This is a genomic window from Flavitalea flava, from assembly GCF_054461575.1.
On record NZ_JBTLQH010000047.1, the window covers coordinates 1 to 50194 of the forward strand.

At 46.1% G+C, this 50194-nt stretch carries 41 protein-coding genes; 17 read left to right on the forward strand and 24 right to left on the reverse strand.

Features of this window, described 5'->3' with window-relative positions:
• The 5 genes from ACX0G9_RS26585 to ACX0G9_RS26605 form a co-directional block, all read right to left on the reverse strand.
• Positions 1 to 246 (reverse strand): hypothetical protein (locus ACX0G9_RS26585; RefSeq protein ID WP_459068010.1); only part of this gene is annotated, 246 nt, incomplete at its 3' end.
• 174 nt (positions 247 to 420) lie between these two features.
• Complete coding sequence (locus tag ACX0G9_RS26590; RefSeq protein ID WP_459068011.1) at positions 421 to 1560, reverse strand: FecR family protein; 1140 nt, start codon at positions 1558 to 1560, stop codon at positions 421 to 423.
• Between the two features lie 72 nt (positions 1561 to 1632).
• Positions 1633 to 2256 (reverse strand): RNA polymerase sigma factor, encoded by a 624-nt coding sequence (locus ACX0G9_RS26595; RefSeq protein ID WP_459068012.1) that lies wholly within the window; start codon positions 2254 to 2256, stop codon positions 1633 to 1635.
• Positions 2257 to 2355: 99 nt separating this feature from the next.
• Positions 2356 to 3687 carry an MATE family efflux transporter gene (locus ACX0G9_RS26600; protein WP_459068013.1) on the reverse strand — a complete coding sequence of 444 codons (1332 nt, stop codon included), beginning with the start codon at positions 3685 to 3687 and terminating at the stop codon, positions 2356 to 2358.
• An 83-nt stretch (positions 3688 to 3770) separates the two neighbouring features.
• Positions 3771 to 4466 carry a hypothetical protein gene (locus tag ACX0G9_RS26605; protein WP_459068014.1) on the reverse strand — a complete coding sequence of 232 codons (696 nt, stop codon included), beginning with the start codon at positions 4464 to 4466 and terminating at the stop codon, positions 3771 to 3773.
• A gap of 353 nt (positions 4467 to 4819) precedes the next feature.
• Between ACX0G9_RS26605 and ACX0G9_RS26610 the strand changes: the two genes are divergently transcribed.
• Together ACX0G9_RS26610 and ACX0G9_RS26615 are read left to right on the forward strand one after the other, a co-directional pair.
• The gene (locus ACX0G9_RS26610; RefSeq protein WP_459068015.1) at positions 4820 to 5614 is read left to right on the forward strand and encodes an alpha/beta fold hydrolase; all 795 of its coding nucleotides are present in this window, start codon (positions 4820 to 4822) and stop codon (positions 5612 to 5614) included.
• 8 nt (positions 5615 to 5622) lie between these two features.
• Positions 5623 to 6381, forward strand: coding sequence for an SDR family NAD(P)-dependent oxidoreductase (locus tag ACX0G9_RS26615; RefSeq protein WP_459068016.1), 759 nt, complete (start codon positions 5623 to 5625; stop codon positions 6379 to 6381).
• A gap of 49 nt (positions 6382 to 6430) precedes the next feature.
• Here ACX0G9_RS26615 and ACX0G9_RS26620 read toward each other — a convergent pair whose 3' ends face one another.
• The gene (locus ACX0G9_RS26620; RefSeq protein WP_459068017.1) at positions 6431 to 8215 is read right to left on the reverse strand and encodes an SMP-30/gluconolactonase/LRE family protein; all 1785 of its coding nucleotides are present in this window, start codon (positions 8213 to 8215) and stop codon (positions 6431 to 6433) included.
• Between the two features lie 201 nt (positions 8216 to 8416).
• Here ACX0G9_RS26620 and ACX0G9_RS26625 point away from each other — a divergent pair, with 201 nt between their 5' ends.
• Positions 8417 to 11563: a GH116 family glycosyl hydrolase gene (locus ACX0G9_RS26625; RefSeq protein ID WP_459068018.1), complete on the forward strand. Its 3147-nt coding sequence runs from the start codon at positions 8417 to 8419 to the stop codon at positions 11561 to 11563.
• 118 nt (positions 11564 to 11681) lie between these two features.
• Positions 11682 to 14102, forward strand: coding sequence for an ABC transporter permease (locus ACX0G9_RS26630; protein ID WP_459068019.1), 2421 nt, complete (start codon positions 11682 to 11684; stop codon positions 14100 to 14102).
• Between the two features lie 64 nt (positions 14103 to 14166).
• Here the strand turns inward: ACX0G9_RS26630 and ACX0G9_RS26635 are convergent, their stop codons facing one another.
• The 6 genes from ACX0G9_RS26635 to ACX0G9_RS26660 all read right to left on the reverse strand — a co-directional run bounded on the left by ACX0G9_RS26635 (position 14167) and on the right by ACX0G9_RS26660 (position 22246).
• Entirely contained in the window at positions 14167 to 14904 is a 738-nt protein-coding gene (locus ACX0G9_RS26635; RefSeq protein ID WP_459068020.1) for a 3-keto-disaccharide hydrolase, read from the reverse strand.
• 57 nt (positions 14905 to 14961) lie between these two features.
• Positions 14962 to 16113 carry a Gfo/Idh/MocA family protein gene (locus ACX0G9_RS26640; RefSeq protein WP_459068021.1) on the reverse strand — a complete coding sequence of 384 codons (1152 nt, stop codon included), beginning with the start codon at positions 16111 to 16113 and terminating at the stop codon, positions 14962 to 14964.
• Between the two features lie 20 nt (positions 16114 to 16133).
• Positions 16134 to 17183, reverse strand: coding sequence for a sugar phosphate isomerase/epimerase family protein (locus ACX0G9_RS26645; RefSeq protein WP_459068022.1), 1050 nt, complete (start codon positions 17181 to 17183; stop codon positions 16134 to 16136).
• A gap of 87 nt (positions 17184 to 17270) precedes the next feature.
• Complete coding sequence (locus tag ACX0G9_RS26650; protein ID WP_459068023.1) at positions 17271 to 18485, reverse strand: class I mannose-6-phosphate isomerase; 1215 nt, start codon at positions 18483 to 18485, stop codon at positions 17271 to 17273.
• Between the two features lie 34 nt (positions 18486 to 18519).
• Entirely contained in the window at positions 18520 to 19545 is a 1026-nt protein-coding gene (locus tag ACX0G9_RS26655; RefSeq protein ID WP_459068024.1) for an aldose 1-epimerase family protein, read from the reverse strand.
• A 7-nt stretch (positions 19546 to 19552) separates the two neighbouring features.
• A complete protein-coding gene (locus ACX0G9_RS26660) occupies positions 19553 to 22246 on the reverse strand; it encodes a c-type cytochrome (RefSeq protein ID WP_459068025.1) in 2694 nt (897 codons plus the stop codon).
• Positions 22247 to 22459: 213 nt separating this feature from the next.
• Here ACX0G9_RS26660 and ACX0G9_RS26665 point away from each other — a divergent pair, with 213 nt between their 5' ends.
• Positions 22460 to 23428, forward strand: coding sequence for an NAD(P)H-quinone oxidoreductase (locus ACX0G9_RS26665; protein WP_459068026.1), 969 nt, complete (start codon positions 22460 to 22462; stop codon positions 23426 to 23428).
• A 22-nt stretch (positions 23429 to 23450) separates the two neighbouring features.
• Here the strand turns inward: ACX0G9_RS26665 and ACX0G9_RS26670 are convergent, their stop codons facing one another.
• Together ACX0G9_RS26670 and ACX0G9_RS26675 are read right to left on the reverse strand one after the other, a co-directional pair.
• Entirely contained in the window at positions 23451 to 24116 is a 666-nt protein-coding gene (locus ACX0G9_RS26670) for a phosphatase PAP2 family protein (protein ID WP_459068027.1), read from the reverse strand.
• 63 nt (positions 24117 to 24179) lie between these two features.
• A complete protein-coding gene (locus tag ACX0G9_RS26675; RefSeq protein ID WP_459068028.1) occupies positions 24180 to 24497 on the reverse strand; it encodes an ArsR/SmtB family transcription factor in 318 nt (105 codons plus the stop codon).
• Between the two features lie 73 nt (positions 24498 to 24570).
• Between ACX0G9_RS26675 and ACX0G9_RS26680 the strand changes: the two genes are divergently transcribed.
• On the forward strand, positions 24571 to 25665 hold the full coding sequence (locus ACX0G9_RS26680; protein ID WP_459068029.1) for a serine hydrolase domain-containing protein: 1095 nt from the start codon (positions 24571 to 24573) through the stop codon (positions 25663 to 25665).
• A gap of 12 nt (positions 25666 to 25677) precedes the next feature.
• Here ACX0G9_RS26680 and ACX0G9_RS26685 read toward each other — a convergent pair whose 3' ends face one another.
• From ACX0G9_RS26685 to ACX0G9_RS26705, 5 genes are all read right to left on the reverse strand, one after another.
• Entirely contained in the window at positions 25678 to 27345 is a 1668-nt protein-coding gene (locus tag ACX0G9_RS26685; RefSeq protein ID WP_459068030.1) for a fatty acid--CoA ligase, read from the reverse strand.
• A gap of 89 nt (positions 27346 to 27434) precedes the next feature.
• Positions 27435 to 28082, reverse strand: a complete 648-nt coding sequence (locus ACX0G9_RS26690; RefSeq protein WP_459068031.1) for a YdcF family protein — start codon at positions 28080 to 28082, stop codon at positions 27435 to 27437.
• Between the two features lie 152 nt (positions 28083 to 28234).
• Entirely contained in the window at positions 28235 to 28924 is a 690-nt protein-coding gene (locus ACX0G9_RS26695) for a response regulator (RefSeq protein WP_459068032.1), read from the reverse strand.
• On the reverse strand, positions 28921 to 30015 hold the full coding sequence (locus ACX0G9_RS26700; RefSeq protein WP_459068033.1) for a sensor histidine kinase: 1095 nt from the start codon (positions 30013 to 30015) through the stop codon (positions 28921 to 28923). The genes ACX0G9_RS26695 and ACX0G9_RS26700 overlap by 4 nt, the downstream gene beginning before the upstream one ends.
• A gap of 323 nt (positions 30016 to 30338) precedes the next feature.
• A complete protein-coding gene (locus ACX0G9_RS26705; RefSeq protein ID WP_459068034.1) occupies positions 30339 to 31721 on the reverse strand; it encodes an ammonium transporter in 1383 nt (460 codons plus the stop codon).
• A 477-nt stretch (positions 31722 to 32198) separates the two neighbouring features.
• Between ACX0G9_RS26705 and ACX0G9_RS26710 the strand changes: the two genes are divergently transcribed.
• The 4 genes from ACX0G9_RS26710 to ACX0G9_RS26725 all read left to right on the forward strand — a co-directional run bounded on the left by ACX0G9_RS26710 (position 32199) and on the right by ACX0G9_RS26725 (position 36739).
• The gene (locus tag ACX0G9_RS26710; RefSeq protein WP_459068035.1) at positions 32199 to 33275 is read left to right on the forward strand and encodes a sensor histidine kinase; all 1077 of its coding nucleotides are present in this window, start codon (positions 32199 to 32201) and stop codon (positions 33273 to 33275) included.
• Entirely contained in the window at positions 33272 to 33994 is a 723-nt protein-coding gene (locus tag ACX0G9_RS26715; protein ID WP_459068036.1) for a LytR/AlgR family response regulator transcription factor, read from the forward strand. Before ACX0G9_RS26710 ends, ACX0G9_RS26715 begins: the two co-directional genes overlap by 4 nt.
• A gap of 97 nt (positions 33995 to 34091) precedes the next feature.
• On the forward strand, positions 34092 to 36368 hold the full coding sequence (locus ACX0G9_RS26720; protein ID WP_459068037.1) for a transglycosylase domain-containing protein: 2277 nt from the start codon (positions 34092 to 34094) through the stop codon (positions 36366 to 36368).
• Positions 36369 to 36598: 230 nt separating this feature from the next.
• The gene (locus ACX0G9_RS26725; protein WP_459068038.1) at positions 36599 to 36739 is read left to right on the forward strand and encodes a hypothetical protein; all 141 of its coding nucleotides are present in this window, start codon (positions 36599 to 36601) and stop codon (positions 36737 to 36739) included.
• Between the two features lie 49 nt (positions 36740 to 36788).
• Here the strand turns inward: ACX0G9_RS26725 and ACX0G9_RS26730 are convergent, their stop codons facing one another.
• Both ACX0G9_RS26730 and ACX0G9_RS26735 read right to left on the reverse strand, forming a co-directional pair.
• Positions 36789 to 37232 carry a GNAT family N-acetyltransferase gene (locus ACX0G9_RS26730; protein ID WP_459068039.1) on the reverse strand — a complete coding sequence of 148 codons (444 nt, stop codon included), beginning with the start codon at positions 37230 to 37232 and terminating at the stop codon, positions 36789 to 36791.
• 74 nt (positions 37233 to 37306) lie between these two features.
• A complete protein-coding gene (locus tag ACX0G9_RS26735) occupies positions 37307 to 37744 on the reverse strand; it encodes a carboxymuconolactone decarboxylase family protein (protein WP_459068040.1) in 438 nt (145 codons plus the stop codon).
• A 105-nt stretch (positions 37745 to 37849) separates the two neighbouring features.
• Between ACX0G9_RS26735 and pdxR the strand changes: the two genes are divergently transcribed.
• The 5 genes from pdxR (at position 37850) to ACX0G9_RS26760 (ending at position 42270) form a co-directional block, all read left to right on the forward strand.
• On the forward strand, positions 37850 to 39316 hold the full coding sequence (gene pdxR / locus ACX0G9_RS26740; RefSeq protein WP_459068041.1) for a MocR-like pyridoxine biosynthesis transcription factor PdxR: 1467 nt from the start codon (positions 37850 to 37852) through the stop codon (positions 39314 to 39316).
• Between the two features lie 131 nt (positions 39317 to 39447).
• Entirely contained in the window at positions 39448 to 39846 is a 399-nt protein-coding gene (locus ACX0G9_RS26745) for a thioredoxin family protein (protein ID WP_459068042.1), read from the forward strand.
• Between the two features lie 5 nt (positions 39847 to 39851).
• The gene (locus tag ACX0G9_RS26750) at positions 39852 to 40814 is read left to right on the forward strand and encodes an FAD:protein FMN transferase (protein WP_459068043.1); all 963 of its coding nucleotides are present in this window, start codon (positions 39852 to 39854) and stop codon (positions 40812 to 40814) included.
• The gene (locus ACX0G9_RS26755; protein ID WP_459068044.1) at positions 40783 to 41022 is read left to right on the forward strand and encodes a DUF4266 domain-containing protein; all 240 of its coding nucleotides are present in this window, start codon (positions 40783 to 40785) and stop codon (positions 41020 to 41022) included. Before ACX0G9_RS26750 ends, ACX0G9_RS26755 begins: the two co-directional genes overlap by 32 nt.
• 6 nt (positions 41023 to 41028) lie before the next feature.
• Positions 41029 to 42270: a DUF3570 domain-containing protein gene (locus ACX0G9_RS26760; protein ID WP_459068045.1), complete on the forward strand. Its 1242-nt coding sequence runs from the start codon at positions 41029 to 41031 to the stop codon at positions 42268 to 42270.
• 4 nt (positions 42271 to 42274) lie between these two features.
• Here ACX0G9_RS26760 and ACX0G9_RS26765 read toward each other — a convergent pair whose 3' ends face one another.
• Positions 42275 to 43318 carry a Kelch repeat-containing protein gene (locus ACX0G9_RS26765; protein ID WP_459068046.1) on the reverse strand — a complete coding sequence of 348 codons (1044 nt, stop codon included), beginning with the start codon at positions 43316 to 43318 and terminating at the stop codon, positions 42275 to 42277.
• A 173-nt stretch (positions 43319 to 43491) separates the two neighbouring features.
• On the opposite strand from ACX0G9_RS26765, the gene ACX0G9_RS26770 reads away from it, so the two are divergent.
• Together ACX0G9_RS26770 and ACX0G9_RS26775 are read left to right on the forward strand one after the other, a co-directional pair.
• Positions 43492 to 44880 carry a glycosyl hydrolase family 8 gene (locus ACX0G9_RS26770; protein WP_459068047.1) on the forward strand — a complete coding sequence of 463 codons (1389 nt, stop codon included), beginning with the start codon at positions 43492 to 43494 and terminating at the stop codon, positions 44878 to 44880.
• 218 nt (positions 44881 to 45098) lie between these two features.
• Positions 45099 to 45998 (forward strand): RpnC/YadD family protein, encoded by a 900-nt coding sequence (locus tag ACX0G9_RS26775; protein ID WP_459068048.1) that lies wholly within the window; start codon positions 45099 to 45101, stop codon positions 45996 to 45998.
• Between the two features lie 68 nt (positions 45999 to 46066).
• Here ACX0G9_RS26775 and ACX0G9_RS26780 read toward each other — a convergent pair whose 3' ends face one another.
• Positions 46067 to 47218, reverse strand: coding sequence for an efflux RND transporter periplasmic adaptor subunit (locus ACX0G9_RS26780; RefSeq protein ID WP_459068049.1), 1152 nt, complete (start codon positions 47216 to 47218; stop codon positions 46067 to 46069).
• The coding region (locus tag ACX0G9_RS26785; RefSeq protein WP_459068050.1) for an efflux RND transporter permease subunit at positions 47205 to 50194 on the reverse strand (2990 nt) is incomplete at its 5' end. The genes ACX0G9_RS26780 and ACX0G9_RS26785, both read right to left, overlap by 14 nt.

Sequence of the window (50194 nt, forward strand, 5' to 3'; positions counted from 1 at the left end):
AGGATATAAGGTTCGTTGCAGAACAGATGAAAGCAATTCGTCCTTTGCTTCCACATCCACTTTCCGGGCAAGCGGGATATATGCGCTGCTGTAGGAAAAATGGAAATTTGTTTTACGCTCCAGGATACCGAATAATTTATCCAGCCGGATATGTTTCTCATTAAGCGTAACCCGGGCATCCTGTGATAATCCCGTTGCAGAGACTTGCAGGCAACCGGCCAGAAATACAAGGGCAGTTAATCGCATAAGCCGTAGAGTTTTGGTTGTTGCCTTCCGGGCAAAAAAACGCCCTGGGGCATTGCAATTTTGCATACCTTAGTTTTGGTTTTAAGTTAAAAAATGGAAACAGGAGTTGGCGCAAACCTTGCCTGTTTCAAAGACTTGTTACCGGGGGATGTTGACGCATCCCTCTTTTATTAACTAGTAAAGGATAAGTTTTTTATTTTCTTCTATTTTGTATTGTAATACGGGGATAGTTAGTTTCATTGTCTCCAGGACTTTTTCCAGGTTAGGGTTTTCAAAACTTCCGGTAAAAGGGAGTTTTTTTATCTCCTGTCCGGAGAAGACAACTTCGATTCCAAACCATTTTTCCAGTTTAAGACCTGCAGACTCGAGGGATTCATCATTAAAAACCAGGCGGTTTTCCGTCCAGGCCGTTTCCTGCAGACCACGGGACAAAAGGTTTTTATGTAAGGAATCGATCCGGAGGATATGAATGGCGGGGCTGGATCCTGCTGAGGATAAGGCCGGATCGGAAATAATCTTGCTCCCTTTTCCGATCACTATCTTTTGCATGGGATGTAATATGATCGATTTTTGCCTGACGGAGTCGTCCGGAAAAGTTATGGCTACCCGTCCCCGGATCAGGGAAGTAACGGCAGTCGGCTCATCAGGATAGGCCCGGACATTAAAGGCAGTTCCCAGGACGTTGATGTCCATAAAATCCGTATGAATAATAAAGGGGCGACCCGGATCCTGGGTTACGTCAAAATAAGCCTCTCCGCTTAATTCTACTTCCCTGTTTTGGCTGTTAAAATTTTCTGCCAGTATTAAGTGGCTGCCGCCGTCCAGAATTACCTGGGTTCCATCAGGAAGACGAAGACTTTTTCTTTCTCCTTTTGGAGCGATAATATTCTTTACTGTGTTATTAGGGGAGCCATTACCTTTCCCTATCTTATAATTATAAACAAGATACCCTCCTATGATAAAAACCAGGACGGAGGCTGCCATTATCCATCTCTTCATGAGAGAGCCCCGCTCTACGCCAAAAAACGGGATGATTAAAAGTCGTTTTTCTTTTGGAGATTTTTCGTGCGTGTTATCCAGGGCATCCATCGCCTTGCTCAGCCTTTCGACAGCCAGGTCCCGCTCTCCCTCCCGGATGGCTGCTGCCATTACTAAGAGCCGGTCTTTGGCAGCGTAGATCAGGGCTTTTTTTTCAGGTTGCGTCAACAGGATCGTCTCCCAGATCGCAATATCCTGTTCGTCCTTTTTCAAACAAAAATTAATAAAAGAGTCATCCTTTATTAATTTTTCTATACTGGCTTCAACACCATCCATGTGTTCCTTTTATTGCCAGATCCTGTTTCCCCTGTTTTTTACCTGTCCAAGGTCAATTATTTTTAAACTTATTTAGATATATTTAAAAATAATGCATAAACAGCTAATTATCAATAAATAATTGCGGAAGTTTTTGCTCCCCCCTTTTGAAAGATTAGCCTTTAACTTATTCAGCCCGATATGGATCTGATTATAGACACTGCGAATGGAAAGTCCTGTTTGCTCAACAATCGCTTCTGTTGTTAAGCCGGAATAATAACGCAGATATAGTAATTCCCGCTGACGTGGGGGTAATGCCTTAAAGGCATTGATCAGCAGGGTCAGTTTTCTTTGTCCTTCTTCATTATGGATCAGATCGGCTTCCGGAGAAACCGTCCAATGCTGGGTGAATTCGAGTTCCATATCGAAAGAAGATGAGGTATTTTGTCCGTTTTGCAGGAGCATCTTTATCAGCTGGTTTTTATAGCCTCTGTACAGGTACCCTTTGATGTTGCGTACATCCGACAGGGATTGCCTTTTTTCCCAGAGCCGGATAAAAAATTCCTGGCAGGCATCTTTGGAGACCGCGGGGTCGTTGCTGATGCGGATGCCGATACTTACGAGAAAATGGAAAAAATTATTATAAAGAAGCAGGAATGATTCTTTATCCCCTTCCCTCACCCGTGACCAGGCAAGTTGCTCATCAAAATTCTCCATGGGCGCAGTAAACATTTTATTAAGATAAGAATCAAATACCGGCAATCAACATGCAAACGTTTGCGCCATTTTAGAAAAGGCAGTGTTTCTCCGGAAAACTCATTGAAGCGTATTCTTTTTCGTCATTTTAAGAAACCGGGCCAACAAAAACAGCGAGGCCAGGGTTAATCCCGTAATGAAACCGAGCCACATGCCAGAGGCACCCATACCAACGACAAAAGTAAGTACATACCCGACCGGAAGGCCGATGACCCAATAAGCGACTGCGATCAACAGCGTGGGTGTTTTAACATCCTTGATCCCTCGCAATAAACCCGCACCGATAGCCTGGGTGCTGTCCGATATCTGGAAAACTGCCGCAAAAAGCAATAAGAGACCTGCCATTTGTAATACAGCTGTATTCTCGTTAAATGCTTTTGGTAATTCATGGCGAAGTATGGCAAAGGTAATAGCACAAAATATTCCGTAGAGTAAGGCCGTCAGCAGTGTACTCCTTCCTATTAAGGAGATCTTTGGCCAGTCGGAACGCCCAAAAGCATTACTTACCCGGATCGAGCCTGCCTGTGCGAGCCCCATGGAAGCCATAAAAGTAAAGGAGGCACAACTCAGAGCGATCTGATGAGCGGCCTGGGCTACAGCGCTTATCGTTCCGATTAAAATGCCGGATACGGCAAAAGCCCCGGCCTCCATACCGATCTGCAAACTACTGGGGATCCCAATATGGAGTAACTCACCTAAAGTTTTGCGCCGGAGTTTCCATTGACTGCGGCTAACGGCAATATAACGACGAAAGGTGCTGTGTTTGAGAATGATGATCCCCAGCACGATAAAGATCAGACTACGGGTGATCAGGGTAGCCCAGCCGGCACCTAATAATTCCAGTCTGGGAAAGCCCCAGTTCCCGTAGATCAATAACCAGTTCAGCAATATATTGACCGGCATCCCTGCGAGAGACAGGATCATGGCTGTTTTGGTAAATTCCAGTCCGTCGGTAAATTGCTTAAGGGTCATAAAAAGCAACATCGGAATGATGGAGAAACCCATTAATTTCATAAAGGGCAGCGCAAGAATGACGACCTCCGGATCCTGACCGAGATGATGCAGGATATTCCTCCCGGAAACAATGGCCAGGGAAATGACAATGGCCGTGAGGGCGCAAAGACAAAATCCATTGAAGAGATAATGAGACACACCTTGCCCGTCACGACGGCCATGAGCCATCGAAACCATTTGTGAAACGGAAATGGTCATTCCGATCCCCAATACAAAGGGAATGTTCATCGTATTGACAACAAGCGCTGCGGCAGCCAGCTGTTTATAACTTATAGCTCCCACCATGGCCGTATCGATGATGTGCAGGGCCATCTGCGCCAATTCCCCGATGATAATGGGTACAGCTAACCGAATCGTTAAAAATGCTTCTTTCCGCATGGGCGGCAAAGATACTATAACCTATGTAAATAGATAAAAGCGATTGTCGGGACAATCGCTTTTATCAGGTATGTAGTATTATTTTATTGAGGAACGCCCAGGCGTTGGCAGATCTCTGCATAACTCATCTCGCTAAAATGTTGTGTCACTTCCCTCAATTGTGAAACGCTTACCGTTCCGTTCAACTTATTCCCCATTCCTGAAACGATGCTTGGCGAAACCGATGCAGATTCTTTTACGCCGCCCGGAATGATGATATAACGGAATTTATGCGCATTGGATATACCTCCATAAGCATTCAAACTGCTTACCAGCCTTATCCTCAAATTTCCGGCAGTGACCAAAGCGGACCATGTATCGATATTGGCCGTTGCCCCACTTAAATAAGTGATAATGATCGGAAGTGCTGCGATCTGGGTAGTTGGCCATATAACCGGATTGTAGCCATCCAGTTTGCCAAAAGTGATCACAACACCGCTGTCCAGAATTTTTTGGGTAATAGCGGCATCCGCCTTGTCAAAATTAAATCCCCAACTCCCGAAGATGGTATCTTTTTTATAAGTCGCGGGTGTAAACCAATCGGAATAGATGACGTTGGCAGCCCCGGCAGGGCCCGCAGCGCCGGCCGCTCCTGCGCTACCTGCGGCTCCAGCTGCGCCTGTTGCTCCGACAGGTCCCGTATCTCCTTTTTTACAAGACAGGGCCATAGAGAAAAGAAAAAGGACAAGTGTTAGTTTCAGGGTATTTTTTTTCAGGGAGCAATAAAATCGTGTTTGCATAAAATGAATTTTATAAATGAAAATATTTATTGGCAAATCTACAGTTACACTTTTCCGTGACAATACCCTTTTGTGGTAATTTTTGAAAGAACAAATAAAATCATTATCGTATAAACACTAATTTATAAACTACCGTTAATCATTAAACGTAATAAAATACCCGTATTAATACTAGCCCTCCGTTAAACAACCTTCAAACTACCCACTTTCATTTATTTCCACAACCACCTATTTGCGCTAACCTGTTTGCGCTACCCTATTTGAGGTATATATCACTCCAATCTGATCCTGTTAAAAAACCAGGATCTGCATCTGTTTATACTTATCAGCCTGGTATACCTTTGTCATAAAAAATGCCGGTAAAGAAAATAAGAGGAATTCAAATGGCCTATGATGATGAAGGGGCGGGGCCTGTCCTGGTATTTATCCATGGGCATCCCTTTAACAGGACGATGTGGAAAGAACAGGTCGCCCATTTTAAAAAGGAATACCGTCTGATCATTCCCGATTTAAGAGGATATGGGGAAACTTCTGTTTCCTCTACCAGGGTCATGTTAGATGAAATGGTGCTCGACATCCTTTATCTGCTGGATGAACTGGCTATTGAAAAAGCGGTATTTTGCGGTCTTTCGATGGGTGGTCAGATAGTACTGGACGCATATCGTCTTTTCCCGGGAAAGGTCAGGGCCATGATCATTGTCTGCTCGGATGCCAGGGGAGAAACTCCTGAATCCTATCATAAGCGGTTGATCCTTGCGGAGACGATTTCTAGAGATGGTATGAAAAAATATACCGACGAAAATATTCAGCATTATCTATCCGGGGAATCGATGAAAGATGTCAGCGTATACAGGCATTTATACGGTATGATGACGGGAACATCCGCCGAAGGAGCAGCAGCTGCTAACCGGGGTCGGGCCGAACGAAGGGATCATATTCCCGTTCTTGCTTCGGTTGCCGTTCCGGTTATGGTCATAGCCGGGTCCGAAGATTATTTCACTCCCCTGCCTGTAGCGGAAATGATGAGCAATCGTATTCCCGGAGCCAGGCTGGAATGTATCGGGGGATCCGGGCATTTACCCAATATGGAAGCTCCGGAAGAATTCAATAAATTGCTTACCTCCTTTATGAATCAAATTAATAGTTAAATTGCCGGATGATGAGCAATAGAATAGCCCTTATTACAGGCGCCACCTCAGGCATTGGACAAGCGACGGCAAAAAAATTTGCAGCAAACAATATCTCCCTGATCCTTTGCGGAAGAAGGACAGACCGGTTGGAAGAATTGAAGGAAGAGCTTTCCCAAAAGGTGGATGTCATTACCCTTTCTTTTGATGTACGGAATAAAGAAGAGGTCTTTGCTGCTATCGGTAGTCTGCCTGACCAATGGCAGAATATTGACATTCTGATCAATAATGCCGGGAATGCTCATGGGTTATCCTCTATTCAGGATGGAGATATCGGGGATTGGGATGCCATGATGGAGGGAAATGTACAGGGCCTTTTATATGTTTCCAAAACTATTATGCCGGGGATGGTGGCCCGTAAAAAAGGTCATATCGTCAATCTCAGTTCGGTAGCAGGAAAACAGACCTATGCCAATGGCGCTGTTTATTGCGCATCCAAGAAAGCTGTCGAAGCGATCAGTGAAGGGATGCGGCTCGATCTGACACAACATGGAATAAAAATTACCAATATCGCTCCTGGGGCTGTTGAAACAGATTTTTCGCTTGTCCGTTTCAAGGGCGACCAGGAAAAGGCCAAAAAAGTATACGAAGGATTCGAGCCTTTAAAAGCCGGGGATATTGCGGATATCATTTTATACGCCATACAGGCGCCTCCGCAGGTTACTATAGCCGACTGCACGATCTATGCCTCCGCACAGGCTTCTCCGACCGTCATTTACCGAAGCTGAAGATTCGGCCGGGCCGGAAGGGCATACGCGAAATATGGGTTCGGAGCGATCAGAGCCTGGGAGCTGCCGGTTTTAACGGAGCCTCATAAGCATTGGCGCCTTTAACTTTTACTTTCCTTCGATATACCTTATCCCAACAGGTCACATAAAGCGTATTAAAATCAGGTCCGCCAAAACAGCAATTCGATGGGGAACGGGTTCCGGCCGGCAGAGGAATGATCGCGTTGACCCGTCCGGTCTGATCGAGGACCTGGATCCCAAGAGAAGTGGTTACATAAATCCTTCCTTCACGGTCGCATCGCAAGCCATCCGGCCAGGCAAATTCCTGGGTATCCGGAGCGTGAAGCCATCCATAACGTTGTTTATTGGCGAGCGTGCCATCCGCCTGAATAGTGTAGATCCAAACCCAATGGGAAGCGGATTCTGCTATATATAATTGAGTCTGGTCCGGGGAAAGGGTGACGCCATTGGCAAATTTTAATCCATCGTCCACCACTTTCTTTTCTCCATCCGGGCGGATAAGGTAAATTTTACTGGCTTTATCGATACCATCCGGTGAAGTAACATAGATATTTCCATTCCCGGCGACAACCAGGTCATTTCCTGAAATCCCGTCGGCTATAACCGTTTCTTTTTCGTTGATCGCATAACGGATGATTTGTTTACTGGCCCCGGCCATATACCGGTTACCATCCGGCCCAAAAGCCGTTCCGCTGGCTTTTTTTATATCGGTTGACAAAACGGTCAGTTTGCCATCCATCCCCGCCTTATAGATTTTCGAGGGGGGAATGTCCACATAAAAAACTTCTCCCGCCGCATTCACTGCTGTGCCTTCTGTAAATTGATAACCCTGCCCCACCAATTCCCAGTCTTCTCCGGGAATCAGGATGTCATTTATAAATTGATTTTTGGTAGCTCCGTTGGTAACCGGCTGCGGGTAATCCTTCCAGAGCCACCGCATGGCTTCAGGAAAAATGGATTCCCCCTGACGACCGGAATGGCCACCTTCACCCCATACATGGTTCACCTGGTAACCGGAAAAGACCAGGGCCCGCTCCATCGACTCATTGGCCTTCCACCAATCGCCTCCGTAAATGTTAAGATCATTGGAGCCATCCTGCAAAAATACACGGATTGGTTTAGGTTCGTATTTCCGGATAAAGGTGGGATAACGATCAGCGCCACGGAGCCCTACATAGGTTCCGATTGCGCTAAAGACCCGGGAAAAAGCGTCAGGACGTTCCCACGCGGCAGTGAAAGCGCAAACGGCACCGCTGCTGGATCCACCGATGGCCCTGTCCTTCCCGTTTTTTGAAAGATGTATGATCCGGCCGTCGCTTGCTTTTTGTTTTTCCACATCGGGTAACAATTCATCCAGGATAAAACGGGCATACGCATCGCCCAGCCCATCATACTCGAAGCTGCGGTTGAACCGGTCCAGGGAGACATGCCCATTCATAGACGGCACACGTCCCGGTGTCACAAATACACCGATAGTAACGGGCATCTCCCCCCGATGAATAAGGTTATCGAATACGGTTGGCGCTTTCCATTGGATGCCATCCTGGTTGATGTATACGCAGGCCGGTTTTTCCGGGCGGTATTGGGCGGGAATATAGATCCAATATTCCCTTACCGTTCCGGGGAAAACAGACGAATTGGAAAAGGTAAATTTTAATACCTCTCCTTTAGGTATACCCGGTAGGTCCTGGGAGGCTGAATCGACAGCGTATTTTTCCGCAGGAGGTTGTGTGGAAGCTGTCTGGGCAAAACCAACCCGGCTTAAAACAAATATCAACAGGACGGGCAAGACAAGCAATCGTAATTTTTTCATGGTCAACCTTCGTTTTAGGGGTCGTTATTCTTGTCATGATGACACCTAAATATAGTAAAGTCAGCCCACAAAAAAACCGGATCATCAGGAAATCAAAAAATACGGGGGAATGAAAAAATTGCATTGGGGCCTTTATAAAAATTTTGCAGGTTAAACGTTTAACCATATTTTTAGCTTTTTTAAAAATCAACTTCCTGACAAATGAAATTGTTGTTTTTAACGATTGCCATCGCCCTGCTTCACCCCGTTTTTGGCCAACAGTCCGGGCCGACTGATCCTTCCCATTTCGTCCCGGTGAAAAAAGAGCTTTCCCCTTCCTGGGAAAAATCGCTCTGGGATAACGCTCGAAAAATTTATAAAGGAAAGGAACTGACAACCATCGGCATGCCATGCGGAGGTATTGCCGCCGGGCAGTTATATGTTCGTGGTGATGGAACCCTGGCGAATTGGTGGATCGCTAATAATGCCTATAATACCGGTTACGGGATCGACTGGTTGATGAACTTCGGAACCGAAGCCGGCCCCTGGAAAGTATGTTACCAAACCTTTGAGCCCTTCAGTTATATAGATCAGGGGTTTGCCGTCACGATCAAACAGAATAACGTTACCCGGACCAGGCAGCTGAACAAAAAAGATTTTGACGATATCTCTTTCACGGGGGAATATCCGGTAGCGCGAATCACTTATTCGTCAGTTTCCAATCCTTTGCCATTACAGATCGATGCCACAGTTTACTCCCCATTTATACCGCTGAATGCCAAAGAATCTGCCACTCCCGGAACTATCCTCCGATACAGGCTTAAAAATACTTCTTCGGAAAAAATGCAGGTGAGCTTAACCGGTTGGTTGCAAAATCTTATCTGTATCGATCTGAAAGACCGGATAGAGGGCGCATTACACAATAAGGTCATCCGCGAGGAAGGAAGAACTACGATTGCCATGGACCTGCAAAAGGGAATCGGACCTCAGCCTTTTGTCGCCAGGAAGGATAAACTATTCCAGGATTTCGAAACGGGTTCTTACGGAAAGTGGAAAGCGGAAGGAACGGCTTTTGGGAAGAAACCCATTACCATTGAGGAAGGGAAAAAAGACCGGGTAACCGGCGGTGAAGGGGAATTTCTGATCGACTCCAAACTTTCCGGCCAGGGAGATTCGGCAACCGGAAAATTAATTTCTCCCGTCTTTATTGTTGGCAGTGATTTTATTAATTTCAAACTGGCAGGAGGATCTTACAAGGATAATACCTGCATGAATCTTGTGGTCGATGGTAAACCGGTAAAGTCTGCCACCGGCAACTGGACGGAGCATCTGGAAGATTTCAGCTGGAACGTAAAAGCGTGGATAGGGCAAAAGGCTTATCTGGAGATAATCGATAAAGAGAAAGGAAGCTGGGGCCATATAAATGTGGATCAGATCGTATTCAGCAATCTCCCCTCCCTGCACAAATTTTTTCCGGATTCCCATCCCTATTTTGGCAATCTGTCGCTGAGCGTGCTGGATGCTGATGGATTTGCAGATGCCAACTACAAAGGAAACGCGGACCGGGTAAATAATGATAACGAGGCCCTTGCCCTTCCCGGAGAAAAATTGGTAGGCGCTGCCGGTACAACCATTGAATTAGCCCCCGGTGAAACCAGGGAGATAACCTTCCTGCTGACCTGGTTCTTTCCGAACCGCCCCATGCAATATGGAGAGGGCGGTAATTGGAACAAACCAATCCCCACAGGTGGTCCTGCAATCGGGAATATGTATGCTAACTGGTTTGACAATTCAGGAGAAGTCGCGTCCTGGCTTCAACATAATCTGGAAAGGCTTACCCGTGAAACCTTCGCTTTTCATGATGCCTACTATGTGAACAGCAGCTTACCCTATTGGCTTAATCAACGGCTGATGATGCCGGTATCCACCCTTGCTACTGAAACCTGCCAATGGTGGGCTACCGATAAATTCTGGGCCTGGGAAGGTGTTGGCTCTTGTGTGGGAACCTGTACACATGTATGGAACTATGAGCAGGCGCTTGCCCATTTATTTCCGGAGCTGGAGAAAAATGTCCGGGAAAAAACGGATTTCGGAACATCTTTCAGGGAAGACGGAGGTATCGAGTCCCGCAACGGATGGGGAGGGATCCTGATAGATGGCCATGCTGGTGCCATCCTGAAAGCCTACCGGGAAAATTTATTGTCCAAAGACAACCTGTTCCTTTCCCGGAATTGGAGCAAGATCAAAAAGGCTACGGAATTTATCATAAAGGAAGACGGGAATGGGGATGGTCTTATTGAAAAAGAACAGGCCAATACCTACGATATAGCCTTTTATGGCGCAAATACCTATGTTGGCGGTTTGTACCTCGCCTCTCTGAAAGCGGCTTCGAGGATGGCTTTACTGATGAAAGACTCTGTTTTTTCCAGTCATTGCGACAGTATCTTCGCGAGTGGCAGTAGAAAAACCGTAGATAAGCTCTGGAATGGAGAATATTTTATCCAGGATGTCGATCTGGCCAAACATCCGAAATACCAATATGCGGGCGGATGTCTGAGCGATCAATTATTCGGACAGACATGGGCCCATCTGGATGACCTCGGGTATTTGTACCCGGAGAATAAAGTGAAGACCGCCCTGGAATCAATTTGGAAATATAATTGGGCTCCGGATGTAGGTGTGCAAACAAAAATGCATAAACCCGAGCGTGTTTATGCAGATCCCGGTGAAGCTGGCCTGCTGGTCGCCACCTGGCCAAAAAGCAAACATATGGGTGAAGACGGGGTCCGTTACCGGGATGAGGTATGGACCGGTATTGAATACCAGGTAGCGACAAATATGATCTATGAAGGAATGATCAATGAAGGATTATCCCTTATTAGATCGGTCCATGAACGGTACAGCCCCGAAAAACATAACCCCTACAATGAGATCGAATGCGGCGACCATTATGCAAGGGCCATGGCATCGTGGGGGGTACTGCTTGCGTTACAGGACTTTTATTACAATGGCCCGGAAAAAGCCATGCGATTTATTCCTAAAGTGCAAAAAGATCAATTCAAAAGTTTTTTTACGGCCTCCGAAGGCTGGGGTAATATCGGGCAGACAAGGACAGCCGGGGCGCAGACAAATACCGTTTCACTCGTTTATGGCAGTCTGCGTTTGACCTCGCTGGAAGTGGAATTAACCGGAGAACCAAAAAAAATTTCCATCATTTCCGGCGGCAGACCGGTTCCTTTTACGACAGAACGGATAGCAGAAGGATCTGGAGTCCAATCAGGAGAAAATACAGGGAGCCGTCTTAAACTGAAATTTTCGGAACAGGATATTCATGCAGGGGAGTCATTGGTCACAACACTCGGGTATTGAAGTCATAAACGCGACAATCCCGTATCGGAAACGAACAGTTATGATAAGCTAAAAACCCTGAATAATTGATTATCCGGGGTTTAGCTTTTTGGCATTTTATTCGCTGCATCTTTGGCCTATGTTTAAAAGTTATTTTAAGATCGCCTGGCGAAATCTATTCAGGAACAAATTACATGCCTTCATAAATATTGGAGGATTAACTATTGGTTTTACGTTGGGAATTGTAATCCTGCTTGTAGTGTATAGCCAGTTCAGTTATGACTCTTCCCATGCCAACGGGAATAAACTTTACCAGGCTTACCAGGTCTTTAATAAAACAACCGGTGAAGAGATTGCCAATCAGTTCGGTTATCCTGCCGGTCCTGCCTTTAAAAAGGAAGCCCTTGCCATTGAAAAAATGACCCGGTTCATGGATGTGGGTAATCGTGTACAATTCCAAGAAAAGGAATTTGCCATTCCGGTGAAACTGGCCGATGAAGATTTTTTTTCCATGTTCAGTTTTACCATTCTCAGCGGCAATAAGGGTAATCCGTTAAAGAATCTTACGGATATAGTTCTGACGGAATATGCAGCTAAAATGATATTCGGCAACCAAGACCCGATCGGCAAAAGAATAAAAGCGTCTACAGGAGAAAAATTACAGGAATTCGTTGTATCGGCAGTAATTAAAGACCCGAATGGGTCTTCCCTGAAATTTGATATCCTGGCCCGGATAGAAAATGTAAAAAATTATGCGGAAAGTAATACCGATTGGAATAACTCTTCCCACCTGGTATACGTGCAACTTAAAGACGGATCCACCCGGAAGCAGGCTGAAGACCAACTGAAAGAAATCAACAAACGGTATCTCGCGCAATGGTACACGAATCTGGCAAAGGAAGGGGCCAAACCGGATAGGCGGGGAGATATTTTTGCCACCCGGCTATTACCTCTCTGTGAGATCCATTTTTCAACCAGGGTAAATGGCCATAAAGCAGTCAATGCGGCAATGATTTATACTATGCTGACTGTCGGTTTGCTGATCATCCTGATTGCCTCATTTAATTTTATCAATATCAATCTGGCCAATGCTTTTACCAGGAGCAAGGAAATCGGGATAAGAAAATGCCTGGGGGCGGCAAAAGGAAGATTATTCACCCAATTATGGGGAGAGAGTTTTCTGCTTTGTTGTATCGCGTTTATCATTTCCCTGCTTCTCCTGAATATATTGGTTGGTTATCTGAGCAGAATGGTGCGAATGGATGTTTCCCTAAATTCCCTTATGCGGGAACCAGCATTCCTATCACTTGCCCTCATGCTCTTATTATTCGTATCCTTTATTGCCGGTGGATATCCTTCCTGGTTGATGGCAAAATTCAAGGCAGTCGACACCCTTAAGGGTAAAGTGAGCCTTAAAAAGAATGGCGGACTGCGAAATGCCCTGATCGTAATACAATTTGTCATTGCCTGTATCATGATCAGCTGCACCTGGATCATTTACCGCCAATTTCAACATTTGCAGGAAGCCGATCTGGGGTTTCAAAAAGAATACGTAATCAGCGTTCCCTTGTATAAGGCAGATAAAGGCAGGGAAACTATAGAAAAGCTAAGGACCCGGCTGGCCGCCGATCCCCGGATAGTGTCCATAACAGGCAGTAATATTAATATAGGCCGGGGGCAGGACAAAAGGACTGTAAAATCCAGCACCGGATTTGATTATAAAGGCAGATCCATTTCCACCAATATGGTGTCCGTTGACTACGATTACCTGAAGACACTGGGTCTGCGTCCGTTGGAAGGACGTGACTTCGACAGATCTTTCGGAACCGACACGCAGAATAATGTTGTCATCTCTGAAAGTCTGGCCAGACAGTTACACGAAAAAGAGATAATTGGAAAGAATATTGCCGGAGACAGTTCCTGGGCCGGCTGGCACATCGTTGGCGTTTTTCCCGATTTCCATCTGTATTCCATGCAGGAGGAATTGGAGCCACTTATCCTGAGAATGGACAAAAATTCGGGGATCAATTACTGTTTCATAAAAACATCCGCTCAGAATCCAGTTACCGCCATGCAAGCCATCAAAAAAGAAATGGCGGTTCTCGAACCGGGACAGGAATTCCGGGGTACTTTCCTGGATGAAAATATCACTAATTGGTATCAGGAGGAGAGGATGATGTCATTATTGTTCAGCATTGCAGCCGCTATTGCTATTTTCCTTTCCTGTACCGGTTTATTCGCCATGGTGTTATTAATCATTCAGCAGCGTTTAAAGGAGATCGGCGTTAGAAAAGTCCTGGGGGCCAGTGTTCGTGCTATTTCCCTGCTGCTATCCAGGGATTTTTTATCGCTGGTAGGTTTGGCCATCCTGATAGCAACGCCTATATCCTGGTTTATCATGCATAAATGGCTGCAAAGTTTCCCCTATCGTATAGAAATACGATGGTGGATGTTTGCCCTGGTCGCTTTAATGGCACTAATCATTGCCGTATTGACCATTAGTGTTAACACGGTAAAGGCAGCTTTGCAGAACCCGGTGAAGAATCTGAGATCGGAGTAACGACAGTTACTCCCGATCTCACTCCTGAGTCAGACCTCCTGTGTCAGATCTCCTCAGATCTCCCTTACTCCTGTTTCAACCGGATGTTCCTGTATTCCACCTTCATGGAAGGCAGGACGTGGACCTGCAGCCCAAGGACACCGCTGAACTTCCGGTTCGTGCTATCGTTATCTGTCGTTTCGCTCATCAGAATATTATTGATAAAATGCTGCATATGGTTACCCTTGGCAATGATATGTACTTCATTCCAATCATTTATTTTAATATGCGTCTTCAACGAATCCGAATTTCCGACAGAATCTTTGATAATGGGTTTGGTATTAGCTTCCAATACCGCCTTTTGTCCTCTCATGGCCAGGAATCCACGGCCGCGTTCTTCATAATTCTGGCCGGTATATTGGTTAGCCCCGTCGATATCGGCCTGATACCCTTTTAGGGCATAACGAATGTCTTTCAATTCTTCGCTGCGATAATTAACACCGCTGTTTCCTTCGGGGCTGATCCGGTATTCCGCCTTGAATTCGAAATCCCCCGGCTTGCCTCCACTGTACATCAGGAAACTGTTTGTCTTCAATTGTTTGGTAGCCGTAACCTCTCCAATAAAACTACTACTATCGATACGCCATACACTGGTATCACCATCCCAACCTGTAAAGGATTTCCCATCGAATATTTCAATAAAGCCATCTTTATCTGCAACAGGTTTGCTTTCGCCGGAGTTATTACAGCTAACTACCAATAAGACGGGAAGGGCTAATCCCACCATCCATTTACCTAAGTTAATATCAACGATTTTTTTCATTATTATTTTTTTATTGTATTTACATTTTTCTTCTTTGCATAGGTAACCTGACAATTCCTAAACCGCTCCTGTTGTCTTCCAGCTCCCGGAAAGCGCCGAATCCAATACAGCCTGGCAAACCTTTTGGGTTTCATGGGCTTCCCGGAATGACGGTGAACAGGGTTCTCCCGTTTCCAGGCTTTTTAAAAAGTCGGCCACCTGGTGTACAAAGGAATGTTCATACCCTATTCCAAGACCCGGCACCCACCATTTACCCATATATGGCTGGTCTCCATCAGTAACATGAATGGATCTCCAACCCCGGACGATAGACTCGTCTGCGTTATCGAAGTATTCGAGACGGTTCAGATCATGAAGATCCCAGCGAATGGAAGCATTGGCACCGTTGATCTCGAAGGTATACAGGGCCTTATGCCCCCGGGCATACCGGGTAGATTCAAAAACACCGAGGGACCCGTTATTAAACCGGCAAAGAAAGGCACAGGCATCATCGATGGTTACTTTCTCTACTTTTCCGGTTAGCTGGTGAACCCTTTCTTTGATAAAGGTTTCGGTCATACCGGAAACATCCCTGATGCCTCCGTTCAACCACATGGCCGTATCGATACAATGGGAAAGAAGATCTCCCAGTACGCCGGATCCGGCGACAGCGGCATCCATACGCCAGAGCCCTTCCCCACCCTGGGGCAGATTGGCATTGATTGTCCAGTCCTGGAGAAAATTGGCCCGGTAATGAAAGATCTTTCCCAGTTTCCCGGAATCGACAATTTGTTTAGCAAGGGTAACGGCCGGAAGACGGCGGTAATTATACCAGACCGTATTGGGAACTCCGGCTTTTTCGATAGCATCCACCATCGTTTGAGATTCTGCCAGTGTACGGGCCAGGGGTTTTTCGCAAAGGATCATCTTACCCGCCTGTGCGGCCGCAATGGCAATTTCCGCATGTTTGTCATTAGGTGTACAGATATCCACTGCATCGATATCAGGCCGGGCCAGGACCGCCTTCCAATCTGTTTCTACAGATTCATATCCCCACTGCTCCGCAAAAGCCTTGACCTTTTCTTCCCGGCGGGAGCAAACAGTTTTTAACACTGGGGTATAAGCCAGCTCCGGAAAAAAATCAGGGACGCGTTTGTAACCATTCGTATGTGTCCGGCCCATAAAACCGCAGCCGATCAATCCTATATTTATTTTTTTCTTATTTGCCATGTTGCAATTGTTTACCTTTTTTAAATCCCCTTTTCATACCATCCATGTGCATCCCGGACCTTTACCATCGCTGCCAGGATATCATTCCAGGTCTTTTGTCGGGTCATCACCTCATTGGGAAACATACATCCGTCCCAGCAGATATGCCTGAAGGCCCTGGTCAAGGCTCCGTCTTCTCCCCGCAGCCAATACCCCGCATCATGAGCGATGTCGAGTCTGCCGTTCGGATCGGTGGCCAGGCAATGGCGGCCTGTCTTATCATGTGAACCCGTACCATGTACCGTTCCGTCATTCTGGGCGACATGAAAATCGATGGTCCAGGGACGAAGGGCATGGGTCAGCGTTTTCAAACCTTCCTCCAGGTCGGTTCGGTCCTTCCAGTCGAAATTGTCAGGCAATATCCTGTCCTGTGGCCTGTTGTATCCTAACAGGTATAATAAAGTATGCGCCATATCCGCCTGAAACCCGACATTCGGCCGATCCACGGCTTCCAGGGTTTCGAGCATTGTTTTCCAGCTTTGCATTCCTCCCCAGCAGATCTCTCCTTCTGCAGCCAGTTTTTCCCCGAAACCGGCAGCGACATCGCAGGCTTCACGGAAAGTCTCTGCGATCAGCTTCGTATTCGCAACCGGATCCTTGTCCCAGGTTTCAGGGTTGGTGGCCGAATCTATGCGAACGATCCCATTGGGGCGGATTCCCATTGCACGCAATTTCTGGGCAATTTCGCAGCTTTTACGGACCTGGTCCACGAACCTGCTGCGATCGGCCCGGCTTCCCATGGCAGATCCGCCTGTCGGGGGCCAGATAGGTGCAACGATACTTCCAATGACCAGGTTGCGCGAGGATACCTTATCGGCCAGCCTTTTGATTTCGTCGTCTCCTCCTTCCATATCGAAATGAGGATCGAACAAACCGATATCGATGCCGTCGAATTTAACGCCGTCCACTTCCGCGGCAGCGGTCAGATCCAATAAAGTATCCAGGGAGATCGGAGGTTCCGAATCAGGGCCTTTTCCTACCACACCGGGCCAGGAGGCATTATGAAGTTTGGGATAATTATTCTTTTGCATATCTATGGTTTGCTTTCGTTAGATTTTCAGGACTATATTTTATCAGCACTTAAGATTCTCCGTATTGCCTTTTAGTTCACGAGATCCCTATAATACCAGGTCCGGGTTACCGGGACCAAAATGTTTCAGCATGACGATCGGATCCGTTTGGGAAGCATTCACGATGGTAACTCCTTCTACAGCCGCTTTCTCACTGATAAAAAATTCATCGAAGGTCAATTGACCGTAACGGATGAGAGCGGGGGTTTCGATATCCCAGACGCCCATTTTGCCATGACCCTGCATCAGGATGATCCCATAAGCCGCGCTGTCTTTGATCGTGACGGTCGCTCCCGGTAAAATAGTCAATTCCTTGGCACTGAAGGCATCGGATTTATAACAGACCCAGTTTTCAATATATCCTCCGGCCTTCATCACGTCTGTGGCCCTTACCGGTTTGGGATGCATATACCGGTTGGCATGTAAAAGAGGATCGACATTCAACTCCCAATCGATGACATCCAGCAAGGCATCGAAATCGCCGATACTTTCTTTTGGCGTGCCATTCCACAACAATACTTCCGGTATGATCGCTTCATTCACCAGGGACTGATACATGGCGAATACATCGGAAGCCTTTTGCGGTTCATAGGTACACATACTGCCCGGAGCATGCAGCAGCCCGGGAGGAACATCCCAGCCTGTACCCGGCTCCAGCCGGAAGGCCTGGGAATAATTCGTAATCTTGTTATCCCCTTTGGTAAAGTTGACCAGGCATTCCCTGATCTGTTCCCGGGTAGTGCCGGGAGAGATCCCCATAAAAGTATAGGGAAAATCACCTCCATGATTATTCAACTGTGGTGGGAAATAATAAGCTTCCGGTTTACCCAATTGTCCGATCAGGGCAGCCTTTTCATCATTGTGGTGAATATGATGTGGTAATGGCCCCATATTATCGAAGAACTTGGAATACATAGGCCAGCTACCATATTGGTTCCATAAACGATCGCCGATCAATGCTCCTTTCAATTCATCGATGGCATCTTTTAAAAGGAATTGTTCCTCTTTCGATCCGTCCTGAAAGACGACGGGACTCAGACCTTCATTTTTTCCGGTCAGCGGGCCGTTCTTCGCAGGTGTGGTACTCGACAGCCAACGCTCATCGATACCGCCCCGCTCTCCGCCCAGGACATAATAATCATCGGGATGTAATTTGATCCTGCGACCGGGTACGCAAAAAGACCTCGGTACCCAGGTGGGCGCTAAACGAAGGATTCCTTTTCCCTGTTCCAATGCTTTTTCGGCTATACTGGATTTTCCCATAAATTATTTTTTCAATTTGATTAGAATTATTCTTTTAAACCTGGATCGTTTTAAAAAAACCATCCAGCCCTTCCTGTGTGTACAGGACTTCTATCTCCAGTTCATACGATCTGCTTTCACCGGGTTCGAGCAGGATTAACCTTCCCTCTTCCCTTGCTTTCGCCTGACCGATAAGTGGATGGGTGGCAGGTTCTATGCCCGTTACATATTCCCCTTTACTGAAATGCCGCCAATTGATCAGCCAGGGCAATTGTTTTTTTTGAAACCGCAGGGCCAGGGCAATACCCAACGAGGCATTGTATATACCGCAATTACAGGTACCGGAAGGATCGGCGGTGATATCCGTAGTGACCACCTCTTCTCCTGTCCCTGAATGTGCCGCCAGCGGAGCGGGGCAATTAAAGGAGCTTCCTGGCCAAAGTATCTGCGATCCTTCATTAGCCAGTGGCCAGCCGAAATTGCAATGATAAAGCAACATATGGGGGGCAGGGCTGTTACCCCTGTTAGTCACCACATCGAGTATGCGTATGGATGCTTTCCCGAGGGTCCCGGATATAGTCCGCTTTAAGGCAAGGCTGGGGCCGAATAAGCCGGTCTGTTTGATACTACCGGTAATGCTCATGTCCATTTTACCGGTTGCCGGATCGGGTTGAATGATGGATTCTATTTCCGCCGGAATATTGCTGACCAAACCATGCAATCCGCGTTCTCCGTATGCATCGGCCTCCGGACCTCCGAAGTAGGTAAGACCGCAGGTTGTCAGCAATCCTCCCCCGAATGTCTTTAGCCAATCCAATCCTCTTTGCGAAAAAGGCTGGGGAGGGGTAATCCCCGGATCATTGAGCCAGGCCAGGCTATGCTGGTTATAAAAAGCATCTGCGATGTCCATTGCCCGGTCAGGCACCACTTTATAACGTAAGCCAGTACCCGTATTGATCCAGGCGATTCGGGTACCTCTTCCGGGGCCGTTATCGAGGACCGATGTCTCTATCCCGCCCAACTGGGCTGGGTTAGAGATTTTATCGTTCCAACCGGGTGATATCGGCATGGACAAAGACATCGTTCCTTTATGGTTTTTTCGTTGAAAAGATCGTATCCTGTTTGTTTCCCCCTGCTTTAAGGTAGGCTAAAAGATCTTTCAATTCTTCACCGTTCAGCCGGTCGATCAGACCGGGAAGCATAATGGAGATTTCTGAAAGACGAGTGCGAACGACATCCTTCTTCTCGATTTCCCGTAGGGTCTGCGGTGCAAAGGGGTTTTGTGAGATATAATATTTATCGGCATCCTGTTTCATCAGCCTTCCCAGTATGGAACCGCCGTCCTTCAGATAAAAAACGGTAGCGGAAAACTGATCGGATATGGTTTTACTGGGATCGATGATAGCTACCAGCATATCCTTATAGGAGAACCGGCTCCCTATCTGCGTGAGATCGGGGCCGACGACTCCGCCCTGGCCCTGCATCGTATGACAGGTACTGCAGAGGGAGGCATCGAACATAGCTTTGCCACGCTCAAAATCGCGTTGGGAAAGGCCGTCCTTCACCAGGAGAAGGGCGGTATCCACCAGCCAGTCTTTTCCTGGTCCTTTAGGTTGCTGACCCGAACCCGTTATACCGGAAGCAGCTCTGCTGACCAGGGAGTCCCCGGAGATCGTATTAAAATATGCCAACCGGTCCTTTGGAACATTCTTCAAGGCATTTTTGCGGGCCAGGTCGATAAAGCCGACAAAACTATGACCCCCTTTGTAACCAAATGCCTTTTCAAACCAACGGAAATATTTTTCCTGCAATGCAGGAGTCCACCCGGTTTTGGCCTGGCTCAGCACATTCGCATAATAGGTTTGCTGACCCGGAGGCACGTTGGCCAGCATTTTGGCAATATCCAAACCATATTGAGGATTCCTGAGGATCAGATCGGAGGATTGGGTTACGGTTTTTTGGTCGGAAGCATCGTCTTTTGCTGTTTCCAGCAGGGCCATAGTTTTTTCCACAGCTCCGGGAGCTTCCAGGTAAACCAGTATTTTGCTCAACATCCTGTTCAGATTATTAGTCTTGGCAGGATAGTTCGGGTTAAGATAAGAAATCACTTGTGTTTTAACCGCAGCGGAAGGCTGACCCAGGCGCAGCAGCACCAGTTCAAAGGCACGCAACAGGTCGATCTGCTGATCATCGGACAACTGTGCGTAAGGAGCTGTAACCAGGGACTGCAAAGCTTTATCCTTCAGGTTCGGATTTCCCTGACGGGCGAGTGCAATGATGGCCTGGGTAAGGGCGATGGGATCTTTCTCTGCCAGGGCCCTTTCCTGCCATTGGCTTACCGGTTGGTGTTCTACGGCAATTCTTGCTGCAAAACGAACAAAACGATCAGGATGTTTCAGATTAGGCCATGCGAAATCAAGTGCATCAGCCTTTGGAGCACCATGAAAGGTTTCCAGTTTCCTGCGGATCTTTTGTTCCTCATTTAGTACGACAGGAGCCAGCTCTTCTTTGTTCCCGGTATTATCGCCAAAGTATACGCGGTAAAGATCGGATTCGAGCCTGCGGCCGCCGGTAAGAAAATACAGGGCTCCATCAGGGCCGATCTGGCCATCGGTCAGCGGTAAGGGTGATCCGGATACGAATTCTTCCCCTTTCGTCTTATAGGTGGATCCATCGGGGTCCAGGTGAACGGAATAGATGATCCCGAAACTCCAGTCGAAAGCAAATAAGGATTTGCGGTATTTTTCCGGGAACCGGGCAGTATGGCCGCTAAAGAAACTGGTCGGTGAACCCTGCCCTACATTAAGTACGGGGGGAAGATTATCCGGAAAAGTGGGCGACCATTTATCCGTTCCGGGGCGCCATCCGAATTCACCGCCGCTGGGTACCTGGCAAATGCGGGTAGGCCGGTACCAGGGAAGCCCGAAATCCCATTCCATATCGGAGTCATAGGTAAACAGATCTCCTGCATCATTGAAGGTCAGGTCAAATGGATTCCTGAATCCGGAAGCAACCAGATCCCAGTTCGTTCCGGTAGAATCGAGGTGTGCGATCCATCCGCCATGTGTATTTACTGTATTGTCGTGTCCGTTAGGGTCCCTGATCAGGGGGAAAAGATTGTCGATCTGGTAAACGGGAAGTGCACTGTAACTATCCATTTTCGGGATCTTGGTGAAATTCCCTGCAATGACATAGATCGATTTTTTATCGGGTGCCAGCACTATACTATGCGGCCCGTGTTCACCTTCTCCTTCCAGCAACTTAAGGGTAGAGACTTTATCATATTGATCATCTCCGTCCGTATCCTGGAGACGATACAGACCGCTGTTACGGGAATGCGCCCTGTCTCCTTCATCATTCACCATTACATAGAGGCTGTTAAAGGCGTACAACAGACCATGCGCATACCCGATCCTCCTTCCTTTTTCAGAAGTATCTCCCGGGATCTTCAGCTCCAGTTTTTCAACTTTTATTTTCGATTGATTGGTATCCGAACCGATAGCAGGAATGGTCAGCCGGTACAGATTTCCATATTGATCCGATGCGATCATTCTGCCTTTATCGTCAAAGGTCATAGCGACCCATGAGCCCTGGTCTTTTTCCCCCGGGCTGTATAGGTGGTCGGCATGAAACCCGGCCGGCAGCTTAAGATGAGCGATCTTTGGATCCTTGGAAACGACAACCTGCGTATCAGCCTCCTTGGCATTATTACAGGATGCAACTGACAATACAAGCAGACCAATTGGAAAGAATAGTTTTACACGCGGAAAGTTTAGACTCATGATGGCAATTTAAGGTAGGCAAGTGTATGAATATTAACCTGTTTAACTGTCCTGCACCGTCATGTATCCTTTCCGGTCTTCCGAACGGTCAGGTCACTTCTCCGGCATGCCCAGGGCTGATTTCCCGGTAATGTCGGCATTTGCCCGGCAATTTCAACCGAATTTGTTTGACTTGGTAATCCTATTAATAATCTACCTTTAAAAGCAGTAAATATGAAAGCAATCTTTATTACAGAAAAAGGCGGTCCTGAAGTCCTTCAATTAAAAGAAGTGGCTAACCCCGTCCCGGCAGAGGGTGAAGTATTGATAAAGGTCAGGGCAATAGGATTAAATCGCAGCGATATCCTTTCCCGCAAATCGAAATCGTATAGCCAGGGAGATTCACCGGAGATCCCGGGTCTGGAAGTTTCCGGCATGATTGAATCCACCGGGCCGGGAATAATGCGATGGAAAAAGGGAGATAAAGTCTGCGCTCTGGTAAATGGAGGAGGTTATGCTGAATATGTGGCGGTTCCGGCAGGTCAATGTTTACCGGTCCCAAAAGGTCTTAGCCTGGAAGAAGCGGCTGCTCTTCCGGAAGTCTTTTTTACTATCTGGCACAATGTATTTCAACGGGGAAGATTACGCAAAGGGGAAAACTTTTTAGTCCATGGTGGAACCAGCGGTATCGGCGTAAGTTCCATCCAGTTAGCCATTGCCTGGGGAGCGAAGGTATATACGACGGCAGGGACCGATGAAAAATGCCGGTTCTGCGAAGGTCTGGGCGCTCAAAAAGCAATCAATTATAAGACCCATGATTTTGAGTATGAATTAAAGGGAATAAAAATAGATACCATTCTCGATATGACCGGCGGTGAGAATGTAGAAAAAAATATCCGTGTGCTAAATACAGACGGCCGCCTGGTATTCATCAACGGTATGCAGGGGATGCAGGCCACTATCGATATCGGCGAGATCATGCGCAAACGGGTCATTGTTACCGGCAGTATGCTCAAACCCAGGGACACGGCCTTTAAGACGGCTCTTTCCCATGAAGTAGAAAAAAATATATGGCCATTGATGGCAGAGGGAAAGATAAAACCCATTATTTATAAACAACTACCTCTGGAGCAGGCCGCGGAAGCACAGCGGTTGATGGAAACCAGCGAACATATCGGGAAGATATTATTGATCGTGGGGTAAAAGTCACGATCATTAACGAATTTCAAGGTCTGATAAAACCCATTCCAAATGCCGTACCAACACCCAACAAGGCGCCGGCCGTAACATCGGAAGGATTATGAACCCCCAGATACATGCGGGAGTAACCGACGGATGCGGCCCACAAAAAAGAAGGAGCGATCACATACCATTTAGGATAAGCCCGTGACAATGCCGTGGCCGTACTGAAAGAGAGAGAGGTATGACCCGAAGGGAAAGAATATCCGCCGTTGCGGTAAACCGGGGTAAAATACACATTGACCACGAATGGCCGCGGCCTTTTGATCAATTGTTTGATCCCGTAATTCAACAAGGCGCTAACGGCTCCGCTGCTGGCAATATATAGAGCGTTCTCTTTCATGGGCACATCGTTTCGGATCAGACCGGCAACGAGCAGACCTGCGGGAAGGGCAATATTGACATAATTATTGGCATCTGAGATGGCACGCCACACGATGGTCTGGCCAGGGGTCCTATGAGCAGCCAGGTTGTTCAGTATCCTGAAATCCAATCTTTGCAGCCCGGATTGTCCAAAACCGGATTGCCCAGGCTCTGGCGGTAGCGGCAGATATTGCGCGTTTAACGAACTATGAGCATTTAAAAAGAATAAAGGCAGGAGGACAGTATAGATCCATAACCGGTACCGAATAACGTAATTTCTTATCCCCACTCTACTAATTTACTTTATTTTCCCAAATACATCTGTGACCTTATTTTTTTCCCAATTATTTTTTCATTTTTTTTTGGGTTCCGTCTCCAAAAATTTTTCCAGGGCATCCAGTTTGCCCGTCCAGAATATCCTGTATTGATCAACCCAGTCTGAGACTTCCCGAAGTTTTTTACAATTCGCTTCGCAATACCGATCCCGCCCTTGCTGAGTCACCAGGATAAGCCCGCACTGCGTCAATATTTTAATATGTTTCGAAACAGCCGGTCTGCTGATCGGAAAATTGTCCGCAATAGTATTCAGGTTCAGCGGTTGCCGCGAGACCAGGTGAATAATCTCCCGCCTGGTTGGATCTGCGATTGCCTGGAAAACATCCCTTCTCATAAGGCAAATATATAGGAAACCCTTTGGTTACTGAAAATTGGCTTACTTTTAATCAGCAAATTTTCTCCATTACATGAAACTACTTTCTATCATTTTATTCCTCATCACAGGGGTTTCTTCTATTGCCCAAACTCAATTATCACAAAAACTGGATTCCTTATTCAGGGAACAACTGGAAAATGGGCCCGGCATTGCCCTTCGTATCGAAAAAAGGGGAGAGATCCTTTACCAAAAAACAACAGGCCTTGCAAATGATTCTTTGGGATCCCGGATAGATTCTACCACCAACTTCCGGATGGCCTCTCTCTCCAAGCAGTTCACCGCCATGGGTATTCTTTTGTTGGAAAAAGAACACCGGCTTTCTTTCAAAGACCCCATCCAAAAATACTTTCCGGAATTACCGGCCCGGATCGGGCAAAAAATATTGATCAGGCACCTGCTCACCCATTCATCGGGATTGATGGATTACGAATCACTGATCCCGGCTTCCCAATCAAAACAGGTATTGGATGCCGATGTGCTGGCACTTCTGACAAGCCAGGATTCCCTTTATTTTTCTCCGGGAAATCAGTTCAGGTATAGCAATTCAGGGTATTGTCTCCTAGCCCTGATCATTGAACGGATTTCCCATCAGTCATTTTCCACTTTCATCAAAGAAAAGATATTTATTCCGCTGGGTATGAACAACTCTGTTATTTATGAAGAGGGGCTGCCTATCCGGAACCGTGCCATGGGATATGCCAGGGATTCCCCGGGAAGGATCATTTTTTCCGATCAAAGCATCACAAGTGCCACCAAAGGAGACGGAGGGGTATACACTTCCTTGATTGATTATGGCAAATGGCTGCGGGCACTTCAGCAAAACAAACTGGTCCGGCTTCCTGAAGTATTACGTGGACTCCGCTTTCGAACCTCTGCAAAGGAAAATTACTTTTACGCAGCAGGCTGGTTTATTATAGCCTCTCAGCCAGTGACTTTATTTCATTCAGGAAGTACCTGTGGTTTTGCCAATTTCGTGATCCAGTTACCCGGGGATGAATGGAGCATCGTGTATTTTTCAAATCTGGCGGAGAATACCACACCATTCCACAAGATTATCCAGGTATTAAAAGATACAGGGAACGAAGATTTTACACAGGTATTCCTTCTTCACGATCTTACCCGTTAAAATTCAAAATCACTAAACCACATTGATCCTTTCGCGGATCTTCTTTTTATCGATCTTACCCACGCTGGTTTTGGGAATGGAGTCTACCAGTTCGATCTGTTCGGGCATAGCCCATTTACTGATGTGTCCACTGTTTATATACTGCTGAATATGTTTTTTTATTTCTATCACGGACAAGATTTGACCGGGTCTGGCCACAACCAGGGCATAGGGCCGTTCTCCCCATTTTGGATCCGCCATGCCCACAACGGCCGCTTCAGCCACCCCTCCATACAAACCGATCAGATTTTCCAGATCGATGGAAGAAACCCATTCCCCGCCGCTTTTGATCACATCTTTGATCCTGTCGGCTATCCTGATTGAATATACAGGATCTATGGTGGCGACATCACCGGTATGCAGATAGCCCCCTTCCCACAAGTCGGCCCCCTTCCCTGGTTCTTTAACATACCCTTCAGTAAGCCAGGGAGTTCGCAGAACGATTTCCCCCTGTTCTTTATCGTCTGCAAGGGCTTCCTTTCCCTCCGGAGTGATCAGTTTTATTTCCACAAAAGCGACAGGAACGCCGGTTCTCGTACGGGCATCCACCTGCCATTCCAGGTCTTTGTCTTTATCTTCGCGACGGATAATGGTAGTAGCGATCACCGGACAGGTCTCCGACATACCATAACCGGCCATTACATCCATTCCTCTCTCCAAGGCTGCCTTGGCCAGCATTTTCGGAAATGCCGCACCGCCAATGATGATCTTCCAACCAGAAAGATCCATGGTGGCTGCTTCAGGGCATTTCAGGACCATCTGTAAGATTGTCGGCACACAATGCGATATGGTAACCTTTTCCTGGTGATATAAGCGGGCAATCAGGACTGGATCCATTTTACCGGCATACACCTGTTTCATGGAATACTGAGTGGCCAGGAAAGGAAAACCCCAGGCATGGACATGAAACATGGGGGTCAGGGGCATATATACGTCATTCGTAGTCAGGCGACAGGACGCTCCATCAACAAAACCCAGGGTGGATGCCAGGCTCATGGTATGAAGGACTAATTGCCGGTGGGTGAAATACACCCCTTTCGGATCTCCGGTAGTGCCGGTGGTATAAAAAGTTGTCGCTACGGCATCTTCATCGAAGTCCGGGAATGAATAGGTATCTGCCTGTTCTGCTAAGAGCGTTTCATATTCACCGTCGCTGTGGACAGTTGGAGAAAGAGCCTGGCTGTTATCTTCCTTCTTCCCTTTATCGGTCAGGAAAATGACTTTTTTTACCGTTGGCATCTCGCCTGAAAATTTTTCCAGCAAAGGAAGAAAATCTTCATGCACGAACAATACCTTATCCTCGGCATGATTGATCGTAAACAGGATCTGTGCAGGAGAAAGACGCCAGTTAATCGTATGTAGAATATTACCTGTCATGGGAATCCCAAAATAACCTTCCAGGTAACGATGGCTGTCATAATCCATTACCCCAACTGTCTCCCCGCCCTCCAGGCCAAGGTCCTGCAGTAAGTTCGCCAATCTGCGCACCCGCCGGTTCAATTCAAAATAATCGAAGCGGACCAGGTCGCGGTAAACGATTTCCCGTTCGGGATTCAATACCAGGGAATAAGCCAGCATACTCTTGATGAGTAAAGGGAAGGGCCTGCAGGTGGCAGCCGGGGAGATCTTTTTGATTTTCATAATACAGGCAATTGTCAGGATCTTTCAAATAAGAATGAAGATAAGACATGGCGGGGAAAATGTGTATGATACCGGGATGAAAAAACGGATCAGGCCGCTAAATGTTTATCGAATCCCAAAAGAACAAGTCTTTCATAAGCTTCCCATACATCGACAGGGATTTCCTGGTAGATCTGGAACCCTTTCTCCGGATAAATTTTTATCCGTTGTAAATCGCCTACCATGCTATTAATGACCTTTTCCATGGGAATTTCTGCAGTGGAGTATTCATCGAAGGGGATCTGGGGTGAGGTAACGATCATTTCCTTGCCGGGCCATTGTTTGGCAAAGGTGGCATAGGTTCTTCTTTCCATATATGGCTTTTGCACGAGCAGGAAGGTTTCCGGATCAAGGCTCTTCTCTTTCAACAATTGCTGCGTAAATAAAATATTTTCTCCGGTATTGGTGGACCGGTTCTCAATAAAGATCGCCTCGGCCGGTACGCCCCTATCCAACGCGATCCTTGCGAAACGATCAGCCTCCGGGTCTTTCCATATCCCCCGTGTGACATTTCCGAGCCCCCCGGAAAGGATAATTATCGGCGACCAACCCTGAAGATATAACTCTGCGCCCCGTTCAGCCACCCTTAAATCATGACTACCCAGGACCAGGATACAATCACAGGGTTTAGGCGTATGATGGAGATGATGATAGTCCCATAATTTTCTGGCGTCCCGGAGTACATCTTTGGTAATCATATAGCAGGAATAATGTATTTGGCAAATATATCAGTTTCTCCATGAACTATCCCGAAAACCAGTTCAAAGAATACCCGTTCAACAGGTAGAGGGAGAAAATGAGATCCTGATTTCCATCGGAGGTAAAGCTCCGGGAGGGTACACTGGAAGATTCAGGAATCGGTTGCCCGGAAACGGTAGCCAACACCCGATTCCGTGAGGATATATTCGGGGTAATTAGCATCTTTTTCTATCTTTTTACGAAGTTGTCCGATAAACACTCGGAGGTATTGCAGCTGGTCGATATAATCAGCTCCCCAGATTTCTCGCAGGAGAAATTGATGGGTAAGGACTTTTCCCTCGTTTTTCCCAAAAAGGGCCATTAGCGAGTATTGGGTGGCCGTAAGCCGGATCCACTCGTTATCCTTTTTCACCGTGCGTGCGGAAAGATCGATCTCCATGCCTTTCAGACGGATCACCGGGTCATTGCCTTCAGGAATAGTTCCGCGTAAAGCGGACCGGATCCTGGCCAGCAATTCTCCTGTCCGGAATGGTTTGACCAGGTAATCGTTTGCACCATTATCGAGAGCCGCTATAATATCGGTTTCATGGCTCCGGACAGAAAGAACGATAACTGGTGTCAAACACCATTCCCGCATCTTTTTCAGGATGGAATGTCCGCTTTCGTCCGGTAGCCCCAGATCCAGCAGGATCAGGTCGGGGGAATGATTGACGGTTTTAGCCAGGCCTTCTCTCCCGGTAACGGCTTGCATGACCGCATATCCATTGGATTGAAGGGTGATCTCCAGCAAACGTTGAATGGATGTTTCGTCATCGATAACCAGAATCTCAGCAGCGCTCATGAGCCCGTTAGTTTTAGAAAGAAAAATTCAGCAGGCAGGTCAATCACAAACCTAGCGCCGCCGTTTCGCCTGTTGGACAATTCGATCGCCCCGTTGTGCGCCTCAATAAAACCTTTGACAATGGACAATCCTAACCCGGACCCCCTGGAATTATCGAGACGGTAGAATTTTTCAAATACTTTTCCGATCTCCTTCTCCGGGAAACCAGGCCCATCATCTTCTACCACGATCATCAGCCGCATATTGGGGCAATCGGCCCGAATGCTGATCAGGGTGCCTTCAGGAGTGTAAAGGATGGCATTAAAAACCAGGTTATAAATCACCTGTTCCATTAATCCATAATCCATCCGGACCAGCGGAAGATCCGGCCGTATATCGACTTCAATCTTATGACGGGTCAATGATTCTTCCAGACTTTGAATAATACCGCATACCAGTTCCTGGATATCACACCAATCCTTCCTGGGCTGAATGAACCCGGATTCCAGCCTGGACATGCTCAGCAGATTCTCTACCTGCCGGTTTAGCCGCAAAGAAGCTACGGCTATCTCGGAAAGAAGTTTTTTATTGTCACCTGCGGAAAGTCTGGAAGGTTCATCGAGCAAGTTATCCGTAGCGCCGATGATAGTTGCGATTGGGGTACGTAATTCGTGTGATAAAGAGTTCAATAATGTATCATACAACTTTAAGGTATTTGTCTTTTCTTCTTTTTGACGGCTTATCTTTTCGATCTGTCTTATTTTATAAGTCAGCACAGAATTGACCAGGGCAATGACAAAATACATAGAAAGTAATATTTTATCTTCCGTATTGCCTACCCTGAAATTATACCGGGGTAAAAGAAAAAAGAAATCCCATATCAAAGCACTCAATAAAGTAGCCAGTAAAACAGGTAAAATAGTGAAGAAAAGGGCGATAATGGAAACAGTGAGCAATAGTATAAAGGCTACTACCTGAGGCCCCATATAAGCCGATAAGGAAAAACAGATCGCTGAAACGAAACAGACCAATAAAAGACTTAGCAAATATTGTTTTTTTCTGCTAACCTGGTCATAAATTAGAAAAGGAGAAAGTATTAGGGGTTCTGGCATAATTTTCATATTGATATATTTTTAATATGATTAAATCAAAAATATACTTACGAAAAATAGCGAATTATTTACAATAATTAAACATTAATTTATTTTATATATAATATCCAAAGTCTTTAACCTGTTTAAAAACAAACAATTACCCAGGGCATTTTCATAATATTAAATAATTAATATAAAAAATTACATGCTTCTTTATATACCAAAAAAAGGGAAAGGAAGCCCCAATGCTTCCTTTCCAGTCTTCAAAAACAAAAACTAAAAACTTCCGGTTATTTAAATTGACCTATACATAGATCTCATTCTTTTTAATTGGACTATCATTAGACGATCTCCTGCTCCTTTAATCCCTGAGGAGTAGCAACAAGAAGGGTCCCCTGGACATATTTTTCGTCGTGCTGGCTGGCATCGAGTCCTTCTTCTTCTTCCATCTTGCTGACACGGATCGGAACGATGAAATTAATGAACTTGAAAATGAGCCAGGATACGGAGAAACTATACGCTACCGCAATGGCCATTGCCTTTAATTGTGTCAGGAAAAAATCCATATTGCCATAAGCCCAACCGTTATTGCCTGCGGCATTGACAGCCTTTGTAGCGAATATACCCGTCATCAGCATTCCGACCATGCCTCCGATACCGTGACAGGGGAATACATCCAGCGTATCGTCCAGTACCGTTTTGGTGGCTTTAAAATGCACCGCCAGATTGGAAATGACAGCTGCCAGCACCCCGATAAAGATACTTTGCGGAATAGCTACAAAACCTGCAGCAGGCGTGATAGCGACCAGCCCGACAACAGCCCCCACGCAGAAACCTATAACAGAAGGTTTTTTACCCCTCAGTACGTCGAAGAACATCCAGGAAAGACCGGCAGCAGCTGCAGCCGTATTGGTTGTGGAAAAGGCAGAAACTGCAAGGGCATTTGCACCCAGGGCGGAGCCTGCATTAAATCCAAACCAGCCAAACCACAGGAGGCCGGTACCGATCAAAATATAAGGGATATTCGCCGGAGCGGTAGCCAGATTATCTATATGTGATTTTCTACGTTTTAAAACGAGAGCCCCTGCCAGGGCAGCACAACCGGCAGAAATATGAACCACTGTTCCGCCGGCAAAATCCAGGGCTCCCATTTTAGCCAGGAAACCATCAGGATGCCAGCTCCAATGCGCCAGAGGAGCATATACCAACAGACTGAAAAGGACAGTGAACAGCACATATGCAGAAAAACGCATACGTTCTGCGATCGCGCCAACCACCAGTCCGGGGGTAATAATGGCAAACATCAACTGAAACATGGAAAATAACGGTTTGGGAATAGTAGCCGCCCCGACCCAAGGCTGTCCCGAAGCAACTCCTTTATAAAAGAAATTTGTCAGCGGGTTGCCGATAACTCCGCCGATCGAATCCCCAAAACAAAGACTATAACCTACCACGATCCATAAAACGCCAACCACTCCCGCAGCAACGACACTTTTCATCATGGTGGAAAGTACGTTCTTGCGGTTCACCATTCCCCCATAGAAAAAAGCAAGACCCGGAGTCATTAAAAACACCAGGGCCGTAGCCACCAGGATCCAGGTAGTATCTGCCTGGTTATATTTCCCATCGTCAAAATTTGGAAGAGTGGGAATAAAAATGGAAGCGATCGCAACGGCTGCCAGGGTTAAAAACGGCAATGTACTTTTAAGAGTGAGTTTTGTCATAATTCTCAGTTGTTTCATGTTATTAAAAACAATAATTCGTTAGATCTGAGATGAAAATTATAAAAAAAACGTAAAAAATTTATACTTTTTTATATTTATATATTCATTATATGTAATAATAATAACGATAATATATTGATTATAATATCATTACGCTCTAAAAAAATATTATCCCGCCCATTCGCATATATTAAGAAATCATAAAAAAACGCCCCAAAAGGGCTAAATAAATGAATAATATTCAAAAGAAAAACCCCGGTATCTCTACCAGGGTTTTGTTTTTTGAGAAATAGTGACTCTTTGTGACAACTAATCAAGGAATAGTGTTGAACCTTAATCTACTACTACACCCCGATCGTCTGATCTTTTTATTAAATTTCCCATTCATGCCCGGGGTTACCAAGTTAATTCAACCAATTTCCTTCACTTTTTAACCAACAAGCACTCAGCTTCAATTGTCCGAATATTGAATACCGGATGGCATTGGTTGAAAAGGATCGGAAAAAGGGGGAAAAGGGTAGTATTTTTGAACGGATGAATCTTTTTAATAAAAAGGCAAGCCCTGTACAATTGCAGTTGCTCGTATGGGGGGTGATCCTGGTGATCAATTTCTTTTCTTATCTGCCCATGGATGGTATTATCATGGCAGCAACCTATACCGTTTTCAATACCTGCTGTTATGCCCTGATCATTTATGGCAATATCAGCTTTCTTTATCCCCGCTATTATGAGAAAAAAAGATATGTCTTGTACATTTTTCTCACAACCCTGTTCCTGTTGATTACCGGTGTATCCAAAGCCCTGATTTCCCAGTTCATCTACAATCATTTTTTTGCGGTCAAAAAGGAACCCGTTACTGCAGGCAATATCATCTATGTCGCGACAGGCAGTCTGGTGATCTTCATCCTGAGTTTTGTATTCCGGATCGCCCTCGCCTATTTCAAACTGAAACAACAGGCCGAACAAATGCAGGAACAAAAAAGCCTGGCTGAACTAAATCTCCTGAAATCACAAGTGCAGCCTCATTTCCTTTTTAATACGTTGAATAATATTTATTATGAAGCATTCCTGGAGTCCCCGCGAACCGCGTTGCTGATCGGACGTCTATCAGAGATCATGCGTTATTTTGTGGATGAAAGCCCTAAAGAAAGGGTCGCACTGGCCACTGAAATGCAATTCCTGGAGAATTATATCGCCTTGGAAAAGATCCGGATCCGTCATGGAGTAAAGGTTGTGTTTATAAAGGAGATAGAAGGGGATCATACTATCCCGCCGATGTTATTAATGACCTTTGTAGAAAATATCTTCAAACATGGTATCGACAGGTCCGGTATCGAAAACCAGATCACCCTTTCTTTATTGGAAAGAGAGGGTTACCTGCTTTTTCAAACGGAGAACAAACTTCCTGAGATCCATACCAGTACCATAAAAGTAGGCTTCGGCATAAAAAATCTGCAAAAACGGCTTACCTTGTTATACGGAACCGATTTTGAATTAAATGTCGTCCGTAGCGAACCTTATTATCATGCATTTCTAAAAATCCCGCTTGTATGAACCTGCGTTGCCTGATCGTGGATGATGAACCAAATGCGGTGAACTTATTGGAAATGTTCATCCTTCAAAATACCGGCTGGCAATTACTGGCTAAATGTTATGATGCCATGGAAGCTCTGGCTTTTCTGAAAACCAATCCGGCTGACCTCATTTTCCTGGATATCAATATGCCTCAGCTCAGTGGCATGGAGCTGGCCGGACTGTTACCCAAAGAGACGAGGATCGTTTTCACGACCGCCTATTCACAATATGCCGCCGATAGTTATAGCTTTCAGACGATAGACTACCTTCTTAAGCCCATTACCCTCAAACGGTTCTATGCGGCCCTCCAGAAGGTCGAAACATATTTTGAAAGATCAGGCACCGGGGGGACAGGGATCAAACCGCCCGCCATTTCTCCTTCAGACGAATATTTTTTCATAAAATCCGGCAGGATGCTGCATAAAATACTCCTGCGGGACATCCTTTATTTCGAAGGGGAAAAGGAATATGCCCGGCTGGTATCAGCCAACGACAAGCTTTTGATATACAGACGTTTAAAGGACATTGAGGAACAGTTATCTCCTTCCTTTACCCGGGTGCATAATTCCTACATAGTCAACATTGCGCAAGTGGATACGATCAGGGACAATCACATCTTCATCGCCGACAAACAGATCCCCATCAGCGAAAAATTTAAGGAAAATTTTATGAATATTATCCGCAAAAGAGTCTTCTAGTCCGCAATTATGCACCAGCATCCACGTTTATGATTAGTATAACAAATTAGCGTTATACCTTAGTGGCAATCCATTGTATTTATAACCCTTCCTGTCTATGTCCAAAATGGTCCGGATTTTCTGGTGCATCTTTTTTATTGGCCTGGTTGCTTTAACTGTTTTGCTTACCCTTGTTGGCTCGGGTCGCTTCGGTAAACTACCGTCCCTGGCGGAGCTGGAGAACCCATCCGTCCTCCTTGCTTCAGAAGTCTATGCGGATGATGGGAGCCTGATGGGGAAATATTATACTGAAAGAGGCAACCGAACCCATGTGGATTATGGAAAGATCTCGCCGAACGTTATCCATGCCCTGGTAGCCACAGAAGATGAACGTTTTTATGAACACTCCGGGATTGACGGCATCGGCGTATTACGGGCCGTCCTGAAATTTGGAAAGGATGGCGGAGGCAGTACATTGACCCAGCAGTTAGCCTTTAATATGTTCAATGGGGAAAGATCGCGCAACCGGTTGGAGAGAACGCTGCAAAAATTAAAGGAATGGGTGATAGCCATCAAACTGGAACGCAATTTTACCAAAGAGGAAATATTATCCTTATACCTGAACGAAGTTTCTTTCAGCGATAACATTTATGGTATCCGGAATGCTTCCAGGACCTTTTTTCAAAAAGACCCTGATCAGTTGAGCGTAGATGAGGCTGCCGTATTGGTGGGTATGGTCAACAATCCCCGCGTTTTTAATCCCAGGACCAATCCAAAGGCCGCTCTGGACAGACGCAATCTGGTGATCAACCGGATGGTAACCAATAAATATTTACCGGCAGATCAGGCCTCCGATCTTAAAAAAAAGCCCATCGATCTTGGCCATTACCGGAAACTGGATGAGAACAATGGTGTTGCCCCTTATTTCAGGGATGTCTTGCGGGCAGATATGAAAAAATGGTGCAAGGATCATATTAACCCGGCCACCGGGGAATCCTACAACCTATACCAGGACGGGCTGAAGATATATACCACCATTAATCCCCGAATGCAGACCTATGCAGATGAAGCGGTGGCCAGGCAGATGCCAGTCCTGCAAAAAGCGATGGATGCCCAGGCAGGGATTCGTACCGGAAAGATCTGGCAGGACCATAACAATGTCCTGGAAGCCGCTATGCGCAGCAGCGATCGCTGGAAGAATGAAGACCAACAGGATATGCCGGAGGAGGCCATCCGCGCCAGTTTCATCAAACCGGTTAAAATGAAAGTCTTTGCCTGGAATGCATCCAGGGAAAAAGACACGGTAATGACACCGTTGGATTCTATAAAATATCACCGGCAGATGCTCCAAACGGGTTTTATGGTAATGGACCCTGTTTCCGGGGCTGTCAGGGCCTGGGTGGGCGGCATCGATGTTAAAACCTATAAATTCGATCACGTAAATATAAATACGAAGCGTCAGGTCGGTTCCTCCATCAAGCCTTTCCTGTATAGCCTTGCCATAGAAGATTTTAATTTTACGCCTGAAACGCAGTGCGAAGCTGTTCAACAATTTTTTCCTGCTTATAACAGTTATGTACCGGCCAGAGCCAATCCCAAGGTCAGCGGAACCCGAACAATGGCCGTCGGACTGGCCTGGTCCATTAATGAAGTAGCGGCTTATATCGAAAAACAATTCGGTCCCGAAGGACCTAAACGGTTTGCGGATTTTATCAAACAGATCAATATCCCCACCCCGGTGGAGCCCTACCCTTCCCTGGCGCTGGGTGCATGTGAACTTTCCCTTTTTGAAATGCTTGGAGGATATACCATCTTTCCTTCCGGAGGATTCAGTACCGAGCCTTATTATATCACCCGCATTGAGGACAGACATGGAAATGTGCTGGCAAGATTCGGATCCGAACACAAGGAAGTCCTCAGTCAGTCTACCGCCTATACGATGACCCGTATGATGCAGGGGCCGGTTGATTTTGGGACAGCAGCGGGATTGAGAAAGCGGTTAGGTGTAACCGAGATGGGTGGCAAAACGGGTACTACGAATGACAATTCCGATGCCTGGTTCATGGGCTATACTCCTCAATTGCTCGCCGGTGTATGGGTTGGTTGTAATGACCGTTTCATCCGTCTTCAGAATGGTCTTGGAATGGGCGCACAGGCAGCCCGCCCGGTTTGGGAGTATTTTTTCTCCAAAGCCCTGAATGACCCCTCACTGGGACTGAATAAAGGTGCCCGGTTCGTAAAACCCGACAGCGTAAAGCAGCAATATTTATATGATCATGGCAATGTAGATTCGATACCTCCGCCCGGAGCCGAAGGAACCGATCAGGGCAACGGAGAGTCGGGAGATTACCTCCAGGATTCGACAACTTCCAAAACTCCGGGAAGTCAATATTAAAAAGTAGGCTAAACACAGGATAACCTATCCCGCCAGGATACTCCTCCGGGAATGAAAAACTCTTTGGATTTCATAAGAACTGGCTCACAAAACCCTTTACCATAAAGGGTTTTATTATTTTCTTAACAGGTTTGCCATCATCATTCCGGCCTTAACTTGTCTGGTTGGAAATGCAAATGCTTTGTACTTTTACATCAGCAGGAATCGAAGAATTTATAAAATATAATCTTATGACTACGATTTTAAAAGATCTTATTTTTGACAAAGAATTAGTAGATCAGTTAAAGAAAATGAAGGTGAATAAAGATAAGTTATATATCCAGTTAATAAATGGAAAGATCACCCTGCAGGAATATATTGCCGCTGTGTAATCAAAAAGAGCAAAGACTCTTTATTCTTACTACTTACTCTTTTTCATTCTTACCCTTTTTCCACCTGGAATGAAAAATGATGGGTAGCGAGTTTATACCCTTTATTCAGGTAAAGGCGATGAGCATCGTGCCGGTGAAAACCGCTGTCAAGTTCAACGGAAGTCCTGCCCTCCTCTTTGGCGAGTTGGTGAATATGATCCAGCAAACGGCTTCCATAGCCTTTCCCCCGGTAAGCAGGCAAGGTGGAAAGATCATCAATATAAATACTTTTTCCGTTAAACAACTTGTGCATGGCCCTGAAACCGGCAAAGGCCACCACCACTTCTTTCCCGTTTTCCCCGATCGAACCATACAGTAACCGGTATCCATCCTTGCTCATTTCCTTTATTTGTTCCAGGAAGCCTGTTGGATCCGTGACATGCGGACGAAGCGTTCGAACCACTTCCAGGCAATTCATGATTTCTTCGTCTGTAGTGGCATACCCGATTTTCATATTCTTATATTATTAAATTTTTCAACTAAAATAACGAATTTTTTCTCTTTTTTATTCGCGTTAAAGCTGAGGGTTTACTCCGGTTGGAGGCGTTGGCTAACCCCCAGCCTGTTCCAGGCATTGATCGTAACGACAGCCATAATGAGCTGACCTGTCTTTGCCTCTCCAAATAAAGCAATCGCTTTTTTATATACTTCATCAGAAAGGCCATGTTGATGAATAAGCGTGATCTCTTCGGTCAATTCCAGAATCACTCTTTCTTCTTCGCTGAACTGAGGCGATTCCCTCCAGGCATTCAGCAGATAAATGCGTTGCTCGGTCTCCCCCATTTTCCGCGCATCTTTCGTGTGCAGGTTAAGACAATAAGCACATCCATTTAGCTGGGAGGCCCTTATCTTGATCAATTCCTTGTGTAAAGGAGCAATGCCGGTGGTTCCCAGGTATTTCTCCAATTCAAACATCCCTTTGTAGGCCTCAGGCTGCACTTCTTTTAGTTTAAATCTTTGTTCCATGATTGTATCGGTCTGTTTTTTGTTTCGGTCTGTTTTTTTTGTAAAACTACTGGCTTTTGGACTACTTTTAGGGTCCAGATTTAACAAATAAAGTAGGCCACCAATATGTTACCCTTTCCCACCCTTATCACGATTGACAGAAAGGCTGATTTTTCTGTATATCAGCAAATCGCCAATCAGTTAGCCAAACTGATCCGGGACGGGATTATCCAACCGGGATCGCGTTTACCCGGGAGTCGTGAAATGGCGGCCTTCTTAAAAGTGCATCGCAAAACGGTCGTTGCCGCTTATGAGGAACTCGATGCGCAGGACTGGATAGAAATTACGCCACGCAAAGGAATCCATGTATCTCCGCGTTTGCCCGGTTTAAAACCAAGAAGCTTTAAATCGTCTGCCCGTCCTGCAGGATTTGCAGGCCCTGCAGGGTTTTCAGTTCCCCATGTAGGAACGATACCGGAGGTTCTTCCTTCTAATCAGGATCATCGTTTTATTATCAATGATGGCATGCCGGACAGCCGGTTAGCGCCAATGGATCTTTTAATACGAACCTATAAAAAATTAATTACGGGGAAAAACCCCCCAAAGCTTTTTCCACAAAGCAATTTAGCCGGTGCCTTAACCTTGCGGGATGCCATCTCCCGGTTTTTAACCGATAGCAGGGGCCTGACGATCGGGCCGTCCAATACCCTGATCACCCGCGGGGCTCAAATGGCTATCTACCTGGCCGCCCGGTTAATTCTGAAAAAGGGAGACCAGGTGATCGTAAGCAAACCGAATTATTTTCTGGCCGATAGTGCATTCGAAGAAGCCGGAGCGCGCCTTTTGCGGGTACCTGTTGATGAACAGGGCATCGATGTAGCAGCGGTGGAAGCTCTCTGCAAAAAAAAGAAGATCCGGATGCTTTATATTATTCCCCATCACCATCACCCTACCACGGTTACCCTAAGCATGGACAGGAGAATGAAGTTGCTGGACATCATTCACCGGTACAAACTTATAGTAATAGAGGATGATTATGATTATGATTTCCATTATAGTTCGGCCCCTATTCTCCCACTGGCCAGCGCCGATCATGGCGGTCAGGTGATCTATATAGGAAGTCTAACCAAATCCCTTACCCCTTCGATCCGCATGGGGTATATGATCGCTACCCCTGACCTGATCGAAAAGGCCACACAGCTAAGACGGATCATTGATATCCGCGGAGATTATCTGATGGAAGAAGCTATGGCTTTATTCATCAGGGACGGAGACCTTGCCAGACACCTCAAAAAAACGAACAAGATCTACCGGGAACGAAGAGATTATTTCTGCGATCTGCTGACTCAGCAAATTGGTAATAAAATCTCTTTTTCCAAACCGGATGGAGGATTGGCGATTTGGGCGCGGTTTCATCCCAACTACCCCTTACCGGCTATTTCTGCCAGGGCTTCTTCTTTGGGTTTGTTTATGAATGACGGACGTTATTATAACGGAAAAGAAAATTATAATGGTTTGCGTTTGGGCTTTGCTTCCCTGCAACCAAAAGAAATGGATCAGATCATTGAGATCCTCCGGCAATCCTGCCCTTAATATTATAAAAAAATTGCTTTAAAATCCATGAACAAAAAATAGTTTTGTTTGTAAACATGGCGAACCAACGGAGATAATGCGGAATGCTAAAAATTTTTAGAATATCAGGTTTAAAAATAGTCCTACTGGCTTTGGTTATAGCAGCCAAGGGGCAGACTTATTCGGAACCTGGCCAGGCATTTGCCCGGGCCAGGCAATCCGGCAAACAGGTCCTGCTGGTTTTCTCAGGTTCCGATTGGTGCATTCCCTGCATCCGCCTTGAAAAAACGGTCCTCGCCGACAGTTCTTTCCGGCGATTTGCCGATTTGAACCTGGTTATGCTGGAAGCTGATTTCCCGCAGCAAAAAAAAATACCACCGTCCCTCAAAGCCCAGTACGAAGAATTGGCCGGAGAATTTAATGCGGAAGGATCTTTCCCAAAGATCGTCCTGCTTGACTCCAAACGGAAGTTCATAACGTCCATTCCCTTTACCGGTCAAAAACCTGCAGAATTAATCAGACAGATCCGGGGAGTCCTGGCTCCCTTATAAACGTTATGGAAAAACACCAGATCCAAATCCGGCTGATGGGTTCCGATTTCGAACTGATCGTTATCGGAACGGACAGGATTTCGGCAAATCTTCGTTTGCAGGAAGGGATTCGGGAAATTCAGCGGATTGAAAATTTACTCACCGAATTCAGCAATCATTCACAAACCTCTCAATTGAACGATGGCGCAGGCGATCATCCTGTCGTAGTAGATGCAGAGGTGTTCCAGTTGGTACAGCGATGTCTCCATCTTTCAGCTATTACGCAGGGAGCCTTCGATATCACATCCGGGGTACTGAAATCGTTATATAATTTTAAGGAAAGAAAAGCAAAATTACCGGAGGCCGCTGCATTAGCGGGTGCTATGGAGCGGGTTGGCTACCGGAAAATCCAGGTTCTTCCGGAGAACAAACTTTATCTCACAAAAAAAGGAATGCATATCGGTTTCGGAGCCATCGGCAAGGGCTATGCCGCCGATAAGGTAAGATCGGTATGGAAAAGTCAGGGCGTACAGGCTGGGGTCATTAATGCAAGCGGAGACCTTACCGCCTGGGGCTGTCAACCGGATGGAAGGCCCTGGAAAATAGGGATTGCAGATCCCCGCGACCCATCGCGCATCCTTTTGTGGCTCGCTGCAACGGATTGTTCCATTGCTACGTCAGGTAATTATGAGCAATATTTTGACATAAACGGGATACGCTATTCCCATAATATCGATCCCCGTACCGGTTTTCCGGTCAAAGATATTAAAAGTGTAACTATTATAAGCCCTTCCGCTGAATTGTCCGATGCGCTGGCAACAGCCGTGACTGTGATGGGAAAAGAGGTTGGATTACATTTTATCGAACAATTACCGGAAGTCCATGGAATAATAATCGATAATAAAGACCGTATCTATAAATCCAAAAATATCCAAACACATGTATATAAAGAAACACATGGATATAACGATGAACTTCTTCCAACCTAAGACTATAACCCTGGCCATAATAACAGTGGTCTTGTCTTTACAGGGCTGTTCCACGGTGAAGCCTTATCAAAAAGCCTGGTTAAATGATGCTAATATGAAGCTGGGAAAGCTGGATATAGAGAAATTTGACGAGAGTATTCATACCTACCGGGAAGGAGCCAGTGGAGGTGGCAATGGAAAATCCAGCGGAGGATGCGGCTGTAATTAGAAAAAAATGAAGAACAAATATCTTACGCTGGCGCTTTTAACGGCTTCGATCTGTGCCTCAGGGCAAAAAAGCAGCGATAGCCTCTATAAAAAACAAAAGATCAGCAGGACGGAGATCCAGGTACTTTTTGGATATTATACGCAAAATGGGAATCACTCGGCCATAACTGGGGGCACAGGAACCGAATTACTGCATGTGTATGAACCTGAATTCACCCTTACCCATTATCCTGATTCGACACACCGATTAACCCTGAATGCCGGGGTAGATGTGATCACTTCCGCCTCAATGGATAATATCGATTTTGTACTTTCTTCCGCATCGAGGCTTTCCGCCAGGTTACATATAAGCCCCGGCTATAGCTGGCTATTAAAAAAATCCCGGGCCCGCATCAGCATCAATTCAGGTCTTTCCGTCGAATCGGCCTATTTATCGATACCCGCCGGGATTTCCATCAGCCATGCAGCGCCAGCCGGCTCAAGGGAATGGAGCGCCGGCCTGCAATGTTATTTCGACGATCTTCGTTATGGAAGACTGAGCATAGAACAACATTTCAAACCGGTAGGATTGATCTATCCCTGGGAATTAAGGGACACCAGTTGGTTCAATAATTACCGGAGAAGCTCTTATAATCTCGATCTGGCATTTTACCAGGTAATCAATTCCCGGATGCAACTCGCCCTTTTTCCGGAACTGGTTTATCAGAAAGGGTTATTATCCACTCCCTATCACCGGATCTATTTTAATGACCCGAAGAATACCGAACGGGTCGAACGTCTGCCTTCAGAAAGGTGGAAATTCCCCATTGCTGCACAGTTGAATGTATTCCCCGGAAGAAAAGTTATTATCCGCACTTATTACCGTTTTTACAGGGATAATTTCGGAATAACGGCCCACACCTTGCAATGGGAAATTCCCATTAAAGTAAATCCGGAATTTAGTCTTTCCCCATTACTCCGTCTTTACACCCAGACAGCGGCCACTGCGTTCCGGCCCTACAGGGAACACGATCTTAAAGAGACCTGGTATACCTCTGATTATGACCTTTCTTCTTTTAACAGTGTAAAGACAGGTGTTACCTTACGATACGGGCCACAAAAATCTATATCACCACGGTATTCCTTTAATGCCCTCAGTCTCCGGTATGCCTATTACAGGCGGACGGACGGGCTGGCCGGCCACAGCCTTTCCCTGCTCTTGGAAATGACCAGAACAGGTAAAGGGTCACTCAGTGAAAATTTCAAGTGAATGATCAATCGTTCGAATTATAGATATCCTTGGGGAAATAATGATCAAGATCATCAAAGGTGGTAAAATTACCCGTACTTCCCAACCCTATAAAACTCTCTCCGCTTACAGTAAATCCAACGCTTCCAAATCGCGGTGATCTTGGGTAAGGCGACCTCCTGCTCCATCGGTCATTGACAATATCATAAGCCCAGGTTGAGGTTACCATCCCTCCGCTCCCGTTACGGCCAAGCATAAGATAGGCCTGATCACCATTGACAAAAGCCGATCCATATTCCCGCTGGATGTCGGTATAATCATCATCAAAATTATCTTTTTCAGTATTGGTAATATTATTAAGGGGTATCCAGGGAGCAGGCTGGGAAGGATCGAATGCCCAAAAGTCCCTGGCCATCCCTCCGCTGATCGATCCTCCAACCAAATAGGCTTTGTTATTAAACACAAATGCGGAGGCAGCTCTGCGTTTGGAAAGGTTGCCGGAAGTTCCGGGCGTCTTTTCCCACTTGTCTTTCCCGGGATCATACTGGTAAAAATCGTTCAACCAAAAATTATTAAAGCCTGTTCCCACATAGCCTTTCCCCTGCAGACCAAAACCAACGGCATCATACCGGCCACCCCCCGGTAATGGAGCTTTGAGACTCCATTTTTGTAAAGCCGGATCGTATTGATAGAAATCAGCGTAAACCTGAAAGGTGCCATCATATCCCGTACCCGCATAACCATAGCCGTCAAGACTGAACCCCACGGCATTACTGCGGGGAACACCAGGATAGTCGGGTAATTGTGTCCAGCCTGTCGTAGCGCTGAAGGACCAGAAATCCTTTAGCCGGTGGTTACCGGGAACCGTTTCGTTATATCCAAGACCCACATAGGCAGTATCTCCGATTACAAACGAAACTGCATTGCTCCGTGGAAAATTACCAATTGGGGCAGCCTGGATCCAATTCCCGAATTGGGTGTTGGACAGGCCCGGTTTGCTGCAGGAAGACCCGGCAAAAAAGCCGATAACCAGAATGCTAAAAGCGAGTAAATAAACTGAACGGATCATATTTATGTTTTTATTTGAACCAGCGGTACCTTTCAAAATGCTGTATGCATTCTTATCATTTTAAAAGAGACAAGGCGGATTCGTTCTGTTGCCCCATACATGTTAATAATTCCTTTAAAAAATGTTAAGACGCCTCATTTCGATACAATCCCTAACTTTGCCAAAATCACCCTATGTCATTCCGGAAAAATCAATATCTGTTCTTCTTTATAATGATCCTGCCTGCGTTGCAGGTGTTTCCCGTCTGTCAGTTATCCGTCCGGGCAGAACCATGGATATCACCAGGAGCATCATCTGAGCCATTCTCAGGCCCTCCATCAAAACCATTCCCGCAACATACCACCTACACCACGGGAGTTATCCTCCCCAACCATGTCACTCACAAGCAAATGGATGACAGTGTCCGTACTTTTTATAAAGCCTGGAAAAAACGTTATCTACGGAAAGCCTGTACCCGAGGCCAGTATTATATCTGGTTCGAAGGCCCGGACAAACATAAACAGTGCGTATCGGAAGGTCAGGGCTATGGTATGCTGATCGTTGCCCTGATGGCAGGTTACGATGATTCGGCCCGTGGTATCTATGATGGCCTTTACCGTTATTACCGGGCTCATCCCAGCAAAGCCGACCCCTACCTGATGGCCTGGGCACAAAAAAAGGATTGCAAAAATGTCGATGGCAGCTCTGCCACGGACGGGGATATGGATATAGCCTATTCCTTATTAATGGCCAATACCCAATGGGGGAATCAGGGACCGGTTCATTACCTTGATGAAGGAAGACGCGCCCTGTCGGCTATCTGGCAACAGGAGATCAATCCGAAAACATATTCGGTACTGCTTAGTAATTCCGTGGAGCATGACAGCAAAGATTATTTTGATATGCGCTCCTCCGATTTTATGCCGGCCCATTTCCGGGCCTTTAAGGCGGCGGCCCAAAAAAAGACGGAAGATGCTCGTGGGAAAAGTACCAATACTATTGCAAAAGCCGAAACAAATATCCCGGATTGGAATAAAGTGGTTGACAATAATTATAAACTATTCACCTATCTGCAGGAAACCTATAGTCCGGAAGCAGGTCTGTTCCCGGATTTTATCAGCCATATAAAAATGGCTCCGGCCTCTCATCCTGTAATCAATGCCTTGCCAGCCCGCCCACACTACCTGGAGTCCCGTTATGACGGTTCCTATAATTATAATGCCTGCCGGGTTCCCTGGCGGATTGCAACGGATTATATCCTTAACGGAGATCAGAGAGCGTTGGAGATCATAAAAAAGATAAACCGCTGGGTCCGTCTGACGACAAAAGATAATCCGGATAATATTTCGGCGGGCTATAGTCTTGCCGGGGAAGACCTTAAGAACCGTTATTACGAAGCAATATGTTTTATCGGACCTTTTGCCGTCTCAGCTATGGCAGGCAAAGAAAATCAGGCCTGGCTGAATAAAGTATGGGATTATATGGTCGGTTTCCGGTTAAGGGATTACGATTATTATGACAACTCGATCAAATTAATCGATATGATCATCCTCTCGGGAAATTATTGGGCGCCTGTATCCTAAAATCCTTTGGAATTTCATTCGGATAATCATGTGAATAAACCAGTGCATAGCCCTGTTAATAAACTTTGAATAAGTCTGTACTTATCCTTGTGCATATTCTTGTGCAAAAACCCAGGTATAAGCAGTTAATAAGTTCGTGCATAAACCTGTGATAAAACAATGCATAAAATACAAGTCCATTTTTCATAAAAAGGTAATTCAAAATATAGCTTAGCTATATGAAACTTAAAACGAGAGACTTGTTGTGGAAGGGAATAATAGAAGATCTGTTTGCGGATTTCCTCCGGTTCTTTTTTCCCCGCGCGGATGAGATTTTTGATATGGAACGGAACCCTGAATTCCTTGATAAGGAACTGGAACAACTTTACCCTGGAAATAAAATCGAACATCCGAAGTTCGTTGACAAACTCGTAAAACTTTATAAGAAGGATGGAGTCGAAGAATGGTTGTTAATACATATTGAAGTACAAGGCTATAGGGATAAATATTTTAGCCGCCGCATGTTTACCTACTTCTACCGGATCCTGGATCATTTAAAAAAAGAAGTGGCCTCTCTGGCTATTTTTTCAGATAACGACAGAAACTATCATCCAGATACCTACGAATACAAATCCTTAGACACATCCAATATTTTCCGTTTCAAAACGTATAAGATCAAGGGGCAAAACGAAGTGGAACTGGAAAATAGCGACAACCCATTTGCCATAGTTATTTTAACCGTTCTGATCTCCTTACAAAAGGGCGAAAAGGAACCTGAAGATTTGTTAAAATTATCTGTCGCCCTAGTGAAACGACTATTGAAAAAAGGGTTTTCAATGGATAAAATAGAACAAATATTGACATTTTTGAAATCTTATGTAGATTTTGAAAGAAATGAGTTATTCATTAAATTTGAAGAGGAAATTGAGGTAATCACCAATAAAAAGAGGACTATGGGTATTAAAGAATTAGTATTACAATTAGCAAAAGAAGAAGGATTAGAACAGGGTCGTGAACAAATGAAGGTTTCCCTGGTCAAAAACCTTTTACAGAAATCAAATCATTCCCTGCAGGAGATTGCTGATTTTGCCGAAGTTTCAGTTGATTTTATAATAGAAGTAAAAAATAATCTGATTTAAGCGCAAATAGCTGTCAAAGCCCCGATCATTCCATCGGGGCTTAATAATTATTTCCGTCGTTCCTGGCTTTAGTTGGCAACTGGCGATCCATCCCTCCTTTCTTCACTTGCCGTTTTTATCAGTTTATCCCCTTCTTTCAAGGCATTTCCATAAATCTCTGTCTTCCCATTCTGATCGCGTCCTTTTTTTATATCCACCCATTGAGCCTTACCATCCACTACCCTTATCACAAATACCCTTTCGGTTGAATTAACGACGGAAGAGCCCGGCACTACAAATGTGCTGTCTCTGGCAGGGAGGGGCATATTAACCTCCGCCACCATGCCGGGCAGGAGTTTCTTATCTTCATTAATAACGTCCATCTCTACTCGCTCTGCACGCAGACGGCTATCCAGTGCTCCGGCCAGTCGTTTGATCTTCGCATGAAAGATTTCATTGGGCAATGCTTTTACAACGAATTTCACCTCGTCTCCGGATTTCAGGTAGCCCGTATACGCTTCGGGGATGGATACGACCAGGCGTAAATGTTTTTGCTCCTGTAACGTGAACAAGGGTAATTCGGATCCTTTTCCCGAGGGTCCGACATAAGCCCCGGGGTTTACATTACGTGCCGAGATCACACCGTTAAACGGAGCCTTCACTTCCAGATATTTGAGCGTCTCCGCAACTGTCTTGTACGCTGAACGGGCAGCTTCCCATTGAGCAAAATCCGATTTCTGACGGGCGCTTGCCTGTTCCAGATCGTTCTGAGAGATCGTTCCCGGAGTCTTACTGGTCTCCAACAAACGGTCATAATTGGACTTGCTGGCAATATAGATCGCTTCCTGGGATTTTAATTTCGATTCCGCCCCGGATAAGGCTGAGGTCAGTTCAGGCGCTTCCAGACTTACCAGTAACTGGCCTTCCCGGACTTCGGACCCTACATCCGCATATAATTTCCTGACAAAACTATTCTCTTTGGCATAAAGATCTACCTGTTGAAAAGCAATCAGCTCGCCCGGCACAAACAAAGTGGTTGACAATCTGCCTTTTTCCAGGTCAAACGTTTCCGCATGGGCTGCAACTGGAGCCGGACCTTGTTCCTTCTCTCCTTTCTTTTTATCTTTTTTTTCATTCCCCTCTCCATCGGAAGAACCGCAGCCGGTAAAAAGGCTGGTTGCCAGGATTATGGTGAAAAGAGGACCGGTCAGGGCCAATTTTTTATTTCTAATTTTGCTCATACAAAGATGGTATATAATGTTTGCTCTCTTTATCGGAAGGATCCAGGCTGACTGACTGTGTCGAAGTCTTTCCCTGTACCCAGGCGAATATAAGGGGTAGAATAAATAAAGCGGCAAAAGTGGAAGCGATCAATCCCCCGATCACCGCTCTTCCGAGAGGTGCGGCCTGATCTCCTCCTTCTCCAAAACCGGATGCCATGGGAAGCATGCCTACCACCATGGCCACACTGGTCATCAGGATAGGCCGCATACGAACGGCGACCGATTCTCTGGCGGCTTCCAACGCATTGCCGGAATGCATCCGCAAATGCTCGGCATTGGTAACCAACAGGACGGAATTGGAAATAGATACCCCAACCGACATGATCATCCCCATATACGATTGAAGATTTAAGGTGGATCCCGTCAGCATAAGCAAGGCTAATGAACCCAGTAATACGGCGGGAACAGTACATAACGTGACCAGTGAGACCTTGAAAGACTGGAAGTTTGCGGCCAGCATTAAAAAGATCACAATGATGGCCGTCAGCAAACCAATCTGCAAACTGTCCAGGGTATCTGCCAATACCTGGACCTGTCCACGGGTCTCCACGGTGAGACCACGGGGGAGTTTTCCCAGGGTGGCAATTGCCTTATTGACATCTTTGGCAGCGCTGCCAAGGTCCTTTTTATATAAATTGGCCGTAACGGAAAGTACTGGAGTGGCCCCGATATTATCATTCTCTCCATAAATCGAATCCACGGAAAGGGAAGCCACATCGCTTAAAAGAGGCCGGGGTGCATTGGGCACGATGGAAGTTTCTCCGATATCATGGATGCTGGTCATTTTATTTTCAGGAACCTGCACCTGTACGTTATAGGAAAGATTCGATTTATGATCGATCCAAACACTTTTTTCGGTGAACCGGGAGGAGGAAGTGGCGGCAAGCAGGGATCGGCTTATGGCCGAAACATTCGTACCCAACTGCGCGGCACGAATACGGTCGATATCGATATTAATAGCCGGATAATGAACGGCCTGACCGAGCTGAACGTCCCGCAGATAGGGAATCTCCTTTAATTTATCAATTACCTTGATAGCATACTCCTCGTTTAGTTTTTTATTCTTGCCGGAGAGTTTGACTTCAATAGGAGTAGGAGAACCCTGGCTCAATATCTTATCCGTCAGTTCGATTGGCTCGAACGAAACCTTCAGTTCAGGCATCGCTGCCTTTATTTTATCCCTGAATTCATCTTTCAGGTTATCAATATTTACTTTATAATCCTCTTTAAGACTAACCTGCAGCACGCTTTCCTGCGGGCCCGCCATAAAAAGGTAAATGGGATTGGTCGAGAATTGAGAGCCATGCATACCCACCATCGCAGAAGTGACCCCGATATTCTCCTTACCTACCATCGTGTCGAGGATCTTCAGGGTCCTGAGCATGTATTCTTCCGACCTTTCAATACGTGTGCCATCGGCAGCCCGGATACGGACCTGGAATTGTCCCGCATTGGAATGTGGCAATACATCCCGTCCGATGCTGTTGATGAGCAGCAAGGCGCCACCCAATCCCAGCAGGATATAAGCAATAGCTATCGGCTTACGGAAAGGAAAAAGCCTTTCCATAAACCGAAGAAAACGGGTCCGGAATTTATAAAAACCGGTGATCTTTCCATCCTTTCCGGTTCCTGCCTGTTCCGCCAGGCGATGTTTCTCTGCCCAGGGGTCTTTTTCATCGGCAGCCGAAAGACCCGAATGTTTGAATTCTTCTTCATCGGTCTCTTCTTTTCCTGCTGCTCCTTTTTTGTGATGCCCTTTCATGAGCCAGTTTGCCATGATGGGAACGAAGGTCTGTGCCATCAGGTAAGAAATGATCATGGAAAAAGCAATAGCCAGCGCAAGTGGCAAAAAAAGTGAACCCGGAATACCGCTCATGGTAAAAGCCGGAGCGAACACTGCCAGGATACAAAGCAGAATAAGCAGCTTCGAAAATGCGATTTCCCGGCAGGCATCCCAGATAGCAAGGGCCTTCGGCTTGCCCATCGACAGATGTTGGTGGATATTCTCGATCGTCACAGTTGATTCGTCCACTAAAATCCCAATAGCAAGAGACAGCCCGCTCAGGGTCATGATATTGATCGTCTGATGAAAAAGGTTCAGAAAAAGAATTCCTGAGATCACACAGATCGGAATCGTAAGGATCACGATGAATGCTCCGCGGACATCGCCCAGGAATAACAGCACCATCAGACCGGTGAGGATGGCGCCGATGGCTCCTTCTGTCAGCAGATTCTTGACGGCATTAATGACATAGACCGACTGGTCGAACTCGTAAGACAGTTTAACATCCTCAGGTAATTGCGCCTGGAACTTGGGGATGGCCTTCTTCAGATTTTGAACCACTTCCCAGGTAGAGGCTGCTGCGGATTTGGTAATGGGCAGGTAAACGGAGCGTTTGCCATTGATCAATGCATAACCAGAGGTGATATCAGCGGCGTCTTCCACCGTAGCCACGTCCCTGAGATAAATATTCTGAACATTATTCGCATAAATAGGAATGTTCTCAAAATCCTTTACCGTATTAATGGTCGTATTGGAAGGTGTTAAATAATTCAGGTTACCTATACGTACGTTTCCGGCCGGGGTCGCCTGGTTATTTACCCGGAGAGCTTCCACCAATTGATCGGGTGTAAGGTTATGGGAACGGAGCAATTCCGGATCGGCCTTGATGACCACCGTACGGGAGTTTCCACCGAAGGGTGCCGGAGATACCAGGCCGGGAACCGCGCTAAACTGTGCTCTCACATAAATATTGGCCAGATCCTGTAATTCATTATTGCTACGGGTGGGGCTACTTAACACCAATTGTCCTACGGGAAGGGTCGAAGCATCGAAACGCAAAATAAAAGGAGGTTGAGACCCTTGCGGAAAAATGGCCTGTGCCCTGTTGGTATAAGAAGTGACCTCGGAGGCAGCCTGGGCCATATTGGTGC

Excerpts from the sequence above, each read along its gene's own strand:
- ACX0G9_RS26665 (WP_459068026.1), top strand. The coding sequence starts at position 22,460 with ATGAAAGCAATCTTTATTACAGAAAAAGGCGGTCCTGAAGTCCTTCAA.
- ACX0G9_RS26590 (WP_459068011.1), bottom strand. The coding sequence starts at position 1,560 with ATGGATGGTGTTGAAGCCAGTATAGAAAAATTAATAAAGGATGACTCT.
- ACX0G9_RS26635 (WP_459068020.1), bottom strand. The coding sequence starts at position 14,904 with ATGAAAAAAATCGTTGATATTAACTTAGGTAAATGGATGGTGGGATTA.
- ACX0G9_RS26690 (WP_459068031.1), bottom strand. The coding sequence starts at position 28,082 with ATGATTACCAAAGATGTACTCCGGGACGCCAGAAAATTATGGGACTAT.
- ACX0G9_RS26680 (WP_459068029.1), top strand. The coding sequence starts at position 24,571 with ATGAAACTACTTTCTATCATTTTATTCCTCATCACAGGGGTTTCTTCT.
- ACX0G9_RS26615 (WP_459068016.1), top strand. The coding sequence starts at position 5,623 with ATGATGAGCAATAGAATAGCCCTTATTACAGGCGCCACCTCAGGCATT.
- ACX0G9_RS26725 (WP_459068038.1), top strand. The coding sequence starts at position 36,599 with ATGACTACGATTTTAAAAGATCTTATTTTTGACAAAGAATTAGTAGAT.
- ACX0G9_RS26695 (WP_459068032.1), bottom strand. The coding sequence starts at position 28,924 with ATGAGCGCTGCTGAGATTCTGGTTATCGATGACGAAACATCCATTCAA.
- pdxR (WP_459068041.1), top strand. The coding sequence starts at position 37,850 with ATGTTACCCTTTCCCACCCTTATCACGATTGACAGAAAGGCTGATTTT.
- ACX0G9_RS26620 (WP_459068017.1), bottom strand. The coding sequence starts at position 8,215 with ATGAAAAAATTACGATTGCTTGTCTTGCCCGTCCTGTTGATATTTGTT.
- ACX0G9_RS26735 (WP_459068040.1), bottom strand. The coding sequence starts at position 37,744 with ATGGAACAAAGATTTAAACTAAAAGAAGTGCAGCCTGAGGCCTACAAA.
- ACX0G9_RS26645 (WP_459068022.1), bottom strand. The coding sequence starts at position 17,183 with ATGCAAAAGAATAATTATCCCAAACTTCATAATGCCTCCTGGCCCGGT.
- ACX0G9_RS26685 (WP_459068030.1), bottom strand. The coding sequence starts at position 27,345 with ATGAAAATCAAAAAGATCTCCCCGGCTGCCACCTGCAGGCCCTTCCCT.
- ACX0G9_RS26715 (WP_459068036.1), top strand. The coding sequence starts at position 33,272 with ATGAACCTGCGTTGCCTGATCGTGGATGATGAACCAAATGCGGTGAAC.
- ACX0G9_RS26730 (WP_459068039.1), bottom strand. The coding sequence starts at position 37,232 with ATGAAAATCGGGTATGCCACTACAGACGAAGAAATCATGAATTGCCTG.
- ACX0G9_RS26750 (WP_459068043.1), top strand. The coding sequence starts at position 39,852 with ATGGAAAAACACCAGATCCAAATCCGGCTGATGGGTTCCGATTTCGAA.
- ACX0G9_RS26765 (WP_459068046.1), bottom strand. The coding sequence starts at position 43,318 with ATGATCCGTTCAGTTTATTTACTCGCTTTTAGCATTCTGGTTATCGGC.
- ACX0G9_RS26610 (WP_459068015.1), top strand. The coding sequence starts at position 4,820 with ATGCCGGTAAAGAAAATAAGAGGAATTCAAATGGCCTATGATGATGAA.
- ACX0G9_RS26625 (WP_459068018.1), top strand. The coding sequence starts at position 8,417 with ATGAAATTGTTGTTTTTAACGATTGCCATCGCCCTGCTTCACCCCGTT.
- ACX0G9_RS26700 (WP_459068033.1), bottom strand. The coding sequence starts at position 30,015 with ATGCCAGAACCCCTAATACTTTCTCCTTTTCTAATTTATGACCAGGTT.
- ACX0G9_RS26630 (WP_459068019.1), top strand. The coding sequence starts at position 11,682 with ATGTTTAAAAGTTATTTTAAGATCGCCTGGCGAAATCTATTCAGGAAC.
- ACX0G9_RS26600 (WP_459068013.1), bottom strand. The coding sequence starts at position 3,687 with ATGCGGAAAGAAGCATTTTTAACGATTCGGTTAGCTGTACCCATTATC.
- ACX0G9_RS26595 (WP_459068012.1), bottom strand. The coding sequence starts at position 2,256 with ATGGAGAATTTTGATGAGCAACTTGCCTGGTCACGGGTGAGGGAAGGG.
- ACX0G9_RS26710 (WP_459068035.1), top strand. The coding sequence starts at position 32,199 with ATGGCATTGGTTGAAAAGGATCGGAAAAAGGGGGAAAAGGGTAGTATT.
- ACX0G9_RS26675 (WP_459068028.1), bottom strand. The coding sequence starts at position 24,497 with ATGAGAAGGGATGTTTTCCAGGCAATCGCAGATCCAACCAGGCGGGAG.
- ACX0G9_RS26770 (WP_459068047.1), top strand. The coding sequence starts at position 43,492 with ATGTCATTCCGGAAAAATCAATATCTGTTCTTCTTTATAATGATCCTG.
- ACX0G9_RS26655 (WP_459068024.1), bottom strand. The coding sequence starts at position 19,545 with ATGTCTTTGTCCATGCCGATATCACCCGGTTGGAACGATAAAATCTCT.
- ACX0G9_RS26650 (WP_459068023.1), bottom strand. The coding sequence starts at position 18,485 with ATGGGAAAATCCAGTATAGCCGAAAAAGCATTGGAACAGGGAAAAGGA.
- ACX0G9_RS26760 (WP_459068045.1), top strand. The coding sequence starts at position 41,029 with ATGAAGAACAAATATCTTACGCTGGCGCTTTTAACGGCTTCGATCTGT.
- ACX0G9_RS26775 (WP_459068048.1), top strand. The coding sequence starts at position 45,099 with ATGAAACTTAAAACGAGAGACTTGTTGTGGAAGGGAATAATAGAAGAT.
- ACX0G9_RS26780 (WP_459068049.1), bottom strand. The coding sequence starts at position 47,218 with ATGAGCAAAATTAGAAATAAAAAATTGGCCCTGACCGGTCCTCTTTTC.
- ACX0G9_RS26660 (WP_459068025.1), bottom strand. The coding sequence starts at position 22,246 with ATGAGTCTAAACTTTCCGCGTGTAAAACTATTCTTTCCAATTGGTCTG.
- ACX0G9_RS26640 (WP_459068021.1), bottom strand. The coding sequence starts at position 16,113 with ATGGCAAATAAGAAAAAAATAAATATAGGATTGATCGGCTGCGGTTTT.
- ACX0G9_RS26705 (WP_459068034.1), bottom strand. The coding sequence starts at position 31,721 with ATGACAAAACTCACTCTTAAAAGTACATTGCCGTTTTTAACCCTGGCA.
- ACX0G9_RS26720 (WP_459068037.1), top strand. The coding sequence starts at position 34,092 with ATGTCCAAAATGGTCCGGATTTTCTGGTGCATCTTTTTTATTGGCCTG.
- ACX0G9_RS26605 (WP_459068014.1), bottom strand. The coding sequence starts at position 4,466 with ATGCAAACACGATTTTATTGCTCCCTGAAAAAAAATACCCTGAAACTA.
- ACX0G9_RS26755 (WP_459068044.1), top strand. The coding sequence starts at position 40,783 with ATGGATATAACGATGAACTTCTTCCAACCTAAGACTATAACCCTGGCC.